57 protein-coding genes (2 of these 57 only partly in view) are annotated in these 57,671 nt (G+C 43.5%); 16 read left to right on the top strand and 41 right to left on the bottom strand.

Annotation, left to right across the window (positions count from 1 at the left end):
- A protein-coding gene (locus AC1DM9_RS09595) for a molybdopterin-containing oxidoreductase family protein (RefSeq protein WP_477579669.1) crosses the window boundary here: on the top strand, window positions 1–72 show its 3' portion. Its footprint begins 1,983 nt before the window's first position; the window shows 72 of its 2,055 coding nt (coding positions 1,984–2,055); its start codon lies beyond the left edge, outside the window; its stop codon occupies window positions 70–72.
- 71 nt (window positions 73–143) lie between these two features.
- On the opposite strand, the gene AC1DM9_RS09590 is transcribed toward AC1DM9_RS09595, so the two are convergent.
- The 3 genes from AC1DM9_RS09590 to aroC are packed head-to-tail and all read right to left on the bottom strand — an operon-like array spanning window position 144 to window position 2,863.
- Window positions 144–758, bottom strand: a complete 615-nt coding sequence (locus AC1DM9_RS09590) for an NAD(P)-dependent oxidoreductase (RefSeq protein ID WP_477511638.1) — start codon at window positions 756–758, stop codon at window positions 144–146.
- A 35-nt stretch (window positions 759–793) separates the two neighbouring features.
- Window positions 794–1,762: a 2-hydroxyacid dehydrogenase gene (locus AC1DM9_RS09585; protein ID WP_477579667.1), complete on the bottom strand. Its 969-nt coding sequence runs from the start codon at window positions 1,760–1,762 to the stop codon at window positions 794–796.
- Between the two features lie 45 nt (window positions 1,763–1,807).
- Window positions 1,808–2,863, bottom strand: coding sequence for a chorismate synthase (gene aroC / locus AC1DM9_RS09580; RefSeq protein ID WP_076265927.1), 1,056 nt, complete (start codon window positions 2,861–2,863; stop codon window positions 1,808–1,810).
- A gap of 116 nt (window positions 2,864–2,979) precedes the next feature.
- Between aroC and AC1DM9_RS09575 the strand changes: the two genes are divergently transcribed.
- Window positions 2,980–3,858 (top strand): LysR family transcriptional regulator, encoded by an 879-nt coding sequence (locus AC1DM9_RS09575; protein WP_477579664.1) that lies wholly within the window; start codon window positions 2,980–2,982, stop codon window positions 3,856–3,858.
- A gap of 55 nt (window positions 3,859–3,913) precedes the next feature.
- On the opposite strand, the gene AC1DM9_RS09570 is transcribed toward AC1DM9_RS09575, so the two are convergent.
- On the bottom strand, window positions 3,914–4,939 hold the full coding sequence (locus tag AC1DM9_RS09570) for an NADH:flavin oxidoreductase/NADH oxidase (RefSeq protein WP_477579662.1): 1,026 nt from the start codon (window positions 4,937–4,939) through the stop codon (window positions 3,914–3,916).
- A 162-nt stretch (window positions 4,940–5,101) separates the two neighbouring features.
- On the opposite strand from AC1DM9_RS09570, the gene AC1DM9_RS09565 reads away from it, so the two are divergent.
- A complete protein-coding gene (locus AC1DM9_RS09565; protein WP_430059063.1) occupies window positions 5,102–5,440 on the top strand; it encodes a winged helix-turn-helix transcriptional regulator in 339 nt (112 codons plus the stop codon).
- Window positions 5,441–5,532: 92 nt separating this feature from the next.
- Here AC1DM9_RS09565 and AC1DM9_RS09560 read toward each other — a convergent pair whose 3' ends face one another.
- The 5 genes from AC1DM9_RS09560 to AC1DM9_RS09540 are packed head-to-tail and all read right to left on the bottom strand — an operon-like array spanning window position 5,533 to window position 9,585.
- Window positions 5,533–6,411, bottom strand: a complete 879-nt coding sequence (locus tag AC1DM9_RS09560; protein WP_477579660.1) for a hypothetical protein — start codon at window positions 6,409–6,411, stop codon at window positions 5,533–5,535.
- On the bottom strand, window positions 6,408–7,448 hold the full coding sequence (locus AC1DM9_RS09555; RefSeq protein ID WP_477579658.1) for a hypothetical protein: 1,041 nt from the start codon (window positions 7,446–7,448) through the stop codon (window positions 6,408–6,410). The genes AC1DM9_RS09560 and AC1DM9_RS09555 overlap by 4 nt, the downstream gene beginning before the upstream one ends.
- A 19-nt stretch (window positions 7,449–7,467) precedes the next feature.
- On the bottom strand, window positions 7,468–8,445 hold the full coding sequence (locus AC1DM9_RS09550; protein ID WP_477579656.1) for a hypothetical protein: 978 nt from the start codon (window positions 8,443–8,445) through the stop codon (window positions 7,468–7,470).
- Entirely contained in the window at window positions 8,435–9,013 is a 579-nt protein-coding gene (locus AC1DM9_RS09545) for a sigma-70 family RNA polymerase sigma factor (protein WP_477511627.1), read from the bottom strand. Before AC1DM9_RS09545 ends, AC1DM9_RS09550 begins: the two co-directional genes overlap by 11 nt.
- A gap of 50 nt (window positions 9,014–9,063) precedes the next feature.
- Entirely contained in the window at window positions 9,064–9,585 is a 522-nt protein-coding gene (locus tag AC1DM9_RS09540) for a hypothetical protein (RefSeq protein WP_477579653.1), read from the bottom strand.
- Window positions 9,586–9,727: 142 nt separating this feature from the next.
- Between AC1DM9_RS09540 and trhO the strand changes: the two genes are divergently transcribed.
- Window positions 9,728–10,624: an oxygen-dependent tRNA uridine(34) hydroxylase TrhO gene (gene trhO, locus AC1DM9_RS09535; protein WP_339209410.1), complete on the top strand. Its 897-nt coding sequence runs from the start codon at window positions 9,728–9,730 to the stop codon at window positions 10,622–10,624.
- A gap of 99 nt (window positions 10,625–10,723) precedes the next feature.
- Complete coding sequence (locus tag AC1DM9_RS09530) at window positions 10,724–10,870, top strand: hypothetical protein (RefSeq protein WP_179089728.1); 147 nt, start codon at window positions 10,724–10,726, stop codon at window positions 10,868–10,870.
- An 82-nt stretch (window positions 10,871–10,952) separates the two neighbouring features.
- Here AC1DM9_RS09530 and AC1DM9_RS09525 read toward each other — a convergent pair whose 3' ends face one another.
- From AC1DM9_RS09525 to AC1DM9_RS09515, 3 genes are all read right to left on the bottom strand, one after another.
- On the bottom strand, window positions 10,953–11,480 hold the full coding sequence (locus tag AC1DM9_RS09525; protein WP_477579651.1) for a hypothetical protein: 528 nt from the start codon (window positions 11,478–11,480) through the stop codon (window positions 10,953–10,955).
- A gap of 78 nt (window positions 11,481–11,558) precedes the next feature.
- Window positions 11,559–12,644, bottom strand: coding sequence for an SH3 domain-containing protein (locus AC1DM9_RS09520; RefSeq protein WP_477579649.1), 1,086 nt, complete (start codon window positions 12,642–12,644; stop codon window positions 11,559–11,561).
- A 318-nt stretch (window positions 12,645–12,962) separates the two neighbouring features.
- Window positions 12,963–13,970 carry an SDR family oxidoreductase gene (locus AC1DM9_RS09515; RefSeq protein ID WP_477579648.1) on the bottom strand — a complete coding sequence of 336 codons (1,008 nt, stop codon included), beginning with the start codon at window positions 13,968–13,970 and terminating at the stop codon, window positions 12,963–12,965.
- A 213-nt stretch (window positions 13,971–14,183) separates the two neighbouring features.
- On the opposite strand from AC1DM9_RS09515, the gene AC1DM9_RS09510 reads away from it, so the two are divergent.
- On the top strand, window positions 14,184–14,666 hold the full coding sequence (locus AC1DM9_RS09510; RefSeq protein WP_477579787.1) for a PCYCGC motif-containing (lipo)protein: 483 nt from the start codon (window positions 14,184–14,186) through the stop codon (window positions 14,664–14,666).
- A 98-nt stretch (window positions 14,667–14,764) separates the two neighbouring features.
- Here AC1DM9_RS09510 and AC1DM9_RS09505 read toward each other — a convergent pair whose 3' ends face one another.
- Window positions 14,765–15,274 (bottom strand): hypothetical protein, encoded by a 510-nt coding sequence (locus tag AC1DM9_RS09505; RefSeq protein WP_477579647.1) that lies wholly within the window; start codon window positions 15,272–15,274, stop codon window positions 14,765–14,767.
- A 188-nt stretch (window positions 15,275–15,462) separates the two neighbouring features.
- Here AC1DM9_RS09505 and AC1DM9_RS09500 point away from each other — a divergent pair, with 188 nt between their 5' ends.
- From AC1DM9_RS09500 to AC1DM9_RS09490, 3 genes are all read left to right on the top strand, one after another.
- A complete protein-coding gene (locus AC1DM9_RS09500) occupies window positions 15,463–16,242 on the top strand; it encodes an SDR family NAD(P)-dependent oxidoreductase (protein WP_477579646.1) in 780 nt (259 codons plus the stop codon).
- 21 nt (window positions 16,243–16,263) lie between these two features.
- On the top strand, window positions 16,264–17,049 hold the full coding sequence (locus AC1DM9_RS09495; RefSeq protein ID WP_477579644.1) for an SDR family NAD(P)-dependent oxidoreductase: 786 nt from the start codon (window positions 16,264–16,266) through the stop codon (window positions 17,047–17,049).
- 64 nt (window positions 17,050–17,113) lie between these two features.
- Window positions 17,114–18,502 (top strand): mandelate racemase/muconate lactonizing enzyme family protein, encoded by a 1,389-nt coding sequence (locus AC1DM9_RS09490; RefSeq protein WP_477579642.1) that lies wholly within the window; start codon window positions 17,114–17,116, stop codon window positions 18,500–18,502.
- Window positions 18,503–18,665: 163 nt separating this feature from the next.
- Here the strand turns inward: AC1DM9_RS09490 and AC1DM9_RS09485 are convergent, their stop codons facing one another.
- The 4 genes from AC1DM9_RS09485 to AC1DM9_RS09470 are packed head-to-tail and all read right to left on the bottom strand — an operon-like array spanning window position 18,666 to window position 22,861.
- A complete protein-coding gene (locus AC1DM9_RS09485) occupies window positions 18,666–19,673 on the bottom strand; it encodes a mannonate dehydratase (RefSeq protein ID WP_477549318.1) in 1,008 nt (335 codons plus the stop codon).
- 22 nt (window positions 19,674–19,695) lie between these two features.
- The gene (locus AC1DM9_RS09480) at window positions 19,696–21,042 is read right to left on the bottom strand and encodes an ABC transporter substrate-binding protein (RefSeq protein WP_477579640.1); all 1,347 of its coding nucleotides are present in this window, start codon (window positions 21,040–21,042) and stop codon (window positions 19,696–19,698) included.
- Window positions 21,043–21,080: 38 nt separating this feature from the next.
- Window positions 21,081–21,911 carry a carbohydrate ABC transporter permease gene (locus tag AC1DM9_RS09475; RefSeq protein WP_076265908.1) on the bottom strand — a complete coding sequence of 277 codons (831 nt, stop codon included), beginning with the start codon at window positions 21,909–21,911 and terminating at the stop codon, window positions 21,081–21,083.
- Window positions 21,908–22,861 carry a carbohydrate ABC transporter permease gene (locus tag AC1DM9_RS09470; RefSeq protein ID WP_477549321.1) on the bottom strand — a complete coding sequence of 318 codons (954 nt, stop codon included), beginning with the start codon at window positions 22,859–22,861 and terminating at the stop codon, window positions 21,908–21,910. Before AC1DM9_RS09470 ends, AC1DM9_RS09475 begins: the two co-directional genes overlap by 4 nt.
- Window positions 22,862–23,092: 231 nt before the next feature.
- Here AC1DM9_RS09470 and AC1DM9_RS09465 point away from each other — a divergent pair, with 231 nt between their 5' ends.
- Window positions 23,093–23,998 carry an RraA family protein gene (locus tag AC1DM9_RS09465; protein ID WP_477579638.1) on the top strand — a complete coding sequence of 302 codons (906 nt, stop codon included), beginning with the start codon at window positions 23,093–23,095 and terminating at the stop codon, window positions 23,996–23,998.
- 97 nt (window positions 23,999–24,095) lie between these two features.
- On the opposite strand, the gene AC1DM9_RS09460 is transcribed toward AC1DM9_RS09465, so the two are convergent.
- Entirely contained in the window at window positions 24,096–25,265 is a 1,170-nt protein-coding gene (locus tag AC1DM9_RS09460) for a helix-turn-helix domain-containing protein (RefSeq protein WP_441882255.1), read from the bottom strand.
- A 46-nt stretch (window positions 25,266–25,311) separates the two neighbouring features.
- Window positions 25,312–25,959 (bottom strand): GntR family transcriptional regulator, encoded by a 648-nt coding sequence (locus AC1DM9_RS09455; protein ID WP_076265904.1) that lies wholly within the window; start codon window positions 25,957–25,959, stop codon window positions 25,312–25,314.
- Window positions 25,960–26,241: 282 nt separating this feature from the next.
- Here AC1DM9_RS09455 and AC1DM9_RS09450 point away from each other — a divergent pair, with 282 nt between their 5' ends.
- Window positions 26,242–27,429, top strand: a complete 1,188-nt coding sequence (locus AC1DM9_RS09450; protein ID WP_076265903.1) for an ROK family protein — start codon at window positions 26,242–26,244, stop codon at window positions 27,427–27,429.
- Window positions 27,430–27,530: 101 nt separating this feature from the next.
- A complete protein-coding gene (locus AC1DM9_RS09445) occupies window positions 27,531–27,944 on the top strand; it encodes a hypothetical protein (RefSeq protein WP_477579635.1) in 414 nt (137 codons plus the stop codon).
- A 34-nt stretch (window positions 27,945–27,978) separates the two neighbouring features.
- Here the strand turns inward: AC1DM9_RS09445 and AC1DM9_RS09440 are convergent, their stop codons facing one another.
- From AC1DM9_RS09440 to AC1DM9_RS09385, 12 genes are all read right to left on the bottom strand, one after another.
- Window positions 27,979–28,662, bottom strand: a complete 684-nt coding sequence (locus AC1DM9_RS09440; protein WP_441882264.1) for a YjjG family noncanonical pyrimidine nucleotidase — start codon at window positions 28,660–28,662, stop codon at window positions 27,979–27,981.
- A 101-nt stretch (window positions 28,663–28,763) separates the two neighbouring features.
- Window positions 28,764–29,117, bottom strand: a complete 354-nt coding sequence (locus tag AC1DM9_RS09435) for a zinc ribbon domain-containing protein (RefSeq protein ID WP_441882267.1) — start codon at window positions 29,115–29,117, stop codon at window positions 28,764–28,766.
- Window positions 29,118–29,454: 337 nt separating this feature from the next.
- On the bottom strand, window positions 29,455–30,525 hold the full coding sequence (locus AC1DM9_RS09430; RefSeq protein WP_477579633.1) for an acyltransferase family protein: 1,071 nt from the start codon (window positions 30,523–30,525) through the stop codon (window positions 29,455–29,457).
- Entirely contained in the window at window positions 30,470–31,321 is an 852-nt protein-coding gene (locus tag AC1DM9_RS09425) for a D-alanyl-D-alanine carboxypeptidase family protein (protein ID WP_477579631.1), read from the bottom strand. The genes AC1DM9_RS09430 and AC1DM9_RS09425 overlap by 56 nt, the downstream gene beginning before the upstream one ends.
- Window positions 31,273–32,445 (bottom strand): alanine racemase, encoded by a 1,173-nt coding sequence (gene alr, locus AC1DM9_RS09420; RefSeq protein WP_477579629.1) that lies wholly within the window; start codon window positions 32,443–32,445, stop codon window positions 31,273–31,275. Before alr ends, AC1DM9_RS09425 begins: the two co-directional genes overlap by 49 nt.
- A 5-nt stretch (window positions 32,446–32,450) precedes the next feature.
- Window positions 32,451–33,527 carry a D-alanine--D-alanine ligase family protein gene (locus AC1DM9_RS09415; protein WP_477549328.1) on the bottom strand — a complete coding sequence of 359 codons (1,077 nt, stop codon included), beginning with the start codon at window positions 33,525–33,527 and terminating at the stop codon, window positions 32,451–32,453.
- 118 nt (window positions 33,528–33,645) lie between these two features.
- Window positions 33,646–34,854, bottom strand: a complete 1,209-nt coding sequence (locus AC1DM9_RS09410) for a VWA domain-containing protein (RefSeq protein ID WP_477579627.1) — start codon at window positions 34,852–34,854, stop codon at window positions 33,646–33,648.
- A 1-nt stretch (window position 34,855) separates the two neighbouring features.
- Entirely contained in the window at window positions 34,856–37,183 is a 2,328-nt protein-coding gene (locus AC1DM9_RS09405) for a DUF5682 family protein (RefSeq protein ID WP_477579625.1), read from the bottom strand.
- A complete protein-coding gene (locus AC1DM9_RS09400; RefSeq protein WP_477579623.1) occupies window positions 37,180–38,271 on the bottom strand; it encodes an ATP-binding protein in 1,092 nt (363 codons plus the stop codon). The genes AC1DM9_RS09405 and AC1DM9_RS09400 overlap by 4 nt, the downstream gene beginning before the upstream one ends.
- A complete protein-coding gene (locus AC1DM9_RS09395) occupies window positions 38,247–40,055 on the bottom strand; it encodes a HEAT repeat domain-containing protein (protein ID WP_477579622.1) in 1,809 nt (602 codons plus the stop codon). The genes AC1DM9_RS09400 and AC1DM9_RS09395 overlap by 25 nt, the downstream gene beginning before the upstream one ends.
- Before the next feature lie 21 nt (window positions 40,056–40,076).
- Window positions 40,077–41,516 (bottom strand): SWIM zinc finger family protein, encoded by a 1,440-nt coding sequence (locus AC1DM9_RS09390; RefSeq protein ID WP_477579620.1) that lies wholly within the window; start codon window positions 41,514–41,516, stop codon window positions 40,077–40,079.
- Window positions 41,517–41,646: 130 nt separating this feature from the next.
- Window positions 41,647–42,651 (bottom strand): aldo/keto reductase, encoded by a 1,005-nt coding sequence (locus AC1DM9_RS09385; protein WP_477579618.1) that lies wholly within the window; start codon window positions 42,649–42,651, stop codon window positions 41,647–41,649.
- Window positions 42,652–42,834: 183 nt separating this feature from the next.
- Here AC1DM9_RS09385 and AC1DM9_RS09380 point away from each other — a divergent pair, with 183 nt between their 5' ends.
- The gene (locus AC1DM9_RS09380) at window positions 42,835–43,635 is read left to right on the top strand and encodes an AraC family transcriptional regulator (RefSeq protein WP_477579617.1); all 801 of its coding nucleotides are present in this window, start codon (window positions 42,835–42,837) and stop codon (window positions 43,633–43,635) included.
- A 51-nt stretch (window positions 43,636–43,686) separates the two neighbouring features.
- Here the strand turns inward: AC1DM9_RS09380 and AC1DM9_RS09375 are convergent, their stop codons facing one another.
- From AC1DM9_RS09375 to AC1DM9_RS09360, 4 genes are all read right to left on the bottom strand, one after another.
- Complete coding sequence (locus tag AC1DM9_RS09375; protein WP_076266124.1) at window positions 43,687–44,115, bottom strand: GNAT family N-acetyltransferase; 429 nt, start codon at window positions 44,113–44,115, stop codon at window positions 43,687–43,689.
- A gap of 82 nt (window positions 44,116–44,197) precedes the next feature.
- The gene (locus tag AC1DM9_RS09370) at window positions 44,198–45,274 is read right to left on the bottom strand and encodes a HAMP domain-containing sensor histidine kinase (RefSeq protein ID WP_477579614.1); all 1,077 of its coding nucleotides are present in this window, start codon (window positions 45,272–45,274) and stop codon (window positions 44,198–44,200) included.
- Window positions 45,264–45,950: a response regulator gene (locus AC1DM9_RS09365; RefSeq protein WP_477579785.1), complete on the bottom strand. Its 687-nt coding sequence runs from the start codon at window positions 45,948–45,950 to the stop codon at window positions 45,264–45,266. Before AC1DM9_RS09365 ends, AC1DM9_RS09370 begins: the two co-directional genes overlap by 11 nt.
- A gap of 50 nt (window positions 45,951–46,000) precedes the next feature.
- Window positions 46,001–46,570, bottom strand: coding sequence for a class I SAM-dependent methyltransferase (locus AC1DM9_RS09360; RefSeq protein ID WP_441882301.1), 570 nt, complete (start codon window positions 46,568–46,570; stop codon window positions 46,001–46,003).
- A gap of 227 nt (window positions 46,571–46,797) precedes the next feature.
- On the opposite strand from AC1DM9_RS09360, the gene AC1DM9_RS09355 reads away from it, so the two are divergent.
- The gene (locus tag AC1DM9_RS09355; protein WP_477579613.1) at window positions 46,798–47,637 is read left to right on the top strand and encodes a sugar phosphate isomerase/epimerase family protein; all 840 of its coding nucleotides are present in this window, start codon (window positions 46,798–46,800) and stop codon (window positions 47,635–47,637) included.
- A gap of 97 nt (window positions 47,638–47,734) precedes the next feature.
- On the top strand, window positions 47,735–48,535 hold the full coding sequence (locus tag AC1DM9_RS09350) for a (2Fe-2S)-binding protein (protein ID WP_477579611.1): 801 nt from the start codon (window positions 47,735–47,737) through the stop codon (window positions 48,533–48,535).
- Window positions 48,536–48,629: 94 nt separating this feature from the next.
- Here AC1DM9_RS09350 and AC1DM9_RS09345 read toward each other — a convergent pair whose 3' ends face one another.
- From AC1DM9_RS09345 to AC1DM9_RS09320, 6 genes are all read right to left on the bottom strand, one after another.
- Complete coding sequence (locus AC1DM9_RS09345; protein ID WP_477579609.1) at window positions 48,630–49,565, bottom strand: tyrosine-type recombinase/integrase; 936 nt, start codon at window positions 49,563–49,565, stop codon at window positions 48,630–48,632.
- A 165-nt stretch (window positions 49,566–49,730) separates the two neighbouring features.
- Window positions 49,731–50,948, bottom strand: coding sequence for a Ger(x)C family spore germination protein (locus AC1DM9_RS09340; RefSeq protein ID WP_477579607.1), 1,218 nt, complete (start codon window positions 50,946–50,948; stop codon window positions 49,731–49,733).
- Window positions 50,945–52,039: a spore germination protein gene (locus AC1DM9_RS09335; protein WP_477511853.1), complete on the bottom strand. Its 1,095-nt coding sequence runs from the start codon at window positions 52,037–52,039 to the stop codon at window positions 50,945–50,947. The genes AC1DM9_RS09340 and AC1DM9_RS09335 overlap by 4 nt, the downstream gene beginning before the upstream one ends.
- Before the next feature lie 19 nt (window positions 52,040–52,058).
- A complete protein-coding gene (locus AC1DM9_RS09330) occupies window positions 52,059–53,525 on the bottom strand; it encodes a spore germination protein (protein WP_477579605.1) in 1,467 nt (488 codons plus the stop codon).
- Window positions 53,526–53,785: 260 nt separating this feature from the next.
- Window positions 53,786–55,729, bottom strand: coding sequence for an ATP-dependent DNA helicase (locus tag AC1DM9_RS09325; protein WP_441882319.1), 1,944 nt, complete (start codon window positions 55,727–55,729; stop codon window positions 53,786–53,788).
- Between the two features lie 139 nt (window positions 55,730–55,868).
- Window positions 55,869–57,437, bottom strand: coding sequence for a glycosyltransferase (locus AC1DM9_RS09320; RefSeq protein WP_477579603.1), 1,569 nt, complete (start codon window positions 57,435–57,437; stop codon window positions 55,869–55,871).
- Between the two features lie 107 nt (window positions 57,438–57,544).
- Here AC1DM9_RS09320 and AC1DM9_RS09315 point away from each other — a divergent pair, with 107 nt between their 5' ends.
- A protein-coding gene (locus tag AC1DM9_RS09315) for a DUF5658 family protein (RefSeq protein ID WP_441882325.1) crosses the window boundary here: on the top strand, window positions 57,545–57,671 show its 5' end (the start). The gene runs 227 nt beyond the window's last position; 127 of the gene's 354 nt are visible here — the first part of the coding sequence; its start codon is at window positions 57,545–57,547; its stop codon lies off the right edge, out of view.

Below are 57,671 nucleotides of genomic sequence, written 5' to 3'. Positions count from 1 at the left end.
GCAGATATGGGCGGCGGTGCTACATTTTTCTCGAATCGCGTTGAAGTTTTGAAAGCTGATGCAGCTCAATAATAGATAACCAAAAACACCTGAGTCCCTACGAAAAGTAGGAACTCAGGTGTTTTTACCTTTTTGCCTATGAATTAGTAGCTAATACCAACACGTTCTCGCACATAAGCACCGTTAAAATATTCCGAAACAGCGAATTCGGCCGTATCTGCAAAAGAAATCGATGCACTTCCAGAGGGCAGGATTTCCTTTCGCACACGATAACCGCCGCGCAGCTCCTCTTGAACGAGCCTTGTAGGACAGACGATGGTCCAGTCCAAATCAGTGTTAGCGAGTGCCCTATAAGCCTGCTCATGCTCTTTGGCTGCATCATGGTTTAAACGTCTGTTTTCACTGGACTGGTATCTAAGCAGCTCTGGCTGCAGCTCACTCTGCAAGATGCCCGCTGTACCTATCGTAACGATTCTTTTCACTCGGTAATGCTGCATTGCGGCAATCAAATTTGTGATGCCGCTGACAAGTGTTCCGTTGCCTTCCGTATTCAACGCACAAATGACTCCGCTCGCATCAACCATGGCTTCAAAAACATCATGCTGATTACGTACATCTCCGAGGTAACTCTCATCGATCATTTGCTCAGGCAGTCTTACAAATCGTTTAAATGGAACGTTTCTATCTTCAAGATAACTCGCAATAAATTGACCGGTCTTGCCTGTTGCTCCGAGAAGTAATAACTTTGAAGCTGTCATGATATGTACCCCTCTTATTAACAACGTTTATTCTGTTAAAGCAGCTCGTCAACGACATTTGGGGGGACTTGTCCAGTCAACGCGTTTACTAGGTTTTGAGCCGCAAGCATAGCCATATCAAACCTTGTATCCGAAGTGGCAGAGCCGATATGAGGCAAGGTTAATACATTAGCCATCGTCAGAAAAGGATGATCCGCTTCAATCGGTTCTTTTTCGAATACATCAAGGCCCGCAGCTGAAATCGTACCCTGCTCGAGAGCTTCAATTAAAGCTTGCTCATCCACCGTTTGCCCTCTCGATATATTAATAAAAATCGATGATGGCTTCATTAATTTAAACTCCGTTACTCCAATTAGCTTAACCGTCTCTGGTGTCAGAGGTGCTAATAATAAAACAAAATCTGAATAAGCAAGCAGATCATTTAATTCAAAATAACGAACGCCCAGCTTCTCTTCCGCTTCTGGCTTACGGCTGCGATTATAATAAACGACATCCATATCAAACCCGAACCTAGCGCGGCGGGCAACCGCCTCACCAATTCTCCCCATTCCAATAATGCCAACCTTAGCGTGGTGGACATCTGTACCAAACAGCTTGACGCCATCGCCAGTTTTCCATTTGCCATCCTTTACGTATCGATCCAGCTCCGCAACACGCCTCGCTGTTCCCAGAATGAGTGCGAGTGCAAGATCCGCTACAGTGTCATTCAGGACATGCGGCGTATTCGTTCCAACTATCCCTCTTGTACGCATTGCTTCAACATCAAAATGATTATAGCCGACGCTTATGCTGCTTACGACTTTCAAATGCGGCGCATGGTCAATTAATTCAGCATCAATTTTTGCTCCTGCCGTTAATAAACCATTTGCACTCGCCATCTTCAGAAGCAGCTGCTGACGGGTCATGGGCGTTTTCTCTTCCCATTTGTCTATTATACAGTGCTCTGCTATAAACGCCTCTACTTCAGCGGGGATCTGTCGATCAATGAAAACAGTTGGTTTCATTAGCAATCTCCTCTCAGCATTTGTCATTTATAAGCATAGCACAGTTTATCCATTCATTGCTGCTTGGCGCTTGATTAGATCTTCAATAACGATACATGCCATCGCTTCTACAACGGGAATAATACGAGGACAGATACATGGGTCATGTCTGCCAATGGTCTCGATCATCTTCTCTTGACCGTGGATATCAATCGTATGCTGCGGCAAAGAGATGGATGAAGTGGGCTTAACCGCTATACGAAAAACAATTTCTTCACCCGTGCTGATGCCGCCGACAATTCCGCCCGCGTTATTGCTTAAAAACCCGTTTTTGCTCATGGCATCATTATGCTCGCTGCCGAGCATCTCTGCTGCTGCAAAACCTGCCCCGAACTCAATGCCTTTAACAGCCCCGATGGATAGCATTGCTTTTGCAAGCTCAGCGTCCAGCTTATCAAATACTGGCTCGCCAATCCCAGGTAAAACGCCTCTTACTCTGCATTCCACGATACCGCCGCAGCTGTCTCCAATAGCCGCTAAATGTTCGATCTTCTCGATCATACGAACCGCTGCTTCTGGATCACATGCTCTTACCGCATTTTTTTCAATCTCATCCTCGACGTACGTTTCGCATTTAATACCGCCTATTTCCTTGGTATAAGCAACAACACTTATTCCTCGATTCTCTAACAGCTTGCGGGCAACCGCTCCGCCAGCAACACGGCCTGCTGTTTCTCTTCCCGACGCCCTCCCGCTTCCGCGGTGATCACGCAAGCCGTATTTTTTCAAATACGTATAGTCGGCATGTCCTGGACGAAAGGAATTTTGTATATCGTTATATGCTTCAGGCTTCATATCTGTATTATGCAGCATAATGAAAAGTGGCGTTCCCGTTGTTTTCCCTTCAAACATGCCAGACATAATACGAATGACATCATATTCTTTGCGCGGGGTAGTTACAGAGGATTGACCGGGCTTTCTTCGATCCATTTGCGTTTGAATATATTTTTCATCCAGCTCAACCCCAGGTGTTACACCATCTACAATGACGCCAACGGCTTCCCCGTGTGATTCACCGAATGTCGTAATTTTAAAGCTTTCCCCATATGTGCTTCCTGCCATTATGTTTACCTCCCGATGGAATGCTTTGACGCATTCGTTATTTGTCTATTATAATTTTGAATATGAAATAAATGAAATCGGAATTTTCGAATATTGTCATAGAGAGGAACTATATCATGATAATGAATATGGAATGGTATCGCATTTTTCTCCATACCGCCAAATTAGGAAATTTGACAAAAGCAGCACAAGAGCTGCATATTACACAGCCTTCAGTCAGTTACGCAATTAAGCAACTGGAAACGCAGCTTGAAGTGAAGCTGTTTGATCGATTGTCCAAAGGAGTAAAGCTTACTTCGGAAGGATTGGAAGTTCTCGCTTATGTAGAGAAATCGTTTACGATACTGCATGCGGGTGAAATCCAATTACAAGCGCTCAAAAACCTTACGGCAGGCGAGCTGCGCATTGGGGCTAGCGGACCTGTAATCAAGCATTTGCTGCTGCCGCTGCTTGATACGTTTCATGCGGAGCATCCCGATGTACGCATTCGGCTTTCTCAAGGGAAAACATCGGATATACGGGATCGATTGTTAGATGGTCAAATTGATATTGGTCTTGTTCACTTGCCCCTCTCTGATCATGAACTTGTCGTTTCACATCTAACGGAGATTCAAGACTGCTTTGTTGTAGGAGAAGCGTATCGTCATTTAGTCGATACCCCCTTTTCGGCTCAAGCCTTAGCCCAATTGCCGCTCTTGCTGCTCTCTGAAGCGAGCAGTACAAGATTGTTTATTGAGCAGTGGTTTGCTTCACAAGGCATAACGCCAGATGCGGATATGGAGCTGTCCAGCATGGATATGCTAATTGAAATGGCTATTCGCGGATATGGAGCAGCATTTGTTACACAATCCTTTATCGATCAAGAACTTGAGAATAAGAAACTATTTCGACTTCAGACAATTGAACCCATTCCATTACGTTCTGTAGGTTTTGCCACTAGGCGCAATTCTTCTCTTCCCATCATCGCAAACCGGTTTATTGCATTGCTTGAATAACAAGAAGAGCCTCCCGGTATCCAAGAGGCTCTTCTTATTATTGTCATGATAATGATCAGTATGCTCTTTCATATTGCTTTGCTGGCAATGCCTCACCTTTTACAGCCTGAATTGCATGCAATGCCCAATAAGGATCACGAAGCATACCGCGAGCAACAGCTACTAAATCTGCATCTTCACTCGCAATCGTCGCTTCAGCCAGCTGTGGATCTTCCAGCTTGCCGACGGCAATGACAGGTACCTGCAGCGCTTCTTTCAGAGCACGTGCCAAAGGCACCTGATAACCAGGATAGTTGCCCGGGCGCCGTACTCCGACTGGTCCTTCCCCGCCGCTGGATACATGAAACACATCAACTCCAGCATCTCTGTAGCGTTTGCTGAACTCGATGCTATGGTTCAAATCATAACCACCATCCATATATTCAATGGCAGAGATTMGCATGATGAGTGGCATATCCGCTGGCATTACGCTTTTCACTGCTTGAACGACCTCTACCCCAAATTTAGCCAAATCCTGACCGTACTCATCCTTACGGTTATTAATGCCAGGAGACTGGAATTGATGCACCAAATAACCATGAGCACCATGTATTTCAATTGTGTCTACACCCGCTTCTACTGCTCTTCTAGCTGCTTCTTTAAATTGATTCACAATAACTTTTATTTCTTCGACAGAAAGTGGTTTAGGTGTTTTATAGTTTGGTCCTGCTGGGATGGCAGATGGACCAACGGGCTGCTCAGCGTCCTCTGCTTTGCGTCCAGCATGGGCGATTTGAATGCCTATTTTCGAACCATGTTTATGAACCTCTGAAATAATGCGTTTGAAAGCTGGAATATGCTCATCTGACCAAAGCCCTAAATCATGATCTGTAATGCGACCATCTGGATCAACGTCGGTCATCTCCATTAGGATAAGACCCGTACCGCCTATCGCACGTGAAACATAATGAACATAATGCCACTCATTAGGTATCCCGTCCTTTGCATCTACAGAGTATTGACACATAGGTGCCATTACAATTCTATTTTTAAGCTTAAGACTTTTGAGTTCAAATGGTGTATCCAAATGTTTAAACGTCATGATCTATGCACCTCTTCGTTAATTAGTGTGGGTAGTTATTATTCTATTTTTACCACAGTAAGTATAAATGCGAAAGTAGTGAACTTTTTTTCATATAGTTTCCCTAAAGTTACTTTTGTACTATACTTGAAGAAATGGAGTTAAATTAGTTGAGGTGATCTGATGGATGAACGTGAACTGCTCGTTCTAGAGCGAGGTACTTATGGTATTCCTTGCGTTATAGGTAAGGTACTAGACATTATCGGTACGAAGTGGACCTTTCTCATTATTCGTGACCTGCTGGTCGAAGAAACGATGCGCTTTAGTGAATTGTTGAAATCACTCGAAGGCATCAGTCCGAAAACACTTTCCCTTCGCTTGAAGGAGCTTGAAGACCAAGGCATCGTTAGTCGAACCATTTATGCTGAAGTCCCCCCAAGAGTAGAATACACCATTACTGAAAAAGGTAAACGATTGGAACCCATCTTTATTGAGCTCAAGCGATTTGGACTCACTTTATAATGATCATACAGCAAAAAGGATCGTCTCCAGCCATCGCTTAAGAGACAATCCTTTTTTCATTTAGAAAAATTAAATCAATTCAGAACCACCCCTTATTTAACGGTGATGACAAATGGCACCGTCAGCACCTCGCCTTTAAATTGAAATTGCCCCCATAACTTGTAGATGCCTTTCTCAGGAAATACCGTGTGGAACATGACGTTTGCACCACCACTCATCGCTTCCATTGCATGTGCATGCACGAATTGGTCAACTGTGCTGTTCAAAATAACACAATGGCCGGAAGTGCCGAGAAATGGCTCTATTTGCTTAATCGGCTTTCCCGTCTCTTTATCAATAAATCGGAATAGCAACATAACCATCTGTCCCGCTTCTATTTCACCAATCCCGGGACTTGCCGATAATGAAACTTCTAAGCCGCTTATACTTTTTATCCATGTGGTGTCAGGAACTATTGTTTCGTTAGATAATGGCTCGCCAGAAACCTGTATCCATTGCTTATGAATGACAACTTTTTGTTTATGAGGCTTGAATTCAGTCGTTACATAAAACGAGCCTGCAAATGGTAAATTAAGCTTTGTCCGAAAAACATTGTCTTTCACATAATCAGGATGCACATGCTGAAACGATGATAAATCTTTACTAACGACGATCAGATGCATGAGCTTGGTCATATCTTCTGTAAATTTCGTTACAGGCTGCCCATCCGCGGTGGTGACTTCCAATTGTAATTCCATTTCTCCTGCTTCTACTGGATTGCCATTTATTTCGCTTATTTTTACAAGATAACCTGAAGCTTCTGGTGACGGCATTTGTTCATTCTGAAGAGCAGCCAGCAATCCGCGCTTAGGCGGTTCTATATCGACGTTCGTAAGGTTCGTAAATGTACCCGAAGCACAGCCAGTTGCAGCTAACAGGATAATGAACAAAGATATAAGCAACAAACTAATGGGCTTTAATCGTGCGCTCATTGACTTACACGCTCAGGCGATTGGGCTAAAATGCTAAGGCCCAGCGACAGCAGCGAAGCTTGTACGATTGAGCCAACCCACAGCTCGGGCTCCCAGCCAATACCGCTCGTCGCAGCCATCCAGCCGAAGTAACTACCCCAAAGCACAATAGGCGTAATGGTGGCAATCAGCCTGCTGCTTCGCCTGCGATTCAGATCAGAGCGTCTTAAATGCAGCAATAAGTCACCGCTGAATCCTGCAACAAACGATATGATCAAACTATGTATTTGGGTAAAACCATCGATTACACCCATTAGTGTGCTAATGAGTAAGAATACAAAAGTAATCGCACCAAAAGGAGGCTGCCAGCGCTTTAGCATAAATAAAATGGGAAACATAAATACGATCRTATTTAGTAGGATAAACGTTAATCCTCTTACCTCGGCATCATCTGCCATCCGGTGCGCAAATAAAGTGCTGGAATTGTTCATATACCAAGCAACTACTTTTGGCGCAGGCAAATTATACCGAAACATCCACACGTACATGAGAAAGAAACTGACAGTACCTGCTGACAACGCTAAGGATAATAAGTATGGGAAAAAGCTTCTCCAACCTATCTGGTCGCCACTCAGCTCCCTCCAGCCTGCTCGAAGTGGACTTGATAAGATGAGAATGGCACCAAGCATTAAAGCTAAATGAGAAGGACTAAGCAGCGCTTCAAGATTCACTTCTATTCCAAAAATAATATGCCATACCATATCAGCTAAGCCGCCTGCAAGAAAGATGATGACGCCAAGCAAGCCAAGCTCATATCCACTAGGAATGGCTTGCTTCCACGAGCAGCCCATTCTTTTTTTCACATATACAATCATTCCAAGTATCCATGCTGCGCATGCAAGAAACCCACTATACAAAATCGCATGCCAAGGGGTGAAAAACGTTTCGACAACATCATGGTTATGGGCATAACCGTCTACGAATATACCGAGCACCAGCCATGTGCCAAGCAGCATCGTTACGAAGTGGCTTTTCGTAGAAATAGCGTATGGTTGCATTGAACACTCTCCCCAGTTATCAATGAATAAACTGCTCGGCTATGCTGGTTAATTCTGATTTGGTTATGTCTAGATCAGGGCTGCCTATCGTGTATAGTATCGTTTCATCCGCTAGTGAATCCATCCAAAAGACAGATTGATACTGATCCGAATCACTGTACAGAAACGGCTGGGCTAGAGCATACGTAGCAGATTGTTGTCCAATAACGATTTGCTCTTGCGCCTTTAGATTTGAACGTAATTGCACATTGCTCTTATCCGTGAATACTTCCATGGTGATATGAATAATGTCAGTGGATTCGTTCTCATAAGTCGTCGTATAGATAGGATGATCCACACTCTGGATTACAGGTTTACTCAAAGGCAGCCAGGTCTCCTCAGGTTTCTCTTTCTTCACGCGTTTCTCCAGTTCATGAAGCGACTCCATGTCTGCAGCGGATAATGAACCGCCAAACGGCTGCTCCTTCTGACCTCCAATAAACGTCAATGTTTCTGTTAAGGAATCAGGCAATTGAAGATCTGGATTTGCTTCTGTCAATTGCATCTCCCAATCCTTCTCCACTTTCCACACGTATGGATTGGTGACGATTGTGAAAGGGATAGCATTAGTTTTCGGCAAAAGGCTTTTTAATTTTTGTGAATAGAATATCGCCTTCCCCTCGGTAGGAAGTGTTTGTTTAACCTCTTCGAGCGACTCTCGCATTTGCTGAGCCAACATCGCATCATACGTTCCTAATTGACCATTATGCAGCATGTAATCAATAATCTCGTCTTTAAAATGAAAAATATAGGGTGTAGAGAAACCCATGGAAGTTATGAGCAATCCCGCTACGATTATTCTGAGCGTCCATGATTTTTTTACGGCGTGCAGCTTGGTCTGCTTTTGGAAGCTCTGCTTACGGTACAGCTGTTCGATTCGAGCATCAAGCTCCTCAGGGCGTTTGATTCTCGTTGCGGATTGTTTGTAGGCTTGTGTTAGCTCTTGTTCAATCGACATGATTAAAAACCTCCTTGAAAAATTGAGAATGTGAGGTTCGATTTCGCAGTTTTTTCAAAGCCTCATGATGTCTGGATTTGGCTGTGCCTAGCGGAATTTGGAGCGTGCTGGCAATCTCCTCAAAGGAGCAATCCTGATAATAGCGAAGCACGATTATTTGTTTATGTTTGGCAGACAAGCTGTTTACGAGCTGAAGTACTTGGTGTTTTTCTTCCTCTTCGACCGCTAATTCATCTGGCCTCTTCCTTGGCTGTACGCCATACAATTGCTTATTGCGATTAATTAAACGTAAAAATCGCCAGCCTTTTCGATTATTATGATTAACCTGATTAATGATTAGGCCGTTAAGCCAGGCTCGAAATGGTCTATTGTAGTCGTAGGCAGGCAAAGCGGAGAGCATAGCGATGTAAATCTCACTAACGATATCATTGACTTCATTTTTGTTCGTGACCAAATAATAGACGGTACGATAGATATGGTCAGCCGTTTTCTCATACACCAAGCGGAAAGCTTCCGGATCTTCATCCAGAAGCGAAGCTAATAAGGGTTGTATGTCCGAATCCTTCAATACGGAAACCTCCTCACGCTACACGAGTACTCATGTGCCAATTTCAATTATTATTTCGTTTCAAAAAGGGATAATTCACTCATCATGATGCCGGTTACCTTTTCTTGATCTACCATAAACTCGAGTACCCATTCCTTCTCTTTATCGATATAACCTAGTAGTTTTAAATCATCATGTTCTCTATTATAATAGGCATCCCCATACATGTCCTTAACAGATTGAATAGAATTTCCCAGTTTAGCCCCTTTATGGGTAGCTTCATCTGGAAGCAGATTATAGCTTGCGACCTTGCTGTCAGTTACCGTATATGTAGCGTTAAAATACTCCCATGACTGAACAGGCACATCATAATCATCTGCTTTTTTCATTTTAATATCGTATTTCTCTTTTGGCTGACCACGTTTATCCGTAAGTAATTGTACCGAATCCCCAGGCGTTATCCCGCCAGTATGCTCCTTGCTTAAATCCGTACTTTCGATATTAGTTAGAAAATCCTGAGGCACGCTTGGCTGTTCGGTGGAACAAGCAGCTAGCACCAAACATATCAATATGACTATTATCCCTTTTTTCATATAGCCCCTCCTCTAATTGCTTTCGCTATACATTGGTTTCGTATATGAAAAAAGTTCAAAAAAGGTTTTAAGTTGAAATTATTTAAAATGTCAACTATAATATAGAATGCTTTTATTTGTTTACCGGAAAGGAAAGACTACGATGAGTGAAGCTAATCATTTTCGAGTTTTATTGTATTATAAATTTGTAGCTGTACCGGATGCTGAGCAGTTTGCCGCTGAACATCTTGCATATTGCAAGGAATTAAACGTAAAAGGCCGTATCTTAATTGCTGATGAAGGAATTAACGGAACGCTCTCAGGAACCATCGAGCAAACTGAACAATATATGGCGCATATGCGTGCGAATCCTTTATTTTCGGATATGGTTTTCAAAATCGACGAAACAGATAAACATGCTTTCAAAAAGATTTTTGTACGTTACAAGAAAGAGCTAGTGACGCTTCGTTATGATAAGCCTTTAGATCCGAATACATTAAGCGGCACTCGTCTATCACCTAAAGAATTTCATGAGTATTTGCAAAGAGAAGATGTTATCGTACTAGATGGCAGAAGCGATTATGAATACGATCTTGGTCATTTCCGCAACGCGATCAGACCCGATCTTGAAACATTCAAGGAGTTTCCTGAATGGCTTCGCGAGAATATGGCGGAATTCAAAGACAAGCCGATCATTACCTATTGCACAGGCGGCATTCGCTGCGAGAAGCTTACTGGCGTTATGCTTAGCGAAGGCTTTAACGACGTCTACCAGCTTGAAGGCGGTATTGTAACCTACGGCAAGGACGAGGAAGTACAAGGCAAACTGTTTGATGGCAAATGTTATGTATTCGATGAGAGAACATCCGTTGTCATTAATCAAACAGATGAAGCGGTTGTTGTTGGCAAATGCCATCACTGCCAGCAGCCTGCTGATACCTATATCAATTGTGCGGATGACTCCTGTCATTTGCAGCATATCGTATGTAAGGAATGTGAAGAAACGAAGCACGGCTTCTGCTCTACAGCATGCGAAGAGCATGTTGTTAGCGTAAAATAATTTGTAAGCAGCTATAGATGTTGGTTATTTTGCTGGAACATGGTTAACCTAAGCTAGCCTCGGAGTTTTAGGCAATCACGCTAGTGGAGGTTATTGTGGATGGCTCACAACAAAAACAAATCAATTCCAAGCAAAAATCAAGCGTTTGAAGACAGCTCCAAGGAAGCGGAAAATAATTCAGCTTCGGCCAGAGCAGAGAATATCAATCAAAAAGGCCATGTTCCGAATAGCCCATCAACCGGCTAGACGAATAATCGATTTGCAACAGAAAAAAGAGCTGCCCTTGAGTTTTACTCACGGACAGCTCTTTTCATATGTATTCCAAGGTTTATTTGGTGACAATGGCTTCCCAGCGATGCTGATATTGTAAAAGCCGTGGATGCAGCTGTGCAGGCTCTTCCGTCAACAAAAGCCTGATTTTCACGATCCATTCCTCGAATGATGAGAACGAAGCGAACATATTCGCCATTTCAGCCGTCATGAGTACAAATAGTGGTTTCGGATAGGTTTCGGCCAAATGTCTTAAAGCAAAATCGATTGGCGTATACTTCTTGCGTTTAATTTCAAAACGTTCAACAACGATGTTCGTCTCCGCTCGGTCCCGCTTCCATTCATGCAGCCGATCTTCCCGCTTATAAAATGGGCTGACGTTCTCTTTTGACATCCTCTTGATGCTTAGCTCATGCAGTGGATAGAGAACAAGCTTGCGAAAGGAACGTGCCTTCACCCAATCTGCGGCTAGATCAAGCTCTCGTTCCGTTGTATGCTCAAATGTATCATAGTATACAATCGTTCCTTTCAGCTCATCTATAGGCGGCTCATAGCCGAATGGCATTTTCTGCACGTTATCCACCATTTATTTGCAGCCTCCTATTCTCCAAGTCGTCAAATGCTTAGGAGCCTAAAATAACATACTTGGTGGGAAATTGCCATGTCAGAGCTTCCTGTAGTCACTTTTCATTATATTCTTCACTAAACTTGACCATTTGGAGTTGGCGGGACAATATTTTCGGGCAACCTTCTCAATGGTAGTCAGTCCCTTGCCCACATAGTTTTTAGATAAGAGCTGTCCAAACTTTCGCACGCTGTCCCCTTTGGTTTCAAAGCTGAACGCCTTATTGTATTTATCGCCATCTATCGCATTGAGGCCAAATAAGTTATTTTTGCTCTTGGCCAGCCTGCTTTTGCCATTTCCACTCTCCAGCTTCATCACGGCTATTGTAAAATAAGCATTTATGCCGTATTCATCCTCCACTTCAAGGATAGCTTGTTCCAAATCATGCCCGGATAGTGCTGTTCCTTCGAATATTTTCTCAATATGCTCGATCGTAAGGCCCGAATCAGACTCTACAGCAGATGTTGGCTTCATAAGTTCTTCCTCTACTGCTTCTTCTAAAATTTCTATTTTATCTATGCGTTGCTCCTCACTTTTTGCCTTAAGTGCAATGGCAGGCTGACGATTAACATCAGCAGCAAGGGATAACACGGAAACTTCACTTTTCACCTTTTTTGCATATCCGCCATGGACGTATCCACCATTTTGCAGCTTAAGCCAACCATTGTCTGTTTCTTCTGTAATTTCAAGCTTTGCTCCCTTTTCTACAACCTTTATAATATCCGAAGTGGCGCTCGGTTTTGTTCGAATGTTAAGGTAATACGCGGTAACCTCATATGTATTCATTAGTTTTTCAGCGATGGCTGGCGGTTGTTCAACTTCAAGAGTCGTTTCAAGCGGGATGGTTGGAGGTTGATCAGATGCGTTAACTGTAGCTGCGCTAATCTCGTTGAATATTACAGGTATAGGTGCTGGAGTGGGTGAAGCGATGACTTTTTTATTGTTCTCTAAGCTGTCAACAACAAGCGGCGATAGGGTAGTTAAGGAAAATGGATCTGCTGCAGACGTTTCTAAAGCTTGTGAATCCGGTTCGTTATTTAAAGGTTGGACGTACATGCCTAAAGTAATGACTAACGATAAAATGAGCAAGTAAACTAATAAATGCTGGTTCAACTTTTTTCGCATGATTATACCTCTCCCTTAAGTTAATGAAGTATACCTGTTACGATATAAGTTAGATGGCGAGAATAAGCAGGCATCAAGAAACAGTGGACGGTCTGTGAAGATTATATGTCGCTCATTCCTTCAAAAGACGAGTTTTTATGCTTCTTGTAAATTATGAGAAATTTTTTAGCATTTAGGGATCGAGGTTTAAAACACAAAAAAAGCGCTTCATCCCTAGAGGATAAGCACTTTTTTTGTACCTATAAAAATCGCAAAAAAGTTTTTTTATTGCTCAAAATGTTCGGCTTAAAATCTATATTTCCGTCATTTGCTTACGCATTATTTTTTAAATCCGGCTGCATGAGCAGCGATAATCGCATCCATCTGCTCGTTCCAAGCATCATCTTCGGTGCATCGCTCAGGGTGAGCCTCAAACCAAGCAACCGTCCGTTTAATCCCTTCCTCAAAGGAAAGATCCGCTGAAAAATCGGGAACTAAGCTTTTGATTTTGCGGTTATCAAATACGCTCGTGACAGATTTATCGCCAAGCAAGCCGCCCTCGAGATCAGGGTCATGCGAAATAAGAAACTCGGAAGAAATATGGACAAGCTTCGGCTCTACGCCAGCTGCTGAACCAATCGCTTCATAGATTTGATTCCACGTAAGGACTTCGTCTGAAGTAATATGATACGCCTCTCCGATCGCCTCAGCACGACCAAGCAAGCCGACAAAACCTTTGGCAAAATCGGTATTATGTGTCATTGTCCACAAAGAAGAGCCATCACCATGCACGATAACTGGCTGCCCCGCACGCATTCTTGCGATCAGAGACCATGGATGCTGCCAGCTATTTAAGGCAGCGGGTATCATCGTATCGCCGTAGGTAAATGACGGTCTTACGATAGTAACTGGAAAACCTGATGACGCCTGCTCATCGAGCAGCAGCTGTTCACATGCAATCTTGTCGCGCGAGTATTGCCAGTACTGATTTTCGAGCGGTGTTGCATCCTCTGTGATGATATAGTGCTTTGGCGGCTTCTGATAAGCAGAGGCTGAGCTTATAAATATGTATTGATTCGTGCGTCCACGGAACAACGCAATGTCCGTGCTGACATGCTCCGGCGTGAAGGCAATCCAATCGACTACCACATCAAACTGATAGCCTTCAAGTGCAGCAGCAGCCTGCTCGGCGTCGCGTATATCACCCTTGATGACCTTTGCCCCTTCTGGCACAAACTCGTCTCGTTTCCCTCTGTTAAAAAGATAAAGTTCAATTCCGCGTTCTAACGCGAGCTTAGAAACAGCTTCACTTATTAATCCTGTTCCACCAATAAACAATACCTTCATCGACAATCGCTCCTTTTTTGTATCTTGGCATTTGTTACGATTAAACGGGAGAGCTTACGGCTTAAACGATCTAAATCGTCAATTAATAGTACCATATACGTTACTCTTTTAATATTTGAAAATGCTATAATAAAACCAATTAATAGAAACAAGGAGCTGCTATACTTGAAACGATTAGCCCAAACCACACTCTATTCGGTTCTGCTCTCTTCGATGCTGCTCAGCGCATGCAGCAGCCAAACAAATTCAGCTGGATCAGCAACGAACGCACATGAAGCAAATGGCGGCAATCATGGTGATCATCAAACAGCATCTGGCGATTTGCAAGAGACGACAGCATCGCTTGATATTTTACCAGCTTTTCTAGATGGCGCCTCTGACAACTTGCGTATCGCCTATCAAACCGCTGCAACGGTTACGGATGTTTTGCCCTATATCCCTTGTTACTGCGGGTGTGGCGAAAGCGCGGGACACCAAAGCAATCTCAATTGCTTTATCGCCGAAATAAAGGAAGACGGCTCTGTTGTCTGGGACGATCATGGCACTCGCTGCGGCGTATGCATCGAAATTGCTGTAACAACCGCAGCAATGAAGTCTTCAGGGATCGAAGTAGATCGGATTCGCCAAATTATCGACGAAACGTATAAAGAGGGTTATGCCAAGCCAACGAAGACTAAGCTCCCTCCTGTTTCCTAGTTTGTTCATCAATGATTTAAACAAATGACAGTCCAGAACAGGAGTAATCGTTCTAGACTGTCATTTTTTTCTAGATGCTCCCTAGTCTATCAATCTATCTACTCTTCTAATACATTATAAACCGTAGCAAATGATTGTTCTGTTTTCATAATGGTATATCGGGAATGCTCGCGATCAATCATGCTGCTGCTAACCGAGAAGTCAGCTATTGCTCGGTCTAGAGTAGTATCAAACACCACTTTATTCCCTTTCACAAAAACCAGTTTATGTACCGACTCATCCAGCAAAGGATATTGTCCGCTTATCTTTCTATCTATCCAATATCCGGCGTAGGAGGCTTCATTGGTCCATTCTCGTCCGACTGTTCTCTCCATCTCTTCTCTTGAGCGATAAGCTTCAAAAACAAACATTTTATCCCAATCAAATGGCGCGACTTCCTTCATATCAAATGTGGTTCCCTTATGTACAGCTGCTTTAAGCTGCTCGGTGAATAAGACTTCATAATCGTTATTGACTCTAGTCATTCGATAGTTCGAGTAGCTCAAAATAAACGGAACTAAAATAATCATTAGAAGCGTGATGAAAATGATTTTTTTTATTTTGCGCATGGCTTTCCCTTCCATTTGGATTCCTATTCTCCCTTAATAACGAATGCAGTCATAGGGTTGTTGCAGTATTGGCGGATTATGCAAGAAATCAAACAAAATCATAAATTTACAGCATCGCTATGCTTGAACCAAAGTAACTAAAATAAGGCTATATACATCATTTTATGTCTGTTCCTTGGAGGGGATCTATGCGATTGCCAAATAAGGTTGTATTTATTACGGATTCAGACAGTGACAGCGGGAAAGCGATCATTCGACGTTTAAAGGAAAGCGGAGCGCATTTTATTTTGAATAGTCATTCAGGAGGCTCTGCGATTGGGTCAGAATTAAAGCTAGTACAGGACGCAGGCTTGCAGGCGGTCGTAGTTACCATTGACCTTTGTAAAACAGCTGAAGTCACGGATATGCTTCTATTCACGGAGCAGCAGCTTGGTACGGTTGATATTCTCGTTCACAACAATAATGAGATTTTTCCAAGCACAATTGAAGATGGAGATGAAGCGCTTTTTCAGCAAAGCATCGCAGTAAACGCCAAATCGGCATTTATTTGTACGCAGGCTGTGGGCAAACAGATGATGATGAAGCAAGCTGGGAAAATCATCTATGTCTCTTCCATTCATGCTGAGAAACCGACTGGTTCAGCGTTTACCTACAGTATTGCAAAAGGTGCAGTTAAAATGCTGTCCAAAGAAGCAGCTCTTGTGTTAGGGCGATATGGGATCAGTGTCAATACCATTGAAGTGGGTTCTGTTGCTGGCGACGATGAGTTGTTTCACAGTCACCTATCCACCTTGTACAACGATTACGAATATAAGGTGCCTAATGCTGTTTTGTGCAGCAATGAAGATATCGCCGAGCTTGTGTATTTTCTCTCTTCCGATGAGGCGAGACTCATTAATGGTGCAGATATAAGGCTGGATGGCGGTTTTTTGCTTCATTATATGAATTTCAAAATGAAAAAACCGTAATCGCCGGTATGGAGGTGAATAATGAGTATCGTTGGCAAAATCGCTTTAGTTACCGGCGCTGGAACAGGAATTGGCAAAGGCGTTGCAATCGAGCTTGCACGACGAGGGGTTATGGTTGCCATTCATTATAATCAGAGCGATGCTGGTGCGCTTCATACCAAACAGATGATTGATGATTTCGGTGGAAGCTCGATGATCGTGCAAGCGAATATTTCGCAAAAAGATGAAATCGAACGGATGGTCTCCACCACTGCTGGGCATTATGGCGGTATTGATATTTTGGTTAATAATGCCGCATTGCAGCTGAATTATGGATTTTTTGAGCATGATGAAGCCTCTTTCGATCGCATGATGAAAATTAATTTAAAAGGTTACTGGCAATGCATACAAGCCGTCGTTCCCTATATGAAGGAAAAGCAGTCAGGACGCATCATTAATATGTCTTCTGTTCATAGCAAGCGTCCCACCGACTTCGATGCCGTATATTCCATGACCAAGGGCGGTATTCGCATGTTAGGCAGAGAAAGTGCAATTGAGCTTGCAAGGTATGGGATTACCGTTAATACGATTGAGCCAGGAGCCGTGGACGTCGGCAAGCAAAGTGCCCGAGAATCGAAGCCAATCATGTCCGCCGAGGACGTCGAGAAGCGTAAAAAAACGACCCGCTCTATACAAGATAAATTCCCGCTTGGCCGTGTTGGCCGTCCACTCGACGTAGCTCAGCTCGTATGCTTCATTGCATCAGATGAAAGCGAATTCATGACCGGTTCAGCCATTCGACTTGATGGCGGCAGCATGCTGCTCTAGCTTAGCTGAATGAATGAGTTCAACCCCATTCAATACCTAACTTATAAACAAGGAGTGACCTTTCGTGTCCAACAATCCTTCTTATGAAGAAACGTTAGCCCATGTGAGCAAGCATGCAAGCCCTTCCGCACTTCGGATTACGGATATTCGCTTCACCGATATTGTAGGCGGGCCGTTTCATAGCAGCTTGATTAAAGTGTATACGAATCAAGGCCTAATCGGATTTGGTGAAGTACGTGACGGAGCTGATAAAGTTTATGCGCAAATGCTGAAAGGTCGGTTATTAGGCGAAAATCCATGCAATATCGATAAGCTATTTCGCCGCATTAAGCAGTTTGGCGGTCATGCTCGTCAAGGCGGTGGTGTGAGCGGGCTTGAAATCGCTTTATGGGATTTGGCTGGAAAAGCATATGGTGTACCGATCTATCAAATGCTCGGCGGCAAGTTCCGTGAGAAAATTCGAATGTACTGCGATACCGAGGTCGTCGGCAAGGATACAGGCACCGCTATGGGGCTCGCGCTTCAGAAGCGTATGGAGGAAGGCTTCACTTTCCTAAAGATGGATCTAGGCATCGGTCAAATTATTAATGAGCCTGGTACTTTAAGTGCTCCGATAGGCTTCATTGATGAAATGCGAAATGCTTCCAAAAACCGTTACAGTGCAAACCAAGACACCTTAACCGAAGAAGAAATTCGTGATATCCGAAATCAACATTATGATATTCACAACATCCCCCACCCTTTCACGGCGATTCATGTAACGGATAAAGGGCTTGATATGCTGGAGCAATATGTGGCGGATGTACGCGCTGTAATTGGTTATGAGGTTCCGCTTGCTGTAGATCACTTTGGTCATATTGGTCTTGAAGATTGCATTAAGCTTGGCCGCCGCGTCGATAAATTTAATTTGGCTTGGATGGAGGATATGCTTCCATGGCAGTATACCGAGCAGTATGCGAAGCTCGCGCGTGCTGTTGCAACGCCGATATGTACAGGTGAGGATATCTATTTGAAAGAAAACTTCAGGCCGCTGCTTCAAGCTGGCGGGGTGTCGGTCATTCATCCAGATGTTCTGACGACTGGCGGCATTTTGGAAACGAAAAAAATTGGTGATATGGCACAGGAATACGGTGTGGCCATGGCGATCCATATGGCTGAGAGTCCTATCGCCTGTCTCGCAGCAGCACATGTAGCAGCAGCGACAGAGAACTTTATGGCGCTAGAGTATCATTCCTGTGAGGTGCCATGGTGGGATGATATTATCATTAGCAGCAAGCTTCCGAACAAGCTCGTTCAGAATGGCTTCATTCATATGACAGATGCGCCTGGTCTGGGTATTGACGACTTGAACGATGAGGTACTAGCACAGCATCTGCATCCAAAAATCCCAGGGCTGTGGGAGCATACGGACAATTGGAATCATTACCATTCCAATGATCGGCTTTGGAGCTAGTATGTTAATACTGTGGGGATCAAACGGGACGCTTAATAGCGTTCCGTTTTTTCATGTTTGATGTATCGATTGCGCATTGAGAAAAGATGAGCATTAAAAAAAGCACCTCCAGTTCCACACGATATGTGGAGTTGAAGGTGCTTGCTTTATGAACGTATGGTGGTTATCCCGAAATGTTAACACTCGTCTTAGCTTCATTTGATAATCGCGCAGCAGCAGCAGCTGCCTCCATTAAACCTCGGATATAACCGATACCGTATAAGCGTCCCAACAGCTCATATCCGGGATTCGCATTATCCTCGCCTTCCATCGTCGGCACATGATCTGGCCTTGCTGGTCCGTTAAAACCTACTTCATAGTACGTATGCATCGCCTCGAGCATATCGGTTTGCCCATCATCGTGGAACGTTTCCTCAAACTTTTCCGGCGTTCCTTTCACATCACGGAAATGGACGAAAAACATTTTATCCTGCTTTGCAAAATGGCGGATGACGCTCGGAATATGTTCTCCAGCCGTTGCGAGTGTTCCTTGGCATAAGGTAATGCCGTTATAGGCGCTTGGAACTAAATCAATCGCTTGCTGCAGGGCAGCTGCACTTGTCAAAATACGCGATATCCCCCTAATAGGTGAGATCGGAGGATCATCGGGATGTAGCGCAAGCTTCACTTTTGCTTTCTCTGCAACAGGGACGATTCGCTCCATGAAGTATTGAAGATTTTCCCAAAGCTGATCTTCACTAATAAGGCCAGCCTCGGTAAGCGGCGCATCCTTCATGAGGCTGTGATCGTAGCTGGACACTAGTGCTCCGCCCCGCGTCCGTGTGGTAGTCGATGTTCGAAACCAATTGAACTGAGCCATAAAATTGTAGCAAAGGACAGGAATACCGGCTGCACCCATATTCGTAATAAATTGCTGGAACACTTCGATTTCGGCATCTCTTCCTGCCGTTCCAAGCTTAATCTCATTGCTCGGAGGCATAGATTCGATCACGTTAAGCGTAAGACCAGCATCAGCATACCTCTGTTTCATACGAATAAGCGGCATCAGATCCCATGGTTTCTCCTGCTTTTCCTCCCATGGAAGTCCTCCAACTGCGTATTCAATGCCAAGCTGTTTTGCCAAAAGCCATAATCTTGCTGGCTGCGATGAGAAAAACTCTGCTAGCTGCATCCAGATACCACCTCCATATTTTTTAACCAGCCACTTTTGCTGCCAATTCCTTGCCCATCTTGTCTATTTTCTTGTAGGCATCTTCAATCGATTGCTGGCCGAATGTTACAGCCTCCATCTCCTTCTTATACGTATCAACCCATTCGGAGAAGCCTGCTGCCGGCGGATAGAACGGCAAAGCCTTGTCTAGTGAAAGGTCATATATTTCTTTGCCGAGCTTATCTTTAGCCTCAAGAGTTGGCTCCAGCTCTTTGTAAATGTCAGGGTTGATCGGAATGCCGCGTGTGAGACCAAGCGCTTTGCCTGCATCCTTATCGGTAACGAACCATCTCAGAAATTTCTTCGCTTCATCTTTGTTTTTGGAATTCGCGCTTACACTTAAGAAGATGGTTGATTGCGCCCAGCCGCCACCTGCAGGACCAACAGGAAGATTCACTACGCCTACCTTTCCTGGCATAAGCTGCTCTAAAGCGCTGACAGAGCCGGTTGTTGCACCTCTTGTCATTACGACGCCGGATGCCATTGGATCAGCTTGCGGGTCATTTTCCAGAAATGAAGCGGCTTTTTCTGCAGGAGGTACGATTTTCGTTTTGCGGAACTCTTCATACGTTTGGTAGAAGGTCATAAACAAATCCTTATCAAGCGTAAATGTTTTCCCGCCATCGGACATAACGGGCGGTTTGCCCATCGACGTCTGGTAATAGTTGAAGCTATCCCAAGTGGTTGTATCACCGATCGGATATTTCCCATCAGGAAGCTTCGCACGAGCGTCTCTTGCCCACTGGAAAAATTCATCATAAGTCCAATCCTTATGCGGAAGCGTGATCCCGTATTGCTCCAGCTCCGCTTTGTTGTATGCTAAGCCTTGCGCATTCTGACTGAGTGGAATACCGTACAATTTTCCATCTATTTGCAAATTAGAAATAACGGATGGATCAACAATGCCGCTTAGGTCAATGTCAGAGAGATCCTCTAGCTGACCGCGCGATACATATTCTTGAATGTAGGCAGCGTCCATTTGCAGTACATCTGTTATTGACTTCGAAGCAGCAAGTGTCGGAAGCTTTTGCCAGAATGCATCCCATGCCATAAACTCCGGCTTAAAAGATACGTTCGTGTTTTGCTGGGAGTAAATGTCTAGCGCTTTTTTTGTTGCCTCGTGCCGGGCATCCGGCCCCCACCACATAATGCTGAGTGTTGTTTTGGCGCCAGCTGCTTTGCCGCCTGCATCGTCCGGCTTTGCTGTGCTATTCGTACCTTCATTCGTTTGCTTCCCTCCATTGCTGCTTCCGCCTCCGCTGCAAGCGGTCAATATGAGCAGTAATGCCAGCATCAACAGCCCCAAGCTTCTTGACCCGTTTTTGTTCATCTTCTTACATCCCCTTTTTCTTTGTGAAATGAAATGACTTACCCTTTTAATCCTGTAGTAGCAATTCCTTCGACAAAATGCTTCTGTGCAAAGAAAAAGATGATTACCGAAGGAAAGATCGACAGCAAGGACATGGCTAGCAATTGCCCCCACTGAATGTCGAATTGATCGATGAACATGCGCAGTGCCAGCCCAACAGTAAATTTGTCAACGGAGCTTAAATAAAGCACTTGTGCAAAAAAGTCGTCCCAGCTCCATATAAAGGTGAAGATAGCTACGGTAACAAGTGCGGGCTTCAGCAGTGGCAGGATCACTCTCCAAAAGATTCCGTAAACGCTTGCTCCGTCAATCGTTGCGGCCTCATCCAAATCTTTCGGGATTCCGCGAATAAATTGCACAAGCAAGAAAATGAAAAATGCGCCGCCTCCGAAAAAATGCGGAAGAACGAGCGGTACATAGCTGTCCACAAATCCTAATTTGTTGAACAAAATGTATTGCGGGACAACGGTTACCTGTCCTGGAAGCATCATGGTCAGCAATAAAATGGAAAACCAGAAGCCGCGCAGCTTGAAGTTTAGCCTTCCGAAGCCATAAGCTACGATCGCAGCCGTAGCAACGCCGCCAATGACATTGCCCAGCTCCATAAGCAGTGTGTTGCCAAAAAAATGTGCAAACGTATATTCCGATGAGAAGTGCCAGCCATCCCAGTAATTGCTCCACATGGGTGTCTTCGGCCAGATCGTCGGCAAGCTTAGCTCCTCTGTCTTTTTTAAAGAGGCTCCTGCCCACCAGATGACGGGATACAGCATCAGAATAGAGAACAGGGATAGGTACAAATGGCTCGTCAGCTTCGATCGCAGCGAATTCATTTGGTTTTCCCCCCATCTGATTCGTAGAACACCCAATATTTCGAGGCTGCGAAGTTAATAAGCGTGAGAAGCGCAACAATGGTTAGCAATATCCAAGCAAGTGCAGACGCATAACCCATTTGATAATGCTTGAACGCTTTCTCGTACAGGAACATAGCGTACATATAGGTTGAATTAATAGGGCCACCCTTTGTGATAATGAACGCTGAGGTAAACGTTTGAAACGATCCGATAATGCCCAGCACGAGATTAAAGAACATAACCGGCGAGAGCATCGGCAGCGTAATGCTTATAAACTTCCTTACCTTGCCGGCACCGTCTACAGAGGCTGATTCATAAAGCTCTTGCGGCACTTGCTTAAGCCCAGCTAGAAAAATAACCATGGTTGATCCGAATTGCCACGTATTGAGTAAAATCAATGTGCCGAGCGAGGTATCCGGATTGGATATCCAGCCTACCCCCTCAATCCCAAACCAAGCGAGTACCTGATTGATATAACCGTCTATCCCGAACATATTGCGCCAAAGCGCTGCTACCGCAATGCTTCCTCCGATTAAGGATGGAAAATAAATCGCCGTCCGATAAATATTCATGCCTCGAATGTTTTTATTGAGTGCCAATGCGACCATAAGGGAGAAAAACAGTTTTAATGGTACGGAGAATAATACAAACATAAACGTCACGCTTAGCGATTTCGTGAAAGTGGAATCACCAGTAAATATTTTGGTGTAGTTGTCCGTGCCGGTCCATACCGGGTCCTCCAGCAAAGAATATTCGGTAAAAGACAAATAAAACGATTGTGCAATGGGCCAAAGCGTCAACAGCAAAAAACCGATTAGCCAAGGGGATATAAAAATGTATCCGGCTAAATGAGCAGCTCCTTGCTGTTTGCGCTTCGTTTTTGCCTGCTTTCGTTTAGGTATAACAGTTTCTGTATTCACTCTAATCATCTCGTCCCCTTTCCTAGATAATGTTCCTTTACTTTATACGAAAGCGGTTACATGAATGAAGGTGAAGAAATTATGAAATCGTTTGATTTTATATAGTGTGAAAAATTCATAGATTGCCCCATAAATATCTTAAGAAAGTCGCATCGACAAATATGGGAATGTCCCTAACAATAGACATAGAAAGCAAATAACAGCAGCCTTCAAACACACTATTGCGAAAGAGGTGCTCAGATGAAATTTGACAATCCGGAAGATATGATCCAGCTTACGCCGCTTTGGGAGGGTGAACGCTTTCCGAATGGACGTCCTAAAGTATCCGAAGATGTTCTAAGGCGCATGCGCAAAATCACTTTGGAAGAGGCTTGGGGCCCTCTCTGGAACAGAGGTTATGCCTTTCAGTTCGAAGGTGATTTCAAAATTGTCCATCCGAATAAAATAATGGTTGGACGCGCTGTTACAGCTGTAATGGTGCCTAAACGACCTGATCTGCATGAAACGCTGCTTAACTATGGACATGAGCAAGAAAATCGAAAAGGCTTTTTCAACCAATGGGTTATTGATTCGCTTGTAGAAGATGACGTCGCAGTAGTGGATATGTTTGATAAAGTGCATCTCGGCACTTACGTAGGCGGGAATTTATCTACAGCTATTTCCACACGCACGAAGCGAGGCGGTGCTGTCATTTGGGGCGGCATTCGCGATAATCAGCAAATCGTAGAAATCGATAATATCAATGTGTATTATCGCGGCAGCGATCCTACTGCGATTGCGGACGTTACAATGGTAGGCATGAACGTTCCAACACGAATTGGCAAGGCTATTTGTATGCCTGGCGATGTAGTACTCGGCACTCCTTCTGGCGTTATTTTTATTCCGCCTCATTTAGCTGAGCTGACGGTCGTACAAGCAGAAAAATCCCAAGTACGTGATGTGTTTGGTTTCGTTAGACTGCGTGACAGCGTATACTCGACAGCACAAATTGATGCCGGATGGGACGTTGCGCTTTGGACAGATTTCTTGAACTGGTTCGAAAATGATGCCGCAGCCGAGGAATATCGTCATCTAAACTGGGATGCTGAGCTTGAGGAAGCACAAATGAGGGATCGAAACGGACCGCAAAGCGATGTTCGGCTCTAGGCAATTCGTTCGAAACTAGCAATTGTGGTTTAAATATGAGAAATAGGACTCTAGCTGGATCACGCCGCCGCTAGAGTCCTTTTCATATGACATGCTTTTACTTACCAATCGTTTCCCGATATTCACTAGGCGAGAGCCCGACCTTTTTCTTAAAGATTTGACTGAAATACCGCGGATCTTGGTAGCCGACCTTCTCTGCTACTTCATAATTTTTGTAATGGGTGCTCTTTAGCATGTCCTTCGCTTTATCCATTCGAATGTCCGTCAAATGCTCGATGAACGTTTTTCCTGTATTCATTTTGAATAGCAGGCTTAAGTAGGTTGGCGTCATATACACTTTCTGTGCCACACTTTGCAAGGATACATATTGGCATTCCTGCTCCATATGATGAATCGTTTTTTTGATAATGCTGCGGTGGCTCTCCTTCTGGTTGTACGAGAACACTTCTTTCAATCCAATTAAAAAATGAATGACATACTGTTTAATTTCATCCAAAGTCGCAAGCTTCACGATCGACATCACGTCAAACCGCTCATACATGCTAACATGCTCTGTCTCTGATAATACACGTTTTTCTATTCCGACGAGAAGCCTAACGGTCACATCATATACGCTCTGTGTATCAATCGGTCCATCATGAAGCAGCTCAGCATAAAAAAGGTGAACACTTTCTTCAATCTCTGCGGTTGTCTCTGCGGCTTTGTAAACGTCAAAAAGCTGCTTCTCCTTATCTGATGGGTATTGCTGCAGCGATTCCAAGCGTCCCAGCTCGCTGAAATAATTAATTTTGCCCGTTCCACTATAAAATTTATACTGCAGCGCGCGCGCAGCCTGTCGATAGGAATGAACAATATCATATAATTGACTGCATGGTTTGCCCACCCCGACATTAAAGGAATGAAGAAAATGCTCTTTGAGCATAGTCTGCATCTTCTCGATAGATTCCTTCGATACCCATGAGAAGAGCATGCCAATTCTGCCCTCCTCATCCACAAATACGACGCTGCCTTCGGTCATTTTTTTTTGCATATAATCCCGAATTTGCTCCAAATAAATGATTTTCTCATGCTCATCTTCAAATGGGATCGTCGGTTCTACCAAAGCCATAACAGGAAAAGTGTAATAGGGATTAAGCTGAAGCCTGGATAAGCTTTCTTTTAAATCCGACTTCATTGCACGGGCATTAGACACCAGGTTTCGCAAGAAACGCTCCCTCATCCACGTAAGAATGACATCTTCTTTAAATAATAACCCCTCGCTTAACATTCTCCATTTCCCCCTCTTGTAAGGTCGACTTGTGAAATGAATGACTTTAATTGAGATGAATCATTTTGTAAGAGTGCATATGCAAAGTAAAAGCTTCTTCTGCTAGTGCAGCGTCGCCAGTGCGCAGAACGTCTACGAGTCGAAGATGCCAATCCGCCAGCTCTTCTGTGGAGTAATGACGATTGGAAATAGCCATGAACCGCATTACTTTGATTCGCATCCGATTCCAAAGATCGAGAATCATATGGTTATCGCAGCGTCTATAAAAAAAGCCATGGAACTCCATATCAAGCTCTAATATGTTCAAAATATCGTTTTGCTCATGAGCAAGATCCATTTGACGTATCAGATCTTCTAAATAGTTAAAATCATTTTCGTTTAGCTGCTTCATAGATTGCCGAACCGCAAAACCTTCTATGATCTCTCTCAGCTCGAAAATATCTTTTATTTCCTTGTCGGTTATGTATGAAACAATTGAACCTTTGTTGGGGATGCTCGTACTAAATCCTGCTGATTTCAGTCGTTCCAGCGCTTCACGAACCGGTGCTTGGCTGATGTTGAATTTCTTTGCAATCTCAAGAACGAGCAACCTAGCTCCCGGCTGCAGCTCGCCTGCTAGAATTTCCTTCTTTAATGCTGTGTAAACCTGATCACTAATGGAGCTAACCGAAGGAATTGACATGTTCTCAAACATAACATTCACTTCTCCGTTTCCGATTATCGATTATCGATAATCTGCTTTGTAACAAGATTATAGAACTTATTCCCAGCTATGACAACCGATTATTTTGTCGAAAACTGACAAATATACTGCGGCTTGGTTGTGAATAAGCATCTGATCAAAACGAATGGTACATAAGATTAAAATGACTTATAAAATATTTTAAGACTTTGTCTAGTCATGCAAATTCCTAGAGCATATAATAGAGATTGATTAATATCCGATATAATTACTTGGACAAATGGAGATTCAAATATGAATGTAAAAGTACCTACAATAAAAAAACAAGTTTTTGATCTGATCATTCGCGATGGACTCGTTTCCAAAGCTGCTTTAATGGCGCGACTAACGATAACATCCACGAGCTTGTCGAGATTGCTGGAGGAACTGCTAACGGATGGTCTAATTCTTGCTTCAGAGCTGGGAAGATCTACAGGCGGGCGAAAGCCTATATTGTATCGCGTCAATCCAGATCATCGTGCTGTCTTTGGGCTAGAAATATCCCGCTTCTCCTCCTCTATCGGTTTATATGATTTGAATTTAAAACCGCTCGCGTTTGAACGATGGAAGATGGATGAAAGAATGACGCCAGAAACGCTTGTGGGCAAAATCACTCAAATTGCTGAGCGTATGATGAGTGACTTTCACATTGATCGCAACAAAGTGATTGGAATTGGGATAGGCGCCGTTGGTCCTTTGAGCCGTGAAGATGGCGTTATGCTAAAACCCCGTTATTTTCCTGCACGAGGCTGGATTGATGTTCCCATCTGTGACTGGTTGGAACAGCGGCTTGGCATGCCTGCCCTGCTCGATAATGGAGCGAACACAGCTATTATCGGCGAGCATTGGGCGCTGCGCAATGAAGAGGTTGAACACATGCTTTATGTTCATGCGGGAGTTGGTCTGCGTACCTCGATGATGTCAGGCGGACAAATCGTTAGAGGCGCAGTAGATATGGAAGGCTCGTTCGGTCAAATGATCATTCAGACTGATGGTCCAAGGCTTGGCGACGAAGGAAATTATGGCGCGCTTGAAGCGCTTGTTTCGATTCCAGCGTTGGAGAAGAAAATACGCTCACAACTGAAGCTTGGCCGATCAAGCACGTTAATGGGTATTCCGCCAGAGGAAGTTCAATTTGACGCGTTGCGGAAAGCGTATTTGCAAAAAGATGCATTCATTACGGAGCAATTTCTACAAACGGCTACCTATCTCGGCATTGGTATCGCCAATCTCATTAATATTTTGCATCCCGAGGCTGTCATTTTAGGTGGCCCGCTCGTCAATGTCGATAAAACGATTTATGAAACGGTCATTCAAGTTGCGCGGAGCAACATTTATTATTCACCGCAATATGAACCGAAATTTTCGCAAGGACAGCTGACTGAGGATGCCGTTACCGCCGGGGCAGCCATTATGCTGCTGCAGGATTGGGAACTTAATTAGAAACAAAAAACGATGCTGGCTGTCGCCTGCATCGTTCTTGTTTATAGGCTATGATGGAAGAACTAATATCCTACAAATGAAAATTTGAGGTGGGGATTTCTTTGCATCCAATAACCATATTTGAAATTGCAGCTTCGACTGTGTTTGTCATGATTATGTTTGTTATCGCATTACTTTTACCCAAGAAGGTTAGAAAACTGAGTTTATGTATGTCTTGTTCATTAACTGTACTTTTGCTATTGCTTTTTGTTATTCGTCCCTACTGGATTGATTATCAAGTTTCAAATAAAACAAAACAGCTAAATCTATATTTAGAGGAACGGTACCCTAATCAAAAGTGGGAAATTAGTCGACAAGTAGGTAGACAATATAACCCTTATCACTTAAACGTTAATTTTATAAACGAAAAGGGTTGGACTTATACCTATTCAGTAGTTAATGAAAAAAACATTTTCCAAAGCTCTTGGATGCCGCCAGAAGGAAAGTTTCCCGATGCAGGGAAACATTACGAATGAATGATTGATCCAATTTTATACGATAACAGCTTTTTTATAGTAGTTGCAGCAGCTCGTTTAAATGATGAATTTCATACGTTGGAATAATGCTTGTACGATTAGGCTTTCGCTTCGGATTGTACCAGCAAGTATCGATGCCATAATTGAGGCCGCCCTGGATATCAGATGTTAATGAATCTCCGACCATAAGCACCTTTGATTTATTGATCAGATTCAGCTTCTCGAATGCAAAATCAAAAATTCCCGTTTGCGGCTTCGAAAAACCAGTGTCCTCAGAAACGATAATATGCTCGAACGAATGAGCTAAAGCAGACCTGCCAATTCGACTATGCTGTGTCTGTTTAATCCCATTTGTGATGATTGCAATGCGATGCCCATTATGAAGAACCTGCTGAATAAGAACATCCGAGCCCTCGATTAAGAAAGAGCCCTCTCCCAAGTAATGAACGTAACGCTCGCTAAAATGCACAGCATCAAGCTCGACTTTAACTTCTGCAAACAGTTTTCTAAATCGCTCATGCCGCAAAAAATCAAGAGTAATCTCACCCTTTTCAAAATCATTCCACAGCTGCTGATTAACTGAGCGATAGAGTTCAATATGTGATTGTAGAAGGTCGACTTGAAACTCCAAGAAAACACTTTTAAGGGCATGCGCCTCTGCTAAAGAATAATCAAATAAGGTATCGTCCGCATCAAACAAAATAACTTCGTATTTCACTAGAAAATCCTCCTGTTAACCTTTTAAGCATGAATGGACTATAACCTTCCTTCAAGCTAAATTCTTTGTATGTTTCCATTAAAGCTGAATTTGAAATAGCATCACTTGCGTCGTCTTAATATCGTTGGATCATATATTTCAACAAATCCGCATTGCATGCAAGAAACAAATAAATAATGTTGATATTGAATGTTTAGAAGCTTGCTTAATCCCGCACCTGTCATAGCCAATTCATTAATATCGCACTCATTATGATTACATTTTGTGCATTTGAATGAATTCGCGATGCTGTTGTTTATATCATACTCATCCAGTTCGAGATCTGATTCTTCAAGCTCATTCTCTTGCTCATCAACAAAGGGATCTAAATGCTCATCAAGAACCTCTTGTTTACATTCCGGACAACAATTATGCTCGAGTATAACGCTGCTGCCGCACCAAGGACATTCAATCACGGCGTTGCTCCTTCCTATCTAATGCGTTCTCAAAACGTAAGCTTAAGGGAACGATTCTTATTTTCTCAACATCTAAACATATTCGTTGCTGCGCTGTCTTTTCCTCTCCTTTCATACAAACACGAAAAAAAAGACAAAACACCACTTTCGATGTTTTGCCTTTTAACGTTACGAATCTTTGGATCGGTTAGCCATATCGATGATCATTACGATAAGCACGAGTAGTTGAATGAGCAGTTCGTTACTCATTGCAATCCCTCCCAGCTGCATGTAATGCTCCTTCGCTGCGGCTTCTCCTCTCGTTCATTTGCTTAACGAACATCTCCCATTATCATATCTATGGTCGTAACTTAAATTTTATGACGGATATTCGTACGGCGAGTGCTGCCATAACGATAGATGCAAGACATACAGCGACAAAATGAATGAGGCTATTTGTAATGAATAAAGCTTCCAGCTTCACGAATTCAGCTGCTCCTCGAACGAGTACGATAGCGATAGGATGCAATATATAAATCCATACTCGCCACTCCCTAAATGCTTTTCCAGACCGGCCTTTCCAGGATAACGCCCAGTGGAACAAGAAGTAGGTTGCTGGCCATGCAAATACGTACATACTGTCATGCCGCGGAAATTGTATTGCTTTCAGAAGGGATGCTTCGGCTATCATTAGTGCTAACGAAATCAGAAACAAACCCGCGTAGTTTATCGGCGTTCTAGCAGGCTGTGGACGTTTTGCTGCCCATATGCCTAATATGAGATAAATCGGTGCATAGAATAAACCATTGCGTGTATAATCAAAAAATTGAAACAGCCATTCATAGACATGTTTTAGAACAGCTATGTTTTCCGTAATTCCATAATAACTATCTCCGAAGAGTCCTACTATATAGAGCAACAAACCAACAACGAGCAGCATGGAAAGCGACATTTTCTGATGCAAATAATACGTAAGAACAAGTCCAATGATTAGCGCAGGCAGATACCATAGATGATAAAACGTACCGTCAAAAACTATATCTCTTATAAAGGAACCAAAGGTAAAATGAGTAGAAAAATCACCTTTGTACATATTCAAAGGAATGTACAATAAGACAGCAATCAGATATAAGATTCCGATTTTCTTTAAATACTTGAACAACGCTTTTTGATCTTTAACTTTATATCCTGTCAGCTTTCGGAAGAAAAAGAAGCCCGTTGACATAAAAAATATAGGCACCGCTAATCGCGAGATGATTCCGCTGAATAGAAAGTCAAAATATTCGTTATACGAGAGCAGCGGACTGGTGTGATTGGCAATAACGAATAGGGCCGCTATAAATTTAAGCCAGTCGAGCCCACTATAATTGGGTTTAGAGACCATGTGATCTTTGCCCTTTTCCAGTAAAAGCCGTAACGATAAAACCATCCCTATTATTTCCTGATATTCGATATAGATCACCATTTAGGATGGGAACAGTCGTGGAAGGTCCATCCTCTGCCGGCACATAATAAATTTGCACGAGCATGCTATCTGTTTCTACGGTGAGATAATTCCCGCCATAAGTATATTTTCGGACAAAATCGATGTACTCCTCCAAGCAAAAATCATGCTGCTCCATAATTTCGGCATGAGGATAACCGACATAACGAAAATGCCAAGGCTCACAAGAGATGTTTGTTATAGCCTCTTTTCCTGCTTTGTACCGCTGAATAAAGCCATTTTTTGCAGCAAGCTTCTTGAATGCCATATAGATGCCGCTATCTGGAAAAGATGGCGCAATAAAGTCGACATGCTCATCTATTTTCCCAACATCGATGGCAAGTCCCGTTTGGTGTTCGCTATGACCTGGCAAAGCCACATAACAAGCGGTATACTCGTCTCCATTTTCCACTAGAGAGGTTTCATAGATTTGCTCCTGCTCCTCTCTCGAGCGATAAGCGCTAACTGCAATAATATCATTCATGGCTTGAGATTCATTTAGAAGTATATTGAAATCCTGCAAGCATGTTTTCTCTAGCAACAAACCTTCCTCAAGCAATTTTATATCAGGATTAGTATGAAGCGGGATCAACTTGTCGAGTGAAATGGACTGTTTTATAGGGTTGGCTTGATTAACCAATACCAGATGTCCTTCATACATTTCTGCACGACTAACTTGAACAGCTGTATGCTTTACATAACCGCTTTCTTGAATGGTTTCAATTTGGTTCGGTTGCCCCAATTCGTCCAAGCCTCCTCTACGTCCTTGTATTTCCTTGTTACTCTAGCTGTTAGCGACGTTGATATTTCCTGTGCTACGCTCCCAATATGGGCGGCTAGCTCTGTAAATGTGATCTCTTCTGCTCCCTGTCGTCCGATTAAAGTCACCTGTGTTCCTTCCGCACAAGGTCCTGGCAGCTTGACCATGAGCTGATCCATACATATTTTGCCGACGACTTTTGCCCGTTGTCCATTGACCAGCACCTCGGAATTTTGCATGCTTTGTGACCAGCCGTCTGCATATCCAATCGGAACTGTGCCAATCCATTGCTCTTCTTCTGCCTGATAGGAATTGTCGTATCCTAGGCACTCATCTTTGCGCAGCTTCTTTACTTGTATGAGCTTGCTGTGCAAGCTCAAAACAGGCTTGAGCTTCACAGATTGCACAAGCTTTTCAGGATAAAAGCCGTACATCGCCGCCCCTATGCGTACCATATCCATTGCAAGATTAGGAAATCGGAGTGCAGCTGCACTCCCCGCACAATGATAATGACGAATATGAAGACCGGACTTTTTGCTCCATTCCATCATCTCCATAAAGCGTTTCGTTTGCAGCTCAAGAAATGTCGTATCTACTTTGCCTGCGGTTGCAAAATGAGTGTAAAATCCATCCACTTCGATATCTGGCGCTTTTAGCCATGGCACAAGCTTGTCCCACTCTTCTATTGATTGAATACCAATTCTCCCGAGCCCCGTATCCACTTTCACATGGATAAGAAGCTTCTTGGCAGATGCAGTCGGTTTGTATTTTCTCATTTCCTTAAACCATGTGGCATTTGTAACGGTTAACATCAAATCATTCTCGATGGCTAAGTGTACATATTCAGCGTCTATTGGTGTCAAAATAAGGATAGGCAGCTTCATGCCATAGGATCTAAGGCGGAGCGCTTCCTCTAAATAAGCAACAGCCAGAACATCAGCGCCTGCTTGTTCAGCCATATGCGCAGATTCGAGATCGCCATGTCCGTAGCCATTTGCTTTCACAACTGCCATCAGCTTGACATGGTTTGGCAGCGTTTCGCGAATCTGAATAAGATTGTCTTGAATATAATTCAAATGAATGTCAGCCCAAGTATCTCTAAGCATACCGATCACCTCGTGTACTGTATCGATTGTTTTTCAGCATGACGCATGATAGCATAATCAATTAATTTCTCGACAAGCTCCGAATATCGAGTTCCATTCGTCCGCTCCCACATGACCGGATACATGCTGTAATTCGTAAAGCCAGGCAGTGCATTGATTTCATTCAAATACAACTGTCCCTTGCCATCTAAGAATAAGTCTACCCGTGCAAGACCCGAGCAGTTATGAGTATGGTATGCTTTGATGGCTAGCTGCCTAATTTGCGACGTGATTTCTTCGGATAGATGCGCTGGAATCGACATCTTTAGCTGCTTATCCATGTATTTGGACTCGAAATCGAAGAAGACATGGTCATGGATGAATTCGCCTGGCAGTGATGCAAGCGGCTTCTCATTACCCATAACAGCCACTTGAATCTCTCTGCCGATCACTTCACGCTCAAGCACAATTTTGTTGTCATACTTAAATGCTTCGGTAATGCCAGCCACCAGCTCTTGTTTGTCGTGGCATCTGCTGATGCCGATGCTTGATCCAAGTGAGGCTGGCTTCACATAACAAGGATAACCAATGGTCTCCTCTGCCATTTGAAGTACCTTTGAATGATCTTCGAGCCATTGATCATATCGATAAACACGGTAGTCGACCTGATGAATGCCTGCTTGCTCTAATAGCTGCTTTGAGATGGCTTTGTCCAGTGTAAGCGCTGAGGATAATACACCATTCCCAACATAAGGAACATTAAGCAATTCCAGCAGCCCTTGTACGGTTCCATCCTCTCCATATGAGCCATGCAGCAGCGGCAAGACAACTTTTTTTCCTGGCAATGCGAATTGACTCATTAAAACCTGTCCAATGGACTCGGCTTCACTCCTAAGCTTGGGCAAAGCTATAAGATCGGTTAATTGAAGTCCTTCTTGATTTAACTTGTCAGGCGTACACCATAGTCCTTCTCGCGTAATGTAAATGGGGAATACTTCAAATTTAGAATCATCTATGGATTGAATAACGGTGTATGCTGTTTTTAATGAAACCTCATGCTCGACGGATTTGCCGCCGTATAGGACATATAGTTTTGTTTGCATAAAAAAAAACCTCCCAAAATCGACTTGTTATCTATTACTAAAGATAACAATCAATCGTTAAGAGGCTTGTAAGTAAAGTTTAATTAAAGCTTAAGATTCCATAAACTGTTTATAAGGTTTATTTACCCGCTGGATCAATTGCGCTAGCAAGCTCCTGCAAATCTCGCCCTTGCAACGCGCCTGCAATCAGCTCTGGAAGCCTGTCCGGCGTACAGCCGAAGCATGGAATGCCAAATGTGGACAGCTTCTTTGCAAGCGCAGCGTCATAAGAAGGAACTCCGCTATCCGACAAGGCTAACAAGCAAATTACGCTAACGCCGGATTGCCGCATATTTTCCATCCGCCTAATAAGTGATGCTTGGTTGCCGCCTTCATAGAGATCTGAAATTAGAATAAACAATGTTTTCTTGGGGTCGCTAATAAACTGCTCGCAATATTGAACTGATTTGTTAATGTCTGTGCCGCCGCCGAGCTGAATGCCAAACAACATATCGACTGGATCATTGGCACATTGCTCGCTTAAATCAGCAACTTCAGTATCGAAGGCGACAACATGTGTATCCAAGGCAGGCAAGCTCGCAAAAATAGAACCAATAATAGAAGCATAAATGACCGAATCCGCCATCGAACCGCTCTGATCGATATCGAGGATAACGGTCCATTCCTTACTCCGCCGAGCGCGTTCAAAAAAATAAAACCGTTCTGGAATAAGCTTTTGGCTATCCAAATCATAATGTTTCAAATTTCTGCGGATTGTCGTTTTCCAATCCAGCCCTGTCATCGAAGGCAACGGTGAATGTTTTCTTCGGTTCAAAGCGCCTGTAACGGCTCGCCGAATTTCATGCTCCAAGCGAGCTAAAATTTCATCGACGACCTCGCGAACGAGTAATCTTGCTGTTTCTTTTGTTTTCTCAGGGATACGGCCTTTTAACGCAATGAGTGTCGCAACCATCCGAATATCAGGCTTCACCTGACTTAGCGTCTCCGGCTCGAACAACAGCTGTGTCAAACCCTTCCGCTCAATGGCATCCGCTTGAATGACCGATACAATATCAGATGGAAAGAAGCTGCGAACGTCACCTAGCCATTTGGTTAATTTGGGCGATGATGCGCCAAGACCAGCTGAACGACCACCGCTGTTTTTGGGTTTGTCCGTCATAATCTCAGTTGTTTCATCATAAATGGCTGCAAGAGCTTGATCCATCAAGCTCTGTTCATTATCGAGCAATTCCTGGCCATTCGCCATGTCCGATAGCTTGTCGTTTGCAGAATGTCCCAAAATGAGGCGCCAACGCTTTAATTGTTCGAAATGCTCATTATCGCTCATATTATAAGTCTCCAAAGTCGAACTCATTGAGCTCATCTATTTTTTGTTGCTCCTCACTGCTCAGTGGGCGCTGCAATACATCGGCCGCCTCTAAGGATCCAAAACCCCATATATCACCTAATAATTGCGCAATCGCGTTTTTTTCTCTAGCTTCAAAGGATGAAAAAGCTCTTCTAAGAAAAACAAGCGATCGTCTGAACTGCTCATCATCAAGCGATCTTGTATATAGGTCGAGCTGTTCCCATAACTGCCTCCGAGACAGCAGCACGTAACGATTGCGGAGTGACATGCCTTCAAACCAGCCAGCTCCAATATCAGCAGGTATCCCCGGGGATAATCGTCTCGATACCTCTCGTGCTAACCGTTCATGATCGATGAGGTTGCGCTCAAGCAGCAAAGCAAATGCTAGACCTGACAGTTTAGCATTCCGATCATCGCGATAAGCAAGCTCCTCTAGTTGCTGTACCCATCGCTCGTCATCCACGACCTCAAAGTGCTGCTGTGATACAGCATGCATATCGATAATTGCTGAAGCCATATTTGCCGCGGCATCGTCACTGCAAATCGACGAATCAACAAGGAGCAGCGTACCTCTTAAAAAAAGCTGTTGAAGAAGAGGTACTAACACATCCGTATTCATTTTTCGAACATCGCCAAATTGTACTAGAATAGACAATTCACGAAGTGTCGCTGCAATTTGAGTATAGTCACCCGCTTCTACTGCCAGCTCTTGCAGTGTGCGACGCGCATCTTCCATAGATGCGGGCAGCCCGCATTGCCATGCTGCCTTAACGAGCGACGCAGCGTCTAATATGTTAGTGCTCTGCGCTAAAGACTCCTTAATAGAGAAAGCAGCTGCTAGTTCGATCGTCTCCCCTTTCATGATGGACTCAACGATCTCAATCTCGGCTTCTGGCGTCCAGCAGAGCACCCAGTGTTCTGCCCATGTTGCGCCGTCCTGCTTGACTGCGCGTTTCTTAGCAAAGCTAATCGATAGGAGCTGAAGGCGCTCAAGAAAAAAAGATCTTCTTAAATCAAGAAAAGCAGCATCCTCGGATTTCACTCTTCTGTTCTCTCGTAGATCCAGCTCAAGGTCAGTTGCTACCGTCGTTTTATATTTTTCCAGCTTTAACGATTTCAAGTTTCGATTAAGATCCTCTTGAATAGGGGTTTGGCTGATACCGTCTGGCAAAGCACCAATAGCAGTACCAATATTCGTTCTTGCAAGCGCATCTGCTACAATCGAAAGCTCGCCATATCCAAGACAAGTAATGGCGGCATCTTGAAGATCACGCAGCGTCGGCAATCTTCCTCCGTGCAGGGATGCCAGTGATTCAGCTAGTCTTACTGCTTCGATAACAGAAGCTGCGGAACGGAAATTCCCGCTCTGCCGCATATAACCTGCAATCGTTGCTAGATAAGCGGAAGACAACTTTCCAAGGTCACCACTGACTAAACATTGCCAAGCAAGCTCAAAATAGGACGGTGCCGCGTTACCCGCTCCATAGCCTGAATGACTGGATAACTTATAATACGAATAGGGCATAAGCGTCAGCTTGGTCTGAATCTTAGGCAATGCTGCTGCTTCTTGCTCAGTCATACCATCCAATTCCGCTTCGAGTGCTGAAACATGATACGCTCCGGTAACAACTACAATTCGCTCAGCTGGAATGCCTCCTTCTATCGCCTCAGCAATTCGTGCACGCATGTAAGCTTCGCGAATTTCATTGTGAGCGGCCTCTAGCGGTGTATATATCCGTTCATCCGTCTCAGATAGCTGCCTCATCTCACTTGAAAAAGCATGAATAGCATGGCGGTAGGTATTAGGCTCGCTGCTATGTTCAAACGAACGTTCCCAATAGGTTTCGTAATCGGATTCTCCCGCTGATATAGCCACTTGCTCATAACGATCATTGATTTGTTCACGATGCGAGCGGGCACCTTCGGCATAATCTTCTTTATCACTAGCAGCACTTAATTTCAAGTGAAGGCTAACCGATATATCGGACGGCAAATCGATGAATCTGGCTTCAACGCCATTTCTAGCTGCCCATACGAATGCTTGATACTCAGGGGAATACTCTGCTAACGGAAAAACAAGCGTACGGATTGGCAATTGATCGGTATATGCTAATATGGCAATGGGCGGCTTTACACCCTTTAATGTGATTTGACTAATAAGCTCCGTTGCATCTGATGGCCCTTCTACGAGTACCAGCTGCGGCTTTACTTCTTGAAGAAAAGTTTGCAGATGAAATGCCCCGGTTGGTGAGAGATGCCTTACGCCGAACAAATGAACGCCGTAATTGGATACGGCAGCCGTACTCACGAACTCAGCTCACGGCAAGCACGATATAGCCCTCGCCACTCGGCTCCACGTTTTTTCATCACATTTTCCAAATATTCCTTCCATACCACATCATCTTTTGCTTCATCCTTAACGACAGCTCCAAGCAGACCGGCAGCGAGGTCCTCTTCAGCAACCTGCCCATCCCCAAAGCTGCTTGCCAGCGCCATACTATTAATAAGCAAGGATATTGCTTCCGCAGTTGAGATTGCACCGCTTGGCTGCTTCAGCTTCTCTTTGCCGTCTAGTGTCATCCCGCTGCGCAGCTCGCGGAAAATGGTTACAACCTTGCGTACAGCTTCCTCTTCAGGAACAACCTCACCGAGCCGATAATTGGAAGCAATCTCGCTTACCCGTTTGCGTACAATGGCTACTTCCGTATCCAAATCTGATGGTGCCGGCAGCACAACGATGTTGAAACGACGCTTCAAAGCGGCGGACATATCGTTGACACCGCGGTCACGCGTATTTGCGGTTGCAATAATGGAGAAACCTCTTGCAGCGGGAATATCTCTGCCTAGCTCAGGTACAGAAATCGTCTTCTCCGATAAAATGGAAATTAAAGCATCCTGTACCTCTGAAGCGCAGCGTGATATTTCTTCAAACCGCGAAATTCCTCCTGCCTCCATCGCACGATAGATCGGGCTTTTGACAAGCGCTTCCTCGGACGGACCATTAGCAAGAAGCATTGCATAATTCCATGAGTATCGTACCTGTTCTTCACTTGTACCAGCGGTTCCTTGAATAACCTTAGATGAATCGCCATGAATGGCCGCCGTCAAATTTTCCGAGAGCCATGACTTTGCTGTTCCCGGCTCACCTATAAGCAATAAGGCTCGGTCAGTAAGCAGTGTCGCAATCGCAATTTCAACGAGTCTTGTGTGACCAATGTATTTTGGCGTAATATCTACCTTGCCAGCTCGGCCACCTGTAATAAAAGTTAATACTGCCCGCGGTGACAGCTGCCAGCCTGCCGGTTTCTCTCCAGTATCATGTTTCTTCAGTGCTTCGAGTTCATGTGCATATAACTGCTCTGCAGGCAACCTTAAGATAGTTTGTTTTTGATCCATGCTAGAAATCCCGCTCCTTCTGGTTTCGATTCAAGCTCCGCTGGCTTAGCGGCAATGTGTTCGGCTAGCTGCTTTAATTGGTCACGAGAGTACTCGCTTGACATCTTATCCGCGATTTGCTGAAGCCTATCCGCAAATTCCCTCGGAAGCATAGCAATTAATAGCTGCAAATCTCGGTCCATATAATAAAAGGATTTTTGCGTAGAAAGCTCCAGTGATGACATTAGCATCTCTGGCGTATCAGTATGTCCGAGCCGGAATAACGTGTACAAAATATGAATTGATCGATGCTTCATCAGTTGTGGCGCTACTTTCGCTTTGTCGACTAAATAGTGGATTGCCCTCTCATTAGGGCGTTCCACTAATCGGCATACAAGCTCTTCCTCATTTAATGTGATAAAGCGATCTGCCCATCTCGCATCCCAGCTCCACTGATTTTGATGTTGCGTAAATGCGGCTTGCACAACCGTATGAGGAGTAAGTTCATATATGGCTTGTATTAGCTCGCGTGCAACTTTACTCTTTTTCTCTTCTACATAACCTTCATACCTGTCAAAAACATCTGCTGGGCTTAATACTTGTCGTGCGGCTTTGAACGAATACGCGATCAAATAGGCGCGGCGATTGCGAAGCTCATGAAGAAACACTAATGCCTCATTATTTTTGGAATCTAATAATATTTGAGCTGCTTGGCTCATCATCGGTTCCATCTCTTGAAAATAAAGCTCATCATCATTTAACATTTGCATCAGAAATTCTCTTACAGCAACAATGTCTGCTTTGGATTGAAAGCAAGTGATGACGCTGCTGAACTTTTCTTGGAAGCCCGTATCTTGTTTAGCTGAAACGACATGTTCAGCCAGCTCTAAACCATAAACCAACAATTGCTCGGTTAATGCAGGAAGCTCACACGCTTGAATGGGAGCTATGGCGATGTCTGTATCTTTTTTCTTTAGTGATTCCATCAAACGGTCAACGACTTGTGTAGAATCGAAGTGGGACAATGCCATTAAAGCTGCGCTGCGAATCTCTTTTTTTCGATCATGCGACAGATCGAGCAAATGTTCCTCGAAGCTAGGCAAACCAGCCGTAAGCGATATCGCAGCTATACGTACCGGCAATCCTCCATCCTTCTGCGCTGCCAGCAGAGTTGGCCATAGTTCCTTCTCGTCCTTCGCCAGCTTATAAAGGCATACGAGCATTCTCGCGTCGCCGCTGCCTCCCTGCATATCAAATTCCGCATGCAGAATTGGCAAGGCAGCTGAACCAAGAAGTGGGATGACATGATCTGCGACATATTCAGCAATTTCAGAATAGCCGTCTCTCAAAGCGTTGACGGCTGGTGCGAATGTTCTTACATCGTTGAACAGTCCTGCCTCAACCCCTTGTTTAATGGCTTCGAGCCGATTGGGACCGCGAAGCGTCAGCGAATCAATAAGCGGCTTAAGCTTTCGATAAGGGGTCGTCGTGATCGTTTTGTTATTTGCTGCTTCTATGCCAACGGGCAGCAGCTCACCTGGCGCTTCAATAGAGCTTTGTGTATGCAAGACCGCTTGCAGCAATACCGATAAATCCAGCAGCTTGTCAGCCTCATTCTCTTGCTTAGACCTCGTAACACTATCGACTTCTTCTGCTATTCGTTTGAAAATGGGTGCCTTTTCACCAAATTGCTGCAGCTGAGGGAGCGATCTTCTCAAACGCGCATCATCTGCCGCCATGCCCGCACCTGCTATGATTAAACGGCGAACGTCTTCATACAATTCTCGCAATAATGGAATACTCATGTTTTGCTCCTTCGTCAACCATTAATAGAATAAGCGGATCATTTCTTGTTCGGTAATTAGAGCCAAAGGCTGTGCCAGCAGCTTTCCTTCTGCGAGTCGATCCTCGAACATGACGAGTACCGCCACATTTGCAAGCAGTTCTATATCTAAATAACGTAGTAAAGGTAACGTAGGATGATTCAGCTTTGAGATGGCATCAAGTGGAAGCCTAGCTCCTTGCTCATCAACTAGAACATATCCGCCTTCCGAATTTGCCACCTGCGCAGCATGAAGCAGCATGACCGGGTTGCGGTCAGCTAATGGATTTTTGAGCTGATTTTTCACCGTTTTTACTGCCGCTGAATAGGATCGCTCTGCATAAGAACGAATAACAACACGATCACTTGGAATCCATTCACGCATGGTCATCTCTTCCCAGCGAACCCTTTTATTCAAATCGCCTGGATAAACGAATAACTCCTTCGTTTGGACAACCATAAAGCAGCTATCCTCTTCCTTCATATGTTTGGCTGCTCGGAAAGGCCGATAGCTGCGTGTGATAACGATTTCTCCATCTTGAAGCTGCATCCAATACCCTTCATCCACATGTTCACCGCGTGCTTCGTCGGAATAGGAGCGGAAAGATAGCTGTACAAGCTCAGCTGCTTCACGGAGAAGTCCATGCTCACGCAGCTCAGCTAACTGCCATGCATGGCCAATTTTTTCTTCAAGAGGGCTTGAGATATCCATTGGGATGCTCGAATCTTCCATTCGCGCCTTCAAATAATCCCGGCTGCGCTTAATTAAAGCATGCATAGCAGCAAGCTGCTCACAAACCTCCGAATAAATCGTCTCCGGATTCTCACTTGAGCCTACTAAAACCAATATCTCTCGAAATGCTGCTTGGAGCCCGGGTATGTAGTGATTGCCAAGCTGTTTTGCTTGTTCCTCATACATATGAAGAGAGCGTTTATCCAACGAAGCTAAACCGCTTTGCACGATTTGCTGCACAAGCTTGTGAACGAGCTCGACCCCTTCAAGCTGTGAAGCGAGTTTCTTGATAAGAGCGTTTTTGTTAACCTTGCGTTTAGTCTCTGTACCTGCTGGAATCGCGGCAGCTTCCTTCTTTTTCTCTTCACGCTTGTCCGCTTTCTCGCGCTTATCTGCAATATCCGCAGGTATCTCTTCCGTTGAAAAAGCCTTTCCTCCAGCATATGCATACAAAAGTCCTAATATATGTTTGCATGGAAATTGACGGCTTGGACAGGAGCAGCGAAATACAGGTTGTTCGGCTTTTACGAAATCAACGGAGCAGCTATAGGGCTCTTTGCCGCTTCCCTTACATTCTCCAAATAGCAACAATCCGTCTTCCGTACGGCATAACTTCTGAAAGCTGTTTTTGCGTACGAGATCGTTACCGTTTTTGATTGCTCCCGCATTGGGCGCCATTGCATCGATGAAAGCTTCAGTAAGATGGGTCATAGTTTCCCTCACTCGTTTATATTGATTTCCTTCGTTTATTTCCACAAAACACGTATCATTTCCTGCTTTTGGGTTCATTTACAACGTTTAAAGCAGAGAAAAACCCAGGCGTATGCGCCTGGGCTTGGTATTACCATGGAATATCTCCAATATTGTTCATAATAGCGTCGATCTGGGCTAATTCTTCAGCAGTCAGCGGAGCACTCTCCAGTGCCTTTACATTCTCTTCAATCTGGCTTACGCGGCTGACACCGATCAATGCTGAGGTAACTCCACCTTCACGCAGAGCCCATGTTAATGCCAATTGGGATAAGGTTTGTCCCCTTCTTGCCGCTAGCTGCTCTAGGCTGCGGAATTTTCGAACCCGCTCTGCCGTGATCGCTTCTGGTTTCATCGCGCTGGAAGCTGCACTCGATTCCGCTTCGATTTTATCGACATACTTATTCGTCAGTTGTCCTCTTCCAAGCGGGCAATAAGCGATCGAGCCTATGCCATTCTCAGAAAGTACATCCTGCAAACCGTCTTCAATCCAACGGTTCAGCATGGAGTAATTCGGCTGATGAATCAGGCAAGGCGTCCCTAGCTGTTTCAAAATTTTCACAGCAGCGCTTGTCTGCTCCGCACTGTAGTTGGATAAACCTACATACAAAGCTTTACCCTGTCTTACCGCATGATCTAACGCGCCCATTGTTTCCTCAAGCGGCGTTTCTGGATCAGGACGATGGGAATAAAATATATCGACATAATCAAGTCCCATTCTCGTTAAGCTGCGATCCAAGCTGGACAGCAAATTTTTACGTGAGCCCCATTCGCCGTATGGACCTTCCCACATGTAATAGCCCGCTTTTGTAGAAATTAGAAGCTCATCGCGATAGGGAGCCAAATCCTTCTTATATACTGCTCCGAACGTTTCTTCAGCAGAACCGGCAGGCGGTCCATAGTTGTTTGCTAGGTCAAAATGATTAATGCCGAGATCGAACGCTTTTAAAAGCATTGCACGTGAGTTTTCAAGCGGTTGATTGCCGCCGAAATTTTGCCATAGACCAAGGGATATCGCAGGCAGCTTAATTCCACTTTTGCCTGCGCGTTTATACAACATATCGGAATAACGTGATGAATCAGCAGCATAAGGCATTTATCATATTCCCCTTTGTTTTTAGAATGATTTCGTTGTTTGATACATGCTATAATGATTACTTGCAACATCATTGCTTTTAAAGTATAGCTTAATTTTGCTGCAATAAGGAATGTCCACATGCAAGTCATATATGTCATAATGTAATATATTGAAGAGCTACAATTGAGGAAGTGACAACAAATGTGCGAGCATTATGATCTGGTCTATTATTATCATGGGAAGCAGTTCTGCGAAGCTGGCTATAGCTGGGGACCCGGCGTTAAGGATCATTACAAAATTCTATTTATTCATGAAGGTAAAGGCACCTATCAGATTAACGGAAAAACATATGCCTTAAAAAAAGGACAAGGCTTTATGGTATTTCCAAATACGATATGCCATATGAAGGCGGATCTTCAAGATCCGTGGGTCTATTCGTGGATTGCTTTTCAAGGAACATGTGTTGACGGATTACTTGAACAGGTCCACTTAAGCAAAACGGCACCTTCATTCTCGTATGCTCCAGCAAATTGGTTTGAGCCTTGGTTAGAACAGTTTAATGATGCAGGGGAACTTGAGAAAAACAGCGGTCTTGTCGTTCATAGCCTGCTCTATCGCCTTATTTCGGATTGGATCGATATGCTGACTGCCCCTAATCAAATCGGTTATTTGCCTAAAGCAAAGGATGTTTATGTTCGTAAAGCGATCGATTATATCAAAATGAATTACTACACCAAAGTAAGCATTACTGAGCTGGCCAGACTCATCGGCATAGACCGCATATACTTATCCGCCTTATTTAAGGAAGTAGTAAACCAATCGCCGCAAACCTACTTATTGCATTATCGAATGGATAAAGCTTGTGATCTCATGAACAATCAACAGCTTTCGGTATCTGATATTTCCCACTCCGTCGGCTATAACGACCCTCTTCTCTTCTCGAAAATGTTCAAAAAAGTGAAAGGGATATCTCCTAGTCATTATCGCAAAGAAATTGTCTAATTTCTTCAAAAAAGAGAGCCTGCAGGAGCAGGCTCTCTTCATCATTATTATTTAATGTGATAAATCTTTAACCATCTTAACATGTGGAATATTCTCTTCCATAAAGACGGTGGATGCTACCTCATAACCTTGCTTCTCATAAAAAGCTGCTGCTTGAACTTGTCCATGCAGCTTCGCTTTCTTAAGCCCCTTTTCACGCGCGATCAACTCAAGCTCATCCATGATTGCTTTGCCGAGTTTATGCATGCGGTGTGAAGCTAATACGCAAATCCGCTCTATTTTTGCCATATCATCGACGATCCGCACTCTGCCTGTTCCAACAGGTACATTCTCGTAATATACAAGAACATGATCAGCGATTGCATCGTATTCATCAAGCTCTACTTCCTCCGCAACGCCTTGCTCTTTGACGAAGACTGTTTTTCGAATCAGGTACGCTTCTTCCATTTGCTCATCTGTCGTTACACGTTTTGTTTCCATCTTTCTCTTTCCTTCCATTAAGAAATCTCTATAAAACTGCGACTATTCAGCCTCTATGTTTATTATAATGCTAATTTGCTAATTAGCCAAAACTTATCGGCATTTCAATCCAAAAAATATAATGGCCGTTGTCATGAATAACGCCAATCTCTCCTCCATGCATCTCTACTATTTGTTTGGCAATGGTAAGTCCAAGACCTGTACCAGCTGGCATAGAGCTGCGAATATCATTCGACTCCCGCTTGAAAAAACGATCAAACAATTGCGCTTCCTCATGAGAATTAATCGGTACTCCTTCATTTTCAATGGTTAACCGAAATATATCGTTCGAGGCAGTTGCTTTTACCGTCATCACACTCGGTTTGATCGAATATTTGAGCGCATTGATTAAAAGATTGTCAATAGCTCTGACTATTTTCTGCGTATCACTCTCTACACATATCGGTCTTGCACAAAAGCTTTTCACCACAATGATTCCCTGCTCGGCAGCAACAGGCTCAAATTCAATAATAAGCTGCTCTACTAGTTTGTTGATATCTACGGATTGCTTAATGAAGTTGTGATCTCCGCCAGTCAGTCGTGTATATTCAAACAAATCATCGATCAATTTCTTAAGCTGCTGCGTCTTGTGGAAAGCATTGTCTATAAATCGCTCTTGCTCACTTGGATCTTGAAAGGCATGTGATTTCAATAAATCTAAATATCCGATAATGCTCGTAAGCGGAGTCCGCAAATCATGCGAAACATGTGTGATTAGCTCCATCTTCGACTGTTCGAGCATTCGTTCTCGCTCTTGCTGCGTTTGCAGCTGCTGAGCCATATGGTTAATATTTTGAGCAACGATACCCAGTTGATCCTGCCTTGTTAACGGAACGCGGTATTCCAAATCACCACCAGCTATTATGATTAGCCCATACGTTATTTCTTTGAAGTAACTGACCACACCACGCGTAAAAACAAAGAAGAAAAAAATAAATATACCGAAAAATAAAGGCAACGATATGAAATTATTGAGTATAAACCCAAACTGTGTTCGAGTAAAATGATCCATTCCCACGATAAAAACGACGGCAATGATGAAACTTAGGACGGGCACCCACAGCATAAGACCACGAATGCTGCGCAGTCCCATTAGCATACTGCTCACATTATTTTTCAATCTTATAGCCAACTCCCCATACCGTTTTTATATATCTCGGTTCTCTTGGGTTATCTTCGATTTTCTCTCGAATATTGCGGATATGAACCATGACCGTATTTTCGGAGTAAAAGGCGGATTGGTCCTTCCATACGTTCTGATAAATTTTATCGATATTGAAGACTTGCCCCCTGTGCGATGCGAGCAGCAGCAATATTGCAAATTCGATAGGTGTTAGTGCTAGTTCTTGGCCTTTTACTGTAACCAAATGCTGATCCTTATTGATGATAAGCGCATCTATCGTAATTTCGTTTGAAGCACTCGCCGCCTGAACCGTCAAGCTTTGCCTTCGCAGCTGTGCTTTGACTCGCGCCAGCAGCTCCAATGGATTAAACGGTTTTGTAACATAATCATCAGCCCCTGTGGATAGGCCTGTAATTTTATCGATATCTTCGCCCTTTGCAGAAAGCATAATAATGGGGACATCGTGTTCCTCTCTAATTTTGAGGCAAGCTTTAATCCCATCCCATTTGGGCATCATAACGTCCAGAATAATCAAATGGACGGGTTCGCGGTTGATAACCTCTACTGCATGCTGTCCATCGACCGCTTCCACTACACGATATCCTTCATTCCTTAAATAAATGTGTAGTATATCACGAATTTCCGGATCATCGTCAACAACCAAAATCGTCATGCTCACTTGTTTGCCTCCTTAAATGAAGTTTTACGACATGCTTATAAAGGCTATTTTTTTCTACAAACGTATACGAAAGCAGGCGGAACATTGATAGGTACAAAAATGATCTTTTCAATATGAAAATGTAAACTTAATTGCTTCTTCATTTGCTGCGAATACTGAAAGGCAACAAACCATCCATCATCCTTTAAGGAGTTTACTATTTGCGCGATCAGCACATCCCTCAGTGTCTGATGGAAATTGAAAAAAGGCAAGCCGCTAATGATACAGTCCAATTGCTCAATTCCTTCTTGCTGTAAGGCTGCTTGCAAGTTTGTCGTGTTCTCATAACATGCAAAATTTGGGTAATTTTCTTCCAATGTTTTTAACATAAACGGATCTGTCTCAAAAAGCAAAACTTTCGTTTGTTGGTGAGCAGCTTCCTGAATATGCTTTGTTATCGCACCGGTGCCAGCACCAAGCTCCGCTGCCGCCAGTACCTCATGCCATGGGACGCTCTCGACCATCTTTTGGGCCAAATACTTGGAGCTCGGCATGACACTGCCGATTTCCATAGGCTTATATAAAAACTTATACAGAAACAAGCATTTTTCCTTTAACGATTGTTTTATTCCCATGATTGTTGGTCACTCCCTCGCTTCTTTTCCTCATGCTAACAAGAAATTGTGCGGATAAAGCGAGGATAAATATGAATTTATTCTGAAGAGCATTCATTCTTTCACTTCAATATCCCACAAAAATGACCAACTAGAGGAGTAATATGCCAAAAGCGAAGCTTTTTTTCGGCTTGCTGCGTGCTATGCTAGCCTTAGGATTAAATAATATAGTAAAGGCGGGATATATAGTGTCATATCTATCAATCAGCACATGGAGCTTACATCGCAATCTTGGACCTCTTCACTGGACGGTATGGGATACCGAAACGAATACTCATCAAACGCGTGTACAAGAACAACCGCAGCTTACGACTTTGCTAGACCTTCCAGTTGAGGCAGCTGCTAGAGGTTATCAAGCGCTTGAAGTTTGCCATTTTCATTTTCCTTCAACAGATCCGGCTTATCTTGAGCAGCTTCGCCTCTCTTTCGATAATGCTGCGATTAAATTTGATACCTTGCTGCTCGACTATGGCGACATAACAACAGTAGATGCGGCTAAAAGAACAGCAGATCTTAGTTTCATACGGGATTGGATCGATGTTGCTTCACAATGCGGGGCGAAACAAATTCGTGTCATTGCTGGCGAATCTTCACCAAGTGATGATGCTGCCATTGAATTGTCCGCTTCCTCCTTGTCCGAGCTAGCTGAATATGCTGCTTCTAGAAATGTTCATGTTATAACTGAAAATTTCAAAGCGCTTACGTCGACATCGGAAAGCAGTCTTAAGCTGCTTGCGCATGCGGGTAAAGCAGTAGGCTTTATAACCGACTTCGGCAACTATCATAGCGCGGACAAAATCAGTGAAATCGGCGATACAGCACCACTAAGCGTCTCTGTTCATGTTAAGCCTACCTATGATGATGCCGGTGTCCCTGATAAGGACGAGCTAGTCTCCTATCTTACTGAGGTTGAACGAGTTGGGTTTAAGGGTGCTTATGTTCTCATATACGATGGCCCAGGAGATATGTGGGAAGGGCTTAACCGAGTTAAAGCAATTGTAGAGCCATTAATATTGACAGTCCGCTAGCCCCCTCCTATACTTATAGAGTGGAATAATGATAATCATTATCGAGTATACCTACTCTATAAGTATATTTTGAGAAACCGAAATGGGGCACAAATACATGGCACATGACATGGACTTTACACTTGTAGAAACATATTTTCACATTTCTCCGAAAGGTGCCGCTCATCCCTTGCTTGAGCTGCCAGCGACCAGCTTTTATGATAAAGAAACTGCTCATGCAACACTTGTAAAAGCCGGAGAAATGGTGCAAGCAACGGGCATGCAACTAGCTGCTTCCTTTGTAGGCATGTCCTTCTTTAATTTGTGCATAACGAATCTATTTTTTGCTGCCCAATACAACCGTTATTTGGATTTATCGCTACATAATTTAACTTATCAGCTTGAGAAACACGAATATCATGCCCATCTGGGCTTCAAAATTAATGAGCTTCGCTGGACAGATGTGCCAACCGAAGAACAAGAAAGAAAGCAGTTTTTAGAGAATGCCTTCCGAACTAGCTTTACGGATGAGATTAACGATATCGTCGAAGCTGTAGCCATAAGCGCCGATGTGAAATCCGCCATGATCTGGAACCAGGCCGGTGGACAACTGCAGGGTGTGATTGATTTTCTGAAAAATAATATGAACGATCAGTCACTGTTGACAATTGTACAGCGCGATCTTGAGGTCATTCTCGGTCTGCCTGCTGAGGTATTTAATCGGAAACGGAACCCTTTTGTTCACAAGCCTCGGTATATCGACGATCCGTGGTCACCTGGAGGTCCGCAAATCGTTCTTCGCTCTTCATGCTGTATGTACGATTGTCGTGTTGATGGTGTGAAATGTTATACCTGCCCTCGTTTGCTGCCAGAAGAACGTGAAGAAAGACGCAAGCTGGTTGCAGCTGGCGTCCACTAATATAAAAAGCTGATGTCAGATACTACATATACCTGACATCAGCTTTTTTTGCTGCATTATTTTATAATTTCGTTATTTGTTTACATAATTATTATTATGTATCCTTATTCTGAAATTTCATTGGGATTTTTCTGGAAATGTTGTTCATCGCATTTCGAAGCTGTTTATTATCAATATGCGTGTAAATTTGTGTTGTTTCAATACTCGCGTGCCCAAGCAGCTCTTGCAAAGTTCGTATGTCTGTACCGCTGCGAATTTGCATCGTTGCAAATGAATGCCGCAGCTTATGGCTCGATAGCCTTTTATCCGCAAGTGCAGGCATCGTCTCCTTTAGCAGCTTGATCGTTTCATCAGCGACGGTCTGTATCATTCGTATAGATAATCTTCGTCCAAACTGCGATACAAAAAACGGCTGCTCCTTACCCTGCCTGGATTCCTTGCGTTCAGCAAGCGCCTCATTCAATACATGCTGCAGCGCATCCGGCAATGGGATAACGCGCCATTTACGCCCTTTCCCGAGAATATGAATCGATCCATCCTGCCTGAAATCCTGTACATTCATCCGGTGTACCTCACCGACGCGAAGACCGGCATAGGACATTAATAAAACAATTGCTACATTGCGAATATAATATTTCCCCTGTATGGCTTGCAGAAGCGCTTCGAGTTCATTTTCTTCCAAGTAAACCGGAATACGATTTTTCTCCTGCTTGGACTTTGCGATAAGTGCAGCAGGATTGCCTTCCAAATGCTCCATCTCGATCAGCGCTTTAAAAAATGAACGCAAAGAAGAAAGCTTGCGATTGCGCGCCTCATCCCCTGCCCCCTTCTCGCGGCAAACGGCCATGTAGCGCATAATATCCATTTTCGTAATATGTTTTGTTTCTGTTGGATGTACCGTCTGTAGAAAAAAACGAACATCATTTATGTAGGCTTGATGTGTGGACTTGGTCATCCCTTTATTTTTCATCCAAATCGAAAATAAGTCCATTTCCAAGCCGTAGCTATCCGTCACCTCATGTTGTCCCATTCGCAAGCAAATCCTCCATAAAAAACCTATTTTCACACTCTATTTAAGTGACCATTACTCTATTATGATAGCTTAAAAGTTGATATAAAAGCAAACTGCGTGAAATATGTATTTCACGCAGTTTTTTATCCGCAGAAATGATGATTTTTTCGATAAAAATAGCGATCAATGCTTCCGTTTTGCTCCTGTATCCGTAATAGCTAGTTTAATGCTATACGTAATCGGAATGCGACTGAATTCTTCATCCCAATCCTCTTTAACCTTTTGCCATACTTTTGGATGCGATATGCTTAGTTTAGTACCGAAACCCATGACGTCTGTTTTATATTCCTTTTGAATTTTATGTAAGGCTCTATTCACGAGTCGGCCTACTTCCTTCTCTGATGAATGTACAGCTTTGGTTACAAATTTATGATCCAGAGGCTCGTTGTCAATTAACCACTCTTCAATTAGTCGACCATCCGATTCTATATTTACGTGAAAACTAATTTTTCCATTCTTGACCTGTGAAATTATTTTACTTTTAAGCGTTTTGATCTCATAGGCAATGACCTGCTTCGTTTCAGGATCATAGCTTTTTACTAAACCGCCTTTGCCTTCGCCAGTCAACCACATTATGCCTAACAATTCTTCCTCCGATAACAGCCCTTTGAATTTTTGGGTTTTCCCCTTAATAACGGCTGCACCTGAAAATTCAATCTCACCTTCAGCAGCTACGATATTTTGAAGTAAATAGCTGGACTTTGCATGCATTTTACCCTCTACTGCAATAAGCGACATCGGAGGTATGATCTTCAATGTACGATAACGATTACCGATCATCTCAATTACACGGAACGAAGGTATAATGTTAGTACCTTTTGATTCAAATACATCTCTAGCCATTCCGCTGCTCATGACAATTAAGCTATTCGGCCGAATATTATTATCCCTCAACATAAAGCTAAGGAGATTATTCATGCTGTATTTTCGAGACAACATCTCATTTATAACGATCACCTTCAAATGATGACCGATGACAGGACGCTCCATTCGAGCTGAAAATCCTCTCACCATTTCAAAAAGCGAATCTCCTGTCTCCGAAACATTTATATAAGGTTTAGCCGCTACAACGCCTGAAGATTCACTGTCTTTCCCCTCTGATTGTTTATCTATAATTTGCAGCGTGTAGGTGATCAGATCCTTTTTCCGATTAGAGGTACTCAGCTTATCCATTTTTTTCTCAATTTCCGTTTTGCTGGCAACATCAAGCGCTATTCCGACATATAGCCCAAGATCCTCAATCTCATCCTTGCTCCAACAACCCGTTTGGACAAGCAGCGTTAGCGTGCATAGGCATGCTAGTAAAAATCGTCCCCGACTGTTGCTGTGGATCATCATCATTTTACACTCCTTTTTTTCCACTTCGTCATACCAAACAATATGATGGTCATAGAGACAAACAAATAAAGAGCGGTATTGCCTAGCAAGCTGCCGTATACAAACAGAGCGCTCGTATTTTTGGGAAGCGTGGAAACTAGAAATACAATGGGCAGTAAGAAATATAAGCATTTCATCATTTTTGCTTTGAATACTTGTGACAATCCCAAGGCTGCAGCATAATACGTAATGACAAAAGAAGAATAGATTTGCATAATCCAAATGACAAGGAAAAACGATTCAAACCTTTCAAATATTAGTCCAGAAAGCTCAAAGCTGCGTACAAGATCGAGTGTTGGCCACGTCCGCGTAATGACAACATCTATCGATAGCCCGCCTACTACAATAATTACGGTCAGCAAATAAATAAAGAACGGAATCGCTGTGCCATAGACGACGGCTTTTACCGATTTTTTCGGATTATCCATAAATGCAGTTAAAATCAATATAATTTCTACGCCTAGAAAGGACAGTGAGGTTGTTTGGACCCCCCTGAGAGGAGGCATGATTCCTTGCCCTAATACAGGCCGCAAATGATCGATTTCGAATATCCGTAAAGACATTAACATGACTAATACATAAATAACGATAGTTATCGGCAAAATGACCTCAAATAACCTCGCAATCGGATTAATGCCGCTGGTCATCAAATAGAAGCTAACCCAAATAAAAACCATGACAATGACCCATGGAGGCGTTCCTTCCAGCAGAAAAAATTCCGTAACCTCAGATAAAACACGCACCTGATAAGCAGCTGTCATGAAAAAATAAATAACAAACGCGATGCCAATTATGCCTCCTATCCATTTTCCGAGAAGCTTCTGAGTAAACTGGTATACCGTTTGATTGATATGCAATTTTGCCAATGCAGCCATAAACACGCCTACTAATAAGGCAACCGTTCCCCCGATCAGTACCGATATCCATACATCTGGTGTCCCTACTTTTTCAACAGAAGCTCTAGGCAACGTAAGAATTCCTGAACCCAGCATAAAGTTTGAAATGATCACAGCGGTTTGAACGGTTGTAATACGATCATTGGACATCTTTTTCATATAATGCCTTCTTCCAAATTCAATTCTTCATGCGTGTATTATCTTTCGGCTTCAGCATTTCAGGTCGTTTTTTCATCATAAATATCGGCATGCGAACAATAAAATCTTTCCAATCTTTAACGCGATATGGAACTGCCGGGCTCGCATAGGGGACGCCAAAGCTCTTAAGTTTGACAATATGAGCGCATAACATTAAGGAAAACAAAATTACGCCATACAAACCGAATGCAGCAGCGCAGAACATTGCAGCAAAACGCAGCATTCTAAGCGCTATCCCAGCATTGTATTGCGGAATTGCAAACGACGATATCGCAGTTAGCGCAACGACAATAACCAAAATCGGACTCACGATTCCAGCTCGAACAGCCGCTTCACCAATAATCAAACCACCAACGATTCCCATGGCCGGTCCAATTGGTTTTGGCAGTCGAAGCCCTGCCTCTCGCAATATTTCAATCGCTACCTCCATAATGAGCGCTTCAACTAGTGATGAGAAAGGCACCCCTTCCCTAGCCCCAACGATAGAAATCGCCAATTTAGTTGGGATAAGGCCTGGATGAAACGATATAAAGGAAATGTACATCGCTGGTGTCAATAATGAGATCAAAGCGGCAAGAAAACGCAGCATTCTGAGCAATGTGCCAACCATCCAACGCTCATAATAATCCTCCGGTGATTGCAGAAGCATGCTAAATGTAACAGGAGCAATCAACGCAAAAGGGGTACCGTCGAGCAGAATAGCAACCCTGCCTTCCATCAACGCGCCAATGACCCGATCGGGCCTTTCCGTACTCTGCACCTGTGGAAATGGACTCAAAAAATTATCCTCGATCAGCTGCTCAACGTATCCTGATTCGGGTAAATTATCAATATCGATCTTGCTTACCCTGTGCCTGACCTTTTCAACTAATTCAGGATCAGCAATATCTTTAATATAAGCAATGATGAGCTGCTTCTTAGCACGTGTGCCAACATGCATGCTCATGAATGATAGGCTGGCATTTTCACCATGTCTTCTTAGAATCGCAGTATTGTCGGATAAGTTCTCATTAAAGCCTGCTCTCGGCCCTCTAACTAATGCCTCAGAGATTGGTTCCTCAATATTTCGGGATTTGCTCCTTGCAGTGCCAATGATAATAATTTCATCAATTCCATCAACGAGCACTGCTGTTGCACCCATTAATACTTTTGGCAGCATTTCTTCTAAAGAATGGACTTCACTTAATTGGCTAACAGTTAATATCTGATTGGTTAAAAACGATTTTGAGACGGTTTTGCCTTCTCCTTGAACAGACATTAACGCTCTCAAAATATGCTGATCAATCAAATCACAATCTGCTAATCCATTTACAAAAACAATAGCTGCGCTTATACCCGTATCCCCAATAGAGCACTCACGCACCAAAACATCGGAATGAAACTCCATTTGTTCATGAATGGCTTTCAGCCGAACTTGAATATTTTCGCTCATCGGATTATTCATCATCAGCTTGGCGATAACGATTAAAAATAGATGAGATAAGAAGAGGAATCACGAGGGTGACAACAGCTTGTACGCATACCGTCCAATTAGGAATGTTTATCTGATCGTGTAAAGCCATAGCACATACACTCCTTGTTGTTTTTTGTCGAATTATTCCTATTTTTGCCGTAATGGGTAGGTTATAAACTTATGTTCGTTCAAAGTGCAGGAATAAAAAAAAGAGAAGGGTTTCCCCTTCTCCTTATTTGAACCTTATTCTCTTTTTAGGAATAACTTAATGCTACACCTTTCGGAAGCACACCTTCCACTTGTTCACGCACATAGCTATCATTCATTTTTTGGCCAAAAATAACGATTTTCCCGCTGTCTTCACGTGTTCTAATCAAACGTCCAATGCCCTGACGTAATCGAAGCAGCATATACGGCATATCCACTTGTTCGAATGGTAATTCCGAGTCATTCCGTCTCGCTGCGAATAATGGATCATTTGGAGGAAACGGAAGTTCCCACACAATAACCTGGGAAAGAGATGGACCAGGAATATCTAAACCTTCCCATAATGTCACTGCACATAAAATGCTGGCTTCATCCTGTTGAAACTGTTCAATCAAATAGCTAATTTCGCTTGTGCCCTCATAAAAGAAAGTATAAGCCGCACAATCCGCATGCTTGTCCGATTCTGCCTTAAATTGCTCTAGCTGCTCCATCGATGGGAACAAAATAAGCGATCTTCCGCCTGATTGCTTAAGCAAGCGATACGTTTCATTTACCTTATCGTTAAGCGCCGTAAACTGTTCAGCTTTTGGAATCTCCACAGTCATTTGCTGCTCATAGTCATATGGTGATGGAACCGAGAACGATAATGAGCTATCCATTCCCAATATGTCCATCATATATTCAAATGAGCCGTTAACCGAGAGCGTTGCTGAGGAAAATACGATTGGCATTTTACGAGAGAAAACTTGCTCCTTCAACACTTCCTTCACCACTTTTGGCATGATGACGAGTGACGTTCCTTCTTTATCCTGCGAAACCCAGCTAATTGGCTTGTCCGCTTGCTTGAATAAGGAAAGCGCAAATTGAATCATTTCCAAATGCTCTTCAACGATTTTTAGCTGATACGTATCGATTGTGTATAAGCCGCTTTCGAATACGAGCTCTTCTTCTATAACCGATAGCGTATCCTGCAAACGATTAATTTCACGAATAAGCTCCGCACTCCAAATGATTTCCTTGCGATCCGAAGCAGGAACCTTCTGGCTGTGCTTATTCAACATTTTAAATAAGAATTCACTTTGGGCAATCGCATCCTCAACAGCTACAGCAAGAGTTTCACGAATCTCTTCTTGCAGCAGTCTTATGACGATTCCTTCAAAAACAGCATGATTCAGCTTGTAAGTCAGCGCTTGCTGTGCGGCTGTTTCAAGCAGATGGCCCTCATCAAATACTACAGAGCTGTACTCTGGCAGCAATGGAAGCTGGCCTTCACGTTTTCTTGCGTCATATGTCCATATATGCTCCATATAGAAATCATGCGAGCAAATAATGACATCTGCAGATTTGCGATAATGGTCGCGTGAGAGTGTTTGACCACAGCGATGTCTAACGTCACACACTAAGCAGTCCTGAAATACATCCCAGCCCAGCTCGTTCCACTGCTCATCATTTAAGCTTGGGTAGTCCTTGCGATTTCCATATGGATGGAAGCTTTGCATAGAATCCTGCTTATGGACGAAGCTTGGAAGTTCACGATATATATTGTCATATAGCTCCGCGTTATCTTGTCCAGCTCTCGCATTATCCAGCTTTTTCAAGCAAATATATTGATCTGCTGATTTGCCTAATCTAGCATCAATCGTTAGATCCAAATATTTTCCAAGCTTTGCAATATCGCCTTCAGGCTTTACAAGCTGCTCAATTAAGGATTCATCGGCACAAGCAATAATTGCTGGTTTTCTTGTGTACCGAGCATAGGTGATCGCATACAACAAGTAAACGAATGTTTTACCTGTTCCAACTCCAGCTTCAGCAAATATCGTTTGTTTATCTGCAAAAGCACGTTCCAATTGAAAAGCCATATAAATTTGTTCATCTCTAATTTCAAAACCAGCTTCAGGCAGCTTCTCATAAAAAACATCAGCGATCCAATCGCTAGCCTGTTGTATAAAAGGTTGTTTCGGGTCAAACTCAAATGGATATTTATTCAAGGTTGCTTGCCTCCATATAGTAGGCACAACCGGCTGTATGCGGACACACAGCCGGTTGTGAAATCTCCTGCACTAATCGTACACTCAAATATATCACTAGAGTGTATGCTTAGTCAAAGGTTATGGTTTATTTGCTTTATTACTCTATCCATTTCACCAGATTCGGCTTCTCATCCAAAATGGATTCATATTGCTCCTTCCAGCCATAAATCGCATCAGGATCAAGCTTCTTGTACCGGTCGTATTTATGCAAACGATCCTGCTCCCGCGCCCAGCCGAAATGTTTTACTCGCAGGTTTGACGTCTTATTAGCAAGTGAATAAATGTTTTCAGGAAATCTCCCGCAGTGCTGAGGGGTTTGCTTCCACACATAAGAAAATCCCTCTACATATTTCAATAAAAATGGGCGGTACACGCTATGGGCATTCCAGTATACATCCTCGCGATAATGATCTTCCGACCAAAAATCAAATAATCGAAACAAATAAGTGAACGTTCCCGTATCGTTTAGCAGCACTGGCAGCTCTTCCTTGAATTTTTGCTCAAAATATTCATCCGCATCCATATTCAGAATCCACTGCGGCCGAATGCGAATCGTTTCTTCCCATTGCTGCGTTCTTAGCTTTACTTCATTATGAAATTGCGAGCTTTCGTTTTTAATATAGGTCAACGGAATGCCGGCAAGGCATTCATGAACGATTTCCCCGGTATGATCCGTGCTTCCATCGTCAATAATGACCGCATGATCTATATATTCCTTATGATGCTCAAGCACTTCCTTTAAAAAGCGCTCTCCCTCATTTTTTACGATCATAGATAACGTAAGCTTAGGACCTGCTGTGGGCACAATGATCGTAGGTCCTTGTGCTGGCAACATATTCGAATTTGTATATGCTTTGTCCTGCGTGGATTCCATAAACAATATAGCGCGCTCAATATCCGATTCTCGGTAGATATGAAAGGCTGGGTATCTGGTGTCCACATACAAATCGATGCCAAGAGCAACTGCTCGAATGCAGAAATGACGATCTTCGCCCCAAAATGATACATTCGAGATCATCCGAAATGATATCGGCTTCTCCAGTGCTGAGCGAGTGATATACGTGCATGCACCAAGGCCGCCAACCTGATAAACACCAGGTACTCTAAGCTTCATTAGAAACATGACAGCCGCTTCCGCACCGTCACCGGCTTTTACTGTTCCATCTGACTGAAACGGCCAATACGTATCCTTCAGCCAAACCTGCGGCATTTCCATCGTATTAGGCTGCCACTGTGTCCAGAAAATAGTGGAAATGATCTCTTTTTCGGAAGAAATCAAAGATTCAATTGCTTCCGGGTGAATCAGCAAATCCGAATCAATGAGGAATAGTCCATCATATTGCTGCTCTCTCGCTGTTTGGATCATATGATCCTTCCAGCTTGCGATTTTATCAATTAAATCATTGCTCCAGTAATGAGTAAACTCATCCCTGGCATATGGTGTTATCGAATCGCCTTTTATTAAGATGGTTTCACTTTCATTGTTCTCTTTTTGCTTCGATATAAAATCGCTCAGCAATTGCGAGGACTCCTCATTATCATTGTCGTCAATAAAGAAATAATCTACTTTAAAAGAGCTTGCTTCGATTCGCGCAAGCGAGGCTAAAAAGTGACGCAATATGGTCGGTCTTTGGCGAATGGGACTTCCAATCAATATTCGCTTCAACGTTAGGCCTCCTTTATTCCACAGAAATTCCTTAGGAATGATAATCCATATGAGGCATATGCATCTATTATGCAAAACCCAGATCATTTTTTCAGAATGGAGGCTTAATGGCCATTACTGCTCTCAAAGAATGGGACTTAAAACCGCTGCTGTTCGGATTGCTGTTTCTTTGCTTTGCCGACGCTTTATTTACAGATATAGGCTTGAGGCTATCATTAATCGAGGAGCTCAATC

Source organism: Paenibacillus sp. 01T431, from assembly GCF_056398625.1.
Note: the sequence above shows the minus strand (reverse complement) of the source record. Positions and strands in the feature narration are given on the sequence as shown.

Bases quoted from the DNA above. Each gene is read 5' to 3' on its own strand.
- AC1DM9_RS09590 (WP_477511638.1), bottom strand. From the start codon at position 758: ATGACAGCTTCAAAGTTATTACTTCTCGGAGCAACAGGCAAGACCGGT.
- AC1DM9_RS09585 (WP_477579667.1), bottom strand. From the start codon at position 1,762: ATGAAACCAACTGTTTTCATTGATCGACAGATCCCCGCTGAAGTAGAG.
- aroC (WP_076265927.1), bottom strand. From the start codon at position 2,863: ATGGCAGGAAGCACATATGGGGAAAGCTTTAAAATTACGACATTCGGT.
- AC1DM9_RS09575 (WP_477579664.1), top strand. From the start codon at position 2,980: ATGATAATGAATATGGAATGGTATCGCATTTTTCTCCATACCGCCAAA.
- AC1DM9_RS09565 (WP_430059063.1), top strand. From the start codon at position 5,102: ATGGATGAACGTGAACTGCTCGTTCTAGAGCGAGGTACTTATGGTATT.
- AC1DM9_RS09560 (WP_477579660.1), bottom strand. From the start codon at position 6,411: ATGAGCGCACGATTAAAGCCCATTAGTTTGTTGCTTATATCTTTGTTC.
- AC1DM9_RS09550 (WP_477579656.1), bottom strand. From the start codon at position 8,445: ATGTCGATTGAACAAGAGCTAACACAAGCCTACAAACAATCCGCAACG.
- AC1DM9_RS09540 (WP_477579653.1), bottom strand. From the start codon at position 9,585: ATGAAAAAAGGGATAATAGTCATATTGATATGTTTGGTGCTAGCTGCT.
- trhO (WP_339209410.1), top strand. From the start codon at position 9,728: ATGAGTGAAGCTAATCATTTTCGAGTTTTATTGTATTATAAATTTGTA.
- AC1DM9_RS09530 (WP_179089728.1), top strand. From the start codon at position 10,724: ATGGCTCACAACAAAAACAAATCAATTCCAAGCAAAAATCAAGCGTTT.
- AC1DM9_RS09525 (WP_477579651.1), bottom strand. From the start codon at position 11,480: ATGGTGGATAACGTGCAGAAAATGCCATTCGGCTATGAGCCGCCTATA.
- AC1DM9_RS09520 (WP_477579649.1), bottom strand. From the start codon at position 12,644: ATGCGAAAAAAGTTGAACCAGCATTTATTAGTTTACTTGCTCATTTTA.
- AC1DM9_RS09515 (WP_477579648.1), bottom strand. From the start codon at position 13,970: ATGAAGGTATTGTTTATTGGTGGAACAGGATTAATAAGTGAAGCTGTT.
- AC1DM9_RS09510 (WP_477579787.1), top strand. From the start codon at position 14,184: ATGCTGCTCAGCGCATGCAGCAGCCAAACAAATTCAGCTGGATCAGCA.
- AC1DM9_RS09505 (WP_477579647.1), bottom strand. From the start codon at position 15,274: ATGCGCAAAATAAAAAAAATCATTTTCATCACGCTTCTAATGATTATT.
- AC1DM9_RS09500 (WP_477579646.1), top strand. From the start codon at position 15,463: ATGCGATTGCCAAATAAGGTTGTATTTATTACGGATTCAGACAGTGAC.
- AC1DM9_RS09495 (WP_477579644.1), top strand. From the start codon at position 16,264: ATGAGTATCGTTGGCAAAATCGCTTTAGTTACCGGCGCTGGAACAGGA.
- AC1DM9_RS09485 (WP_477549318.1), bottom strand. From the start codon at position 19,673: ATGCAGCTAGCAGAGTTTTTCTCATCGCAGCCAGCAAGATTATGGCTT.
- AC1DM9_RS09480 (WP_477579640.1), bottom strand. From the start codon at position 21,042: ATGAACAAAAACGGGTCAAGAAGCTTGGGGCTGTTGATGCTGGCATTA.
- AC1DM9_RS09475 (WP_076265908.1), bottom strand. From the start codon at position 21,911: ATGAATTCGCTGCGATCGAAGCTGACGAGCCATTTGTACCTATCCCTG.
- AC1DM9_RS09470 (WP_477549321.1), bottom strand. From the start codon at position 22,861: ATGATTAGAGTGAATACAGAAACTGTTATACCTAAACGAAAGCAGGCA.
- AC1DM9_RS09465 (WP_477579638.1), top strand. From the start codon at position 23,093: ATGAAATTTGACAATCCGGAAGATATGATCCAGCTTACGCCGCTTTGG.
- AC1DM9_RS09460 (WP_441882255.1), bottom strand. From the start codon at position 25,265: ATGTTAAGCGAGGGGTTATTATTTAAAGAAGATGTCATTCTTACGTGG.
- AC1DM9_RS09455 (WP_076265904.1), bottom strand. From the start codon at position 25,959: ATGTTTGAGAACATGTCAATTCCTTCGGTTAGCTCCATTAGTGATCAG.
- AC1DM9_RS09450 (WP_076265903.1), top strand. From the start codon at position 26,242: ATGAATGTAAAAGTACCTACAATAAAAAAACAAGTTTTTGATCTGATC.
- AC1DM9_RS09430 (WP_477579633.1), bottom strand. From the start codon at position 30,525: ATGGTTTTATCGTTACGGCTTTTACTGGAAAAGGGCAAAGATCACATG.
- alr (WP_477579629.1), bottom strand. From the start codon at position 32,445: ATGCTTAGAGATACTTGGGCTGACATTCATTTGAATTATATTCAAGAC.
- AC1DM9_RS09415 (WP_477549328.1), bottom strand. From the start codon at position 33,527: ATGCAAACAAAACTATATGTCCTATACGGCGGCAAATCCGTCGAGCAT.
- AC1DM9_RS09410 (WP_477579627.1), bottom strand. From the start codon at position 34,854: ATGAGCGATAATGAGCATTTCGAACAATTAAAGCGTTGGCGCCTCATT.
- AC1DM9_RS09400 (WP_477579623.1), bottom strand. From the start codon at position 38,271: ATGGATCAAAAACAAACTATCTTAAGGTTGCCTGCAGAGCAGTTATAT.
- AC1DM9_RS09395 (WP_477579622.1), bottom strand. From the start codon at position 40,055: ATGAGTATTCCATTATTGCGAGAATTGTATGAAGACGTTCGCCGTTTA.
- AC1DM9_RS09390 (WP_477579620.1), bottom strand. From the start codon at position 41,516: ATGACCCATCTTACTGAAGCTTTCATCGATGCAATGGCGCCCAATGCG.
- AC1DM9_RS09385 (WP_477579618.1), bottom strand. From the start codon at position 42,651: ATGCCTTATGCTGCTGATTCATCACGTTATTCCGATATGTTGTATAAA.
- AC1DM9_RS09380 (WP_477579617.1), top strand. From the start codon at position 42,835: ATGTGCGAGCATTATGATCTGGTCTATTATTATCATGGGAAGCAGTTC.
- AC1DM9_RS09375 (WP_076266124.1), bottom strand. From the start codon at position 44,115: ATGGAAACAAAACGTGTAACGACAGATGAGCAAATGGAAGAAGCGTAC.
- AC1DM9_RS09365 (WP_477579785.1), bottom strand. From the start codon at position 45,950: ATGACGATTTTGGTTGTTGACGATGATCCGGAAATTCGTGATATACTA.
- AC1DM9_RS09360 (WP_441882301.1), bottom strand. From the start codon at position 46,570: ATGGGAATAAAACAATCGTTAAAGGAAAAATGCTTGTTTCTGTATAAG.
- AC1DM9_RS09350 (WP_477579611.1), top strand. From the start codon at position 47,735: ATGGCACATGACATGGACTTTACACTTGTAGAAACATATTTTCACATT.
- AC1DM9_RS09345 (WP_477579609.1), bottom strand. From the start codon at position 49,565: ATGGGACAACATGAGGTGACGGATAGCTACGGCTTGGAAATGGACTTA.
- AC1DM9_RS09340 (WP_477579607.1), bottom strand. From the start codon at position 50,948: ATGATGATGATCCACAGCAACAGTCGGGGACGATTTTTACTAGCATGC.
- AC1DM9_RS09335 (WP_477511853.1), bottom strand. From the start codon at position 52,039: ATGAAAAAGATGTCCAATGATCGTATTACAACCGTTCAAACCGCTGTG.
- AC1DM9_RS09330 (WP_477579605.1), bottom strand. From the start codon at position 53,525: ATGATGAATAATCCGATGAGCGAAAATATTCAAGTTCGGCTGAAAGCC.